Source organism: Stutzerimonas stutzeri, assembly GCF_013522825.1.
Taxonomy (GTDB): Bacteria; Pseudomonadota; Gammaproteobacteria; order Pseudomonadales; family Pseudomonadaceae; genus Stutzerimonas; species Stutzerimonas stutzeri_AK.
Window position 1 is genome coordinate 57,672 of record NZ_JAAMQZ010000003.1, and the last position, 55,196, is coordinate 112,867.

The 55,196-nt window shown below is 63.2% G+C and carries 55 protein-coding genes, 1 tRNA gene and 1 other RNA gene (2 of these 57 cut by a window edge); 30 read left to right on the top strand and 27 right to left on the bottom strand.

Features of this window, described 5'->3' with window-relative positions:
* From G7020_RS03135 to G7020_RS03155, 5 genes are all read left to right on the top strand, one after another.
* Nucleotides 1-517, top strand: the 3' end of a protein-coding gene (locus tag G7020_RS03135; protein WP_181082485.1) for an OprD family porin. It extends 740 nt beyond the left edge of the window; 517 of the gene's 1,257 nt are visible here — the last part of the coding sequence; the start codon falls outside the window, past its left edge; it ends in the stop codon at nucleotides 515-517.
* A gap of 34 nt (nucleotides 518-551) precedes the next feature.
* On the top strand, nucleotides 552-1,532 hold the full coding sequence (locus G7020_RS03140) for a Bug family tripartite tricarboxylate transporter substrate binding protein (protein ID WP_181082486.1): 981 nt from the start codon (nucleotides 552-554) through the stop codon (nucleotides 1,530-1,532).
* A gap of 89 nt (nucleotides 1,533-1,621) precedes the next feature.
* Nucleotides 1,622-2,077: a tripartite tricarboxylate transporter TctB family protein gene (locus G7020_RS03145; RefSeq protein WP_181082487.1), complete on the top strand. Its 456-nt coding sequence runs from the start codon at nucleotides 1,622-1,624 to the stop codon at nucleotides 2,075-2,077.
* A gap of 4 nt (nucleotides 2,078-2,081) precedes the next feature.
* Nucleotides 2,082-3,596: a tripartite tricarboxylate transporter permease gene (locus G7020_RS03150; protein WP_181082488.1), complete on the top strand. Its 1,515-nt coding sequence runs from the start codon at nucleotides 2,082-2,084 to the stop codon at nucleotides 3,594-3,596.
* Between the two features lie 144 nt (nucleotides 3,597-3,740).
* Entirely contained in the window at nucleotides 3,741-4,760 is a 1,020-nt protein-coding gene (locus G7020_RS03155; protein ID WP_181082597.1) for an AbrB family transcriptional regulator, read from the top strand.
* Between the two features lie 56 nt (nucleotides 4,761-4,816).
* Here the strand turns inward: G7020_RS03155 and G7020_RS03160 are convergent, their stop codons facing one another.
* The 4 genes from G7020_RS03160 to G7020_RS03175 all read right to left on the bottom strand — a co-directional run bounded on the left by G7020_RS03160 (nucleotide 4,817) and on the right by G7020_RS03175 (nucleotide 7,329).
* Nucleotides 4,817-6,046 (bottom strand): nucleoside recognition domain-containing protein, encoded by a 1,230-nt coding sequence (locus G7020_RS03160; RefSeq protein WP_181082489.1) that lies wholly within the window; start codon nucleotides 6,044-6,046, stop codon nucleotides 4,817-4,819.
* A gap of 178 nt (nucleotides 6,047-6,224) precedes the next feature.
* The gene (locus G7020_RS03165) at nucleotides 6,225-6,395 is read right to left on the bottom strand and encodes a DUF1328 domain-containing protein (RefSeq protein ID WP_003282841.1); all 171 of its coding nucleotides are present in this window, start codon (nucleotides 6,393-6,395) and stop codon (nucleotides 6,225-6,227) included.
* A gap of 72 nt (nucleotides 6,396-6,467) precedes the next feature.
* Complete coding sequence (locus tag G7020_RS03170; protein WP_181082490.1) at nucleotides 6,468-6,704, bottom strand: hypothetical protein; 237 nt, start codon at nucleotides 6,702-6,704, stop codon at nucleotides 6,468-6,470.
* A gap of 196 nt (nucleotides 6,705-6,900) precedes the next feature.
* Entirely contained in the window at nucleotides 6,901-7,329 is a 429-nt protein-coding gene (locus tag G7020_RS03175) for a ferritin-like domain-containing protein (RefSeq protein WP_181082491.1), read from the bottom strand.
* Nucleotides 7,330-7,608: 279 nt separating this feature from the next.
* Here G7020_RS03175 and algB point away from each other — a divergent pair, with 279 nt between their 5' ends.
* Both algB and G7020_RS03185 read left to right on the top strand, forming a co-directional pair.
* The gene (algB, locus tag G7020_RS03180) at nucleotides 7,609-8,955 is read left to right on the top strand and encodes a sigma-54-dependent response regulator transcription factor AlgB (protein ID WP_181082492.1); all 1,347 of its coding nucleotides are present in this window, start codon (nucleotides 7,609-7,611) and stop codon (nucleotides 8,953-8,955) included.
* Nucleotides 8,952-10,739 (top strand): KinB sensor domain-containing domain, encoded by a 1,788-nt coding sequence (locus G7020_RS03185; protein ID WP_181082493.1) that lies wholly within the window; start codon nucleotides 8,952-8,954, stop codon nucleotides 10,737-10,739. Before algB ends, G7020_RS03185 begins: the two co-directional genes overlap by 4 nt.
* Before the next feature lie 292 nt (nucleotides 10,740-11,031).
* On the opposite strand, the gene G7020_RS03190 is transcribed toward G7020_RS03185, so the two are convergent.
* From G7020_RS03190 to G7020_RS03210, 5 genes are all read right to left on the bottom strand, one after another.
* Nucleotides 11,032-11,808, bottom strand: a complete 777-nt coding sequence (locus G7020_RS03190; RefSeq protein WP_181082494.1) for a peptidoglycan recognition protein family protein — start codon at nucleotides 11,806-11,808, stop codon at nucleotides 11,032-11,034.
* Nucleotides 11,809-11,813: 5 nt separating this feature from the next.
* Nucleotides 11,814-13,685: a GGDEF domain-containing protein gene (locus tag G7020_RS03195; protein WP_181082495.1), complete on the bottom strand. Its 1,872-nt coding sequence runs from the start codon at nucleotides 13,683-13,685 to the stop codon at nucleotides 11,814-11,816.
* Nucleotides 13,682-14,551 carry an endonuclease/exonuclease/phosphatase family protein gene (locus G7020_RS03200; protein WP_181082496.1) on the bottom strand — a complete coding sequence of 290 codons (870 nt, stop codon included), beginning with the start codon at nucleotides 14,549-14,551 and terminating at the stop codon, nucleotides 13,682-13,684. The genes G7020_RS03195 and G7020_RS03200 overlap by 4 nt, the downstream gene beginning before the upstream one ends.
* A 6-nt stretch (nucleotides 14,552-14,557) precedes the next feature.
* Complete coding sequence (locus tag G7020_RS03205; protein WP_181082497.1) at nucleotides 14,558-15,187, bottom strand: thiol:disulfide interchange protein DsbA/DsbL; 630 nt, start codon at nucleotides 15,185-15,187, stop codon at nucleotides 14,558-14,560.
* 186 nt (nucleotides 15,188-15,373) lie between these two features.
* Complete coding sequence (locus G7020_RS03210) at nucleotides 15,374-16,006, bottom strand: c-type cytochrome (RefSeq protein WP_181082498.1); 633 nt, start codon at nucleotides 16,004-16,006, stop codon at nucleotides 15,374-15,376.
* A gap of 301 nt (nucleotides 16,007-16,307) precedes the next feature.
* Here G7020_RS03210 and yihA point away from each other — a divergent pair, with 301 nt between their 5' ends.
* Nucleotides 16,308-16,943: a ribosome biogenesis GTP-binding protein YihA/YsxC gene (yihA, locus tag G7020_RS03215; protein ID WP_181082499.1), complete on the top strand. Its 636-nt coding sequence runs from the start codon at nucleotides 16,308-16,310 to the stop codon at nucleotides 16,941-16,943.
* Nucleotides 16,944-17,134: 191 nt separating this feature from the next.
* Here yihA and gcvP read toward each other — a convergent pair whose 3' ends face one another.
* From gcvP to G7020_RS03260, 9 genes are all read right to left on the bottom strand, one after another.
* Complete coding sequence (gene gcvP, locus G7020_RS03220; protein WP_181082500.1) at nucleotides 17,135-20,011, bottom strand: aminomethyl-transferring glycine dehydrogenase; 2,877 nt, start codon at nucleotides 20,009-20,011, stop codon at nucleotides 17,135-17,137.
* A 367-nt stretch (nucleotides 20,012-20,378) separates the two neighbouring features.
* Complete coding sequence (gcvH, locus tag G7020_RS03225; protein ID WP_181082501.1) at nucleotides 20,379-20,768, bottom strand: glycine cleavage system protein GcvH; 390 nt, start codon at nucleotides 20,766-20,768, stop codon at nucleotides 20,379-20,381.
* Nucleotides 20,769-20,834: 66 nt separating this feature from the next.
* Entirely contained in the window at nucleotides 20,835-21,917 is a 1,083-nt protein-coding gene (gene gcvT / locus G7020_RS03230) for a glycine cleavage system aminomethyltransferase GcvT (protein WP_181082502.1), read from the bottom strand.
* Between the two features lie 143 nt (nucleotides 21,918-22,060).
* Nucleotides 22,061-23,671 (bottom strand): ABC transporter permease subunit, encoded by a 1,611-nt coding sequence (locus G7020_RS03235; RefSeq protein WP_181082503.1) that lies wholly within the window; start codon nucleotides 23,669-23,671, stop codon nucleotides 22,061-22,063.
* A gap of 160 nt (nucleotides 23,672-23,831) precedes the next feature.
* Nucleotides 23,832-24,833, bottom strand: coding sequence for an extracellular solute-binding protein (locus G7020_RS03240; protein ID WP_181082504.1), 1,002 nt, complete (start codon nucleotides 24,831-24,833; stop codon nucleotides 23,832-23,834).
* Between the two features lie 109 nt (nucleotides 24,834-24,942).
* Nucleotides 24,943-26,163: a 2-octaprenyl-3-methyl-6-methoxy-1,4-benzoquinol hydroxylase gene (locus tag G7020_RS03245; RefSeq protein ID WP_181082505.1), complete on the bottom strand. Its 1,221-nt coding sequence runs from the start codon at nucleotides 26,161-26,163 to the stop codon at nucleotides 24,943-24,945.
* Nucleotides 26,164-26,230: 67 nt separating this feature from the next.
* The gene (gene ubiH, locus G7020_RS03250; protein ID WP_181082506.1) at nucleotides 26,231-27,409 is read right to left on the bottom strand and encodes a 2-octaprenyl-6-methoxyphenyl hydroxylase; all 1,179 of its coding nucleotides are present in this window, start codon (nucleotides 27,407-27,409) and stop codon (nucleotides 26,231-26,233) included.
* Nucleotides 27,410-27,412: 3 nt separating this feature from the next.
* The gene (gene pepP / locus G7020_RS03255; RefSeq protein ID WP_181082507.1) at nucleotides 27,413-28,744 is read right to left on the bottom strand and encodes a Xaa-Pro aminopeptidase; all 1,332 of its coding nucleotides are present in this window, start codon (nucleotides 28,742-28,744) and stop codon (nucleotides 27,413-27,415) included.
* A 16-nt stretch (nucleotides 28,745-28,760) separates the two neighbouring features.
* The gene (locus G7020_RS03260) at nucleotides 28,761-29,315 is read right to left on the bottom strand and encodes a YecA family protein (RefSeq protein WP_181082508.1); all 555 of its coding nucleotides are present in this window, start codon (nucleotides 29,313-29,315) and stop codon (nucleotides 28,761-28,763) included.
* A 122-nt stretch (nucleotides 29,316-29,437) separates the two neighbouring features.
* Between G7020_RS03260 and G7020_RS03265 the strand changes: the two genes are divergently transcribed.
* The 4 genes from G7020_RS03265 (at nucleotide 29,438) to G7020_RS03280 (ending at nucleotide 30,800) form a co-directional block, all read left to right on the top strand.
* Nucleotides 29,438-29,647, top strand: a complete 210-nt coding sequence (locus tag G7020_RS03265) for a TIGR02449 family protein (RefSeq protein WP_181082509.1) — start codon at nucleotides 29,438-29,440, stop codon at nucleotides 29,645-29,647.
* Nucleotides 29,644-29,955 (top strand): cell division protein ZapA, encoded by a 312-nt coding sequence (locus G7020_RS03270; RefSeq protein WP_181082510.1) that lies wholly within the window; start codon nucleotides 29,644-29,646, stop codon nucleotides 29,953-29,955. The genes G7020_RS03265 and G7020_RS03270 overlap by 4 nt, the downstream gene beginning before the upstream one ends.
* Before the next feature lie 33 nt (nucleotides 29,956-29,988).
* Nucleotides 29,989-30,167, top strand: a non-coding RNA gene (gene ssrS, locus G7020_RS03275) — 6S RNA.
* 6 nt (nucleotides 30,168-30,173) lie between these two features.
* A complete protein-coding gene (locus G7020_RS03280) occupies nucleotides 30,174-30,800 on the top strand; it encodes a 5-formyltetrahydrofolate cyclo-ligase (protein WP_181082511.1) in 627 nt (208 codons plus the stop codon).
* 28 nt (nucleotides 30,801-30,828) lie between these two features.
* Here the strand turns inward: G7020_RS03280 and G7020_RS03285 are convergent, their stop codons facing one another.
* Nucleotides 30,829-31,053, bottom strand: coding sequence for a hypothetical protein (locus tag G7020_RS03285; protein ID WP_181082602.1), 225 nt, complete (start codon nucleotides 31,051-31,053; stop codon nucleotides 30,829-30,831).
* Between the two features lie 122 nt (nucleotides 31,054-31,175).
* Here G7020_RS03285 and G7020_RS03290 point away from each other — a divergent pair, with 122 nt between their 5' ends.
* Nucleotides 31,176-31,625 carry an EVE domain-containing protein gene (locus tag G7020_RS03290; protein ID WP_181082512.1) on the top strand — a complete coding sequence of 150 codons (450 nt, stop codon included), beginning with the start codon at nucleotides 31,176-31,178 and terminating at the stop codon, nucleotides 31,623-31,625.
* Between the two features lie 15 nt (nucleotides 31,626-31,640).
* Here the strand turns inward: G7020_RS03290 and G7020_RS03295 are convergent, their stop codons facing one another.
* Nucleotides 31,641-32,078: a flagellar basal body-associated protein FliL gene (locus G7020_RS03295; RefSeq protein WP_181082513.1), complete on the bottom strand. Its 438-nt coding sequence runs from the start codon at nucleotides 32,076-32,078 to the stop codon at nucleotides 31,641-31,643.
* Between the two features lie 135 nt (nucleotides 32,079-32,213).
* On the opposite strand from G7020_RS03295, the gene G7020_RS03300 reads away from it, so the two are divergent.
* Nucleotides 32,214-33,194, top strand: coding sequence for an NADPH:quinone oxidoreductase family protein (locus G7020_RS03300; protein WP_181082514.1), 981 nt, complete (start codon nucleotides 32,214-32,216; stop codon nucleotides 33,192-33,194).
* A gap of 289 nt (nucleotides 33,195-33,483) precedes the next feature.
* Here the strand turns inward: G7020_RS03300 and secB are convergent, their stop codons facing one another.
* From secB to G7020_RS03315, 3 genes are all read right to left on the bottom strand, one after another.
* Nucleotides 33,484-33,972: a protein-export chaperone SecB gene (gene secB / locus G7020_RS03305; RefSeq protein ID WP_181082515.1), complete on the bottom strand. Its 489-nt coding sequence runs from the start codon at nucleotides 33,970-33,972 to the stop codon at nucleotides 33,484-33,486.
* A 101-nt stretch (nucleotides 33,973-34,073) separates the two neighbouring features.
* Complete coding sequence (grxC, locus tag G7020_RS03310) at nucleotides 34,074-34,328, bottom strand: glutaredoxin 3 (protein WP_181082516.1); 255 nt, start codon at nucleotides 34,326-34,328, stop codon at nucleotides 34,074-34,076.
* Between the two features lie 2 nt (nucleotides 34,329-34,330).
* Nucleotides 34,331-34,744 (bottom strand): rhodanese-like domain-containing protein, encoded by a 414-nt coding sequence (locus tag G7020_RS03315; protein ID WP_181082517.1) that lies wholly within the window; start codon nucleotides 34,742-34,744, stop codon nucleotides 34,331-34,333.
* A 120-nt stretch (nucleotides 34,745-34,864) separates the two neighbouring features.
* On the opposite strand from G7020_RS03315, the gene gpmI reads away from it, so the two are divergent.
* From gpmI to G7020_RS03335, 4 genes are all read left to right on the top strand, one after another.
* A complete protein-coding gene (gene gpmI / locus G7020_RS03320; protein WP_181082518.1) occupies nucleotides 34,865-36,400 on the top strand; it encodes a 2,3-bisphosphoglycerate-independent phosphoglycerate mutase in 1,536 nt (511 codons plus the stop codon).
* Nucleotides 36,401-36,646: 246 nt separating this feature from the next.
* The gene (locus tag G7020_RS03325) at nucleotides 36,647-37,906 is read left to right on the top strand and encodes a murein hydrolase activator EnvC family protein (protein ID WP_181082519.1); all 1,260 of its coding nucleotides are present in this window, start codon (nucleotides 36,647-36,649) and stop codon (nucleotides 37,904-37,906) included.
* A gap of 297 nt (nucleotides 37,907-38,203) precedes the next feature.
* Nucleotides 38,204-39,541 (top strand): S41 family peptidase, encoded by a 1,338-nt coding sequence (locus G7020_RS03330; RefSeq protein WP_181082520.1) that lies wholly within the window; start codon nucleotides 38,204-38,206, stop codon nucleotides 39,539-39,541.
* A 2-nt stretch (nucleotides 39,542-39,543) separates the two neighbouring features.
* Nucleotides 39,544-40,326 (top strand): divergent polysaccharide deacetylase family protein, encoded by a 783-nt coding sequence (locus G7020_RS03335; RefSeq protein WP_181082521.1) that lies wholly within the window; start codon nucleotides 39,544-39,546, stop codon nucleotides 40,324-40,326.
* Between the two features lie 200 nt (nucleotides 40,327-40,526).
* Here G7020_RS03335 and hisF read toward each other — a convergent pair whose 3' ends face one another.
* From hisF to hisB, 4 genes are all read right to left on the bottom strand, one after another.
* Nucleotides 40,527-41,297 carry an imidazole glycerol phosphate synthase subunit HisF gene (gene hisF, locus G7020_RS03340; RefSeq protein ID WP_058073851.1) on the bottom strand — a complete coding sequence of 257 codons (771 nt, stop codon included), beginning with the start codon at nucleotides 41,295-41,297 and terminating at the stop codon, nucleotides 40,527-40,529.
* Between the two features lie 109 nt (nucleotides 41,298-41,406).
* Nucleotides 41,407-42,150 (bottom strand): 1-(5-phosphoribosyl)-5-[(5-phosphoribosylamino)methylideneamino]imidazole-4-carboxamide isomerase, encoded by a 744-nt coding sequence (gene hisA, locus G7020_RS03345; RefSeq protein ID WP_058073850.1) that lies wholly within the window; start codon nucleotides 42,148-42,150, stop codon nucleotides 41,407-41,409.
* A 124-nt stretch (nucleotides 42,151-42,274) separates the two neighbouring features.
* Complete coding sequence (gene hisH / locus G7020_RS03350) at nucleotides 42,275-42,913, bottom strand: imidazole glycerol phosphate synthase subunit HisH (protein ID WP_181082522.1); 639 nt, start codon at nucleotides 42,911-42,913, stop codon at nucleotides 42,275-42,277.
* Nucleotides 42,913-43,506 carry an imidazoleglycerol-phosphate dehydratase HisB gene (gene hisB, locus G7020_RS03355; RefSeq protein WP_181082523.1) on the bottom strand — a complete coding sequence of 198 codons (594 nt, stop codon included), beginning with the start codon at nucleotides 43,504-43,506 and terminating at the stop codon, nucleotides 42,913-42,915. Before hisB ends, hisH begins: the two co-directional genes overlap by 1 nt.
* Before the next feature lie 160 nt (nucleotides 43,507-43,666).
* Here hisB and panM point away from each other — a divergent pair, with 160 nt between their 5' ends.
* From panM to G7020_RS03415, 12 genes are all read left to right on the top strand, one after another.
* Complete coding sequence (gene panM / locus G7020_RS03360; protein WP_181082598.1) at nucleotides 43,667-44,065, top strand: aspartate 1-decarboxylase autocleavage activator PanM; 399 nt, start codon at nucleotides 43,667-43,669, stop codon at nucleotides 44,063-44,065.
* A 96-nt stretch (nucleotides 44,066-44,161) separates the two neighbouring features.
* A complete protein-coding gene (locus G7020_RS03365; RefSeq protein ID WP_181082524.1) occupies nucleotides 44,162-46,381 on the top strand; it encodes an AsmA family protein in 2,220 nt (739 codons plus the stop codon).
* On the top strand, nucleotides 46,378-47,445 hold the full coding sequence (mutY, locus tag G7020_RS03370; RefSeq protein WP_181082525.1) for an A/G-specific adenine glycosylase: 1,068 nt from the start codon (nucleotides 46,378-46,380) through the stop codon (nucleotides 47,443-47,445). Before G7020_RS03365 ends, mutY begins: the two co-directional genes overlap by 4 nt.
* Nucleotides 47,442-47,714, top strand: coding sequence for an oxidative damage protection protein (locus G7020_RS03375; RefSeq protein ID WP_181082526.1), 273 nt, complete (start codon nucleotides 47,442-47,444; stop codon nucleotides 47,712-47,714). The genes mutY and G7020_RS03375 overlap by 4 nt, the downstream gene beginning before the upstream one ends.
* A 233-nt stretch (nucleotides 47,715-47,947) precedes the next feature.
* Nucleotides 47,948-48,023, top strand: a tRNA-Phe gene (locus tag G7020_RS03380).
* Nucleotides 48,024-48,245: 222 nt separating this feature from the next.
* Nucleotides 48,246-49,043, top strand: a complete 798-nt coding sequence (locus tag G7020_RS03385; protein WP_181082527.1) for a transporter substrate-binding domain-containing protein — start codon at nucleotides 48,246-48,248, stop codon at nucleotides 49,041-49,043.
* 155 nt (nucleotides 49,044-49,198) lie between these two features.
* Complete coding sequence (locus G7020_RS03390) at nucleotides 49,199-51,253, top strand: BCCT family transporter (RefSeq protein WP_181082528.1); 2,055 nt, start codon at nucleotides 49,199-49,201, stop codon at nucleotides 51,251-51,253.
* A gap of 237 nt (nucleotides 51,254-51,490) precedes the next feature.
* A complete protein-coding gene (locus tag G7020_RS03395) occupies nucleotides 51,491-52,264 on the top strand; it encodes an ABC transporter ATP-binding protein (RefSeq protein ID WP_181082529.1) in 774 nt (257 codons plus the stop codon).
* 14 nt (nucleotides 52,265-52,278) lie between these two features.
* Nucleotides 52,279-53,034: an ABC transporter substrate-binding protein gene (locus tag G7020_RS03400; RefSeq protein WP_181082530.1), complete on the top strand. Its 756-nt coding sequence runs from the start codon at nucleotides 52,279-52,281 to the stop codon at nucleotides 53,032-53,034.
* 65 nt (nucleotides 53,035-53,099) lie between these two features.
* Nucleotides 53,100-53,795: an ABC transporter permease gene (locus tag G7020_RS03405; RefSeq protein WP_181082531.1), complete on the top strand. Its 696-nt coding sequence runs from the start codon at nucleotides 53,100-53,102 to the stop codon at nucleotides 53,793-53,795.
* The gene (locus tag G7020_RS03410; RefSeq protein WP_181082532.1) at nucleotides 53,792-54,481 is read left to right on the top strand and encodes an ABC transporter permease; all 690 of its coding nucleotides are present in this window, start codon (nucleotides 53,792-53,794) and stop codon (nucleotides 54,479-54,481) included. Before G7020_RS03405 ends, G7020_RS03410 begins: the two co-directional genes overlap by 4 nt.
* A 164-nt stretch (nucleotides 54,482-54,645) precedes the next feature.
* Nucleotides 54,646-55,196 carry the 5' portion of a D-hexose-6-phosphate mutarotase gene (locus G7020_RS03415; RefSeq protein ID WP_181082533.1) on the top strand. 343 nt of this gene lie beyond the right edge of the window, so the window shows 551 of its 894 coding nt (coding positions 1-551); its start codon is at nucleotides 54,646-54,648; its stop codon lies off the right edge, out of view.

Here is a 55,196-nt window from a genome sequence, read left to right on the forward strand (position 1 = left end):
GCCCGGTAAACTGAGCGCCGACCTGCGCGTGAGTCTGAGCAAGGACAGCGGTGCGGCCAACGCCGGCAAGATCGACAACCAGGCCTGGAACGGCATGCTCGGCTACAGCCTGAACGGCCACAAGGTCAGCCTCGCCTACCAGCAGATGCGCGGCGATACCGGCTTTGCCTATGTCGACGGCAGCGACCCCTTCCTGGTCAACTTCGTGCAGATCAACGACTTCGCCAATGCCGACGAGCGCTCCTGGCAGGCGCGCTACGACTACAACTTCGCCGCCATCGGCGTGCCCGGCCTGACCTTCCTGACCCGCTACATTTCCGGCGACCATGCCGAGATGGCCGGCAGTACCGCCAAAGGCGGCGAGTGGGAGCGCGATATCGAGTTCAAGTACGTGGTCCAGAGCGGGCCGCTGAAAGACGTCTCCATCCGTCTGCGCAACGCCATGTTCCGCTCCGATTTCGCCCGTGACGCCGATGAGAACCGCTTGATCGTCAGCTACAGCCTGCCGATCTGGTAACACACAGAACAACACTCCAATGGAGAACCGCCCGATGAAAACGCCCCTGTTCGCCACCCTGCTGGCCGCCACCTGCCTGTCCCTCGCCGGCCCCGTCGTCGCCGAGGAACCGCGCCGCCCCGAGTGCATCGCCCCGGCCGCGCCCGGTGGCGGTTTCGACTTGACCTGCAAACTGGCGCAAAGCGCGCTGGTGCAAAGCAAACTGCTGAAGGCGCCGATGCGCGTCACCTACATGCCCGGTGGCGTCGGCGCGGTGGCCTACAACGCCGTGGTCGCCCAGCGCCCATCCGAAGCCGGCACCATCACCGCCTTTTCCAGCGGCTCGCTGCTCAACCTGGCCCAGGGCAAGTTCGGGCGCTTCGACGAAAGCGCGGTGAAATGGCTCGCTGGCGTCGGCACCAGCTACGGTGCACTGGCCGTGCGCAACGACTCCCCGCTCAAGAGCCTCGACGACCTGGTCAAGGCCCTCAAGGACAATCCGGGCAAGGTGGTGATCGGCTCCGGTGGCACCGTGGGCAGCCAGGACTGGATGCAAACCGCGCTGATCGCCCGCGCTGCCGGCATCAATCCGCGTGAACTGCGTTACGTGGCGATGGAAGGTGGTGGCGAACTGGCCACGGCGCTGCTCGGTGGTCATATCCAGGTCGCCAGTACCGACATCTCCGACTCCGTACCGCACATCGAAAGCGGCGACATGCGCATCCTCGCGGTGTTCTCCGAAGAGCGCCTGCCGGGCGATGTAGTGGCCAACATCCCGACCGCCAGGGAACAAGGCTACGAGGTGATCTGGCCGGTGATCCGTGGCTTCTACGTCGGCCCGAAAGTCAGCGACGACGCCTATGCCTGGTGGAAGAGCGCCTTCGACCAGTTGCTGGCGTCCGAAGACTTCGCCAGGCTGCGTGAAGACCGCGAGCTGTATCCGTTCGCCATGACCGGCGACGAACTGGACGCCTACGTGAAGAAGCAAGTCGCCCAGTACAAGGAGCTGGCCCAGGAATTCGGCCTGATCCAGTAACGCCCGACGCCAACCGCATACCACTCTCATCATTCTCTGGGCGACGCCCAGGGAATGCTTTTGCCATGCTCAAGAACGAGGGTTTCCTCATGTCACAACGCATTTTCGGTGCGGTGCTGCTGCTGGCCTGTGCCGGGCTGGGCCTCGTCGCCTGGGGCTACCACGCACCTTTCTCCTACGAGCCGGTCGGCCCACGCGCCTACCCGCTGCTGCTGTTGATCCTCATGGGTCTGGGCGCCCTCTATCTGTTGGTCAAGCCGGCCAGCACGACTTCGCCCAGCGATGAGCCGCCACTGGATAGACATGTAATCGGCAAGGTGATCGGTTGCGTGGCGATATTCACCCTCTACGCGGCCCTGTTCGAGCCACTGGGTTTCGTGCCGGCCAGCCTGATCTTCGGCATCGCCATGGCCCGCCTGTATGAAGGCACCTGGCTCGCCAGTGTGGTTTCCGGCGTGGTGCTGGCGATTGGTCTGTACCTGCTGTTCGACAAGATCCTCGACGTGCCCCTGCCGCTCGGCATCCTTTCCGCCCTGGAGATCTGACCCGATGGATACCTTTAGCTACCTGGGCCAAGGCTTCGGCGTTGCCCTGAGCCCCTACAACCTGTTCACCGCGCTGTGCGGCACCCTGATCGGCACTATCGTCGGCCTGCTGCCGGGCCTGGGGCCGATCAACGGCGTAGCGCTGCTGATCCCGATCGCCTTCGCCCTCGGCCTGCCACCGGAAACCGCGCTGATCCTGCTCGCCGCCGTGTACCTGGGCTGCGAATACGGCGGGCGGATTTCCTCGATCCTGCTGAACATCCCCGGCGAAGCCTCGGCGGTGATGACCACCCTCGACGGCTACCCGCTGGCGCGTCAGGGCAAGGCGGGCGTGGCCCTGTCGATCTCGGCCTGGAGCTCCTTCGTCGGCGGCCTGATGGCCACCTGCGGCGTGGTGATCTTCGCCCCGCTGCTGGCGAAATGGGCGGTGGCCTTCGGCCCGGCGGAATATTTCGTGCTGATGGTGTTCGCCATCGTCTGCCTGGCGGGCATGGCCGGCAACAAACCGATGAAGACCGCGATTGCCGCCTGTATCGGCCTGTTCCTGTCCTGTGTCGGCATCGACTCCAACAGTGGCGTGTACCGTTTCACCTTCGGCAGCCTGGGCCTGGCCGATGGCATCCAGTTCGTGGTGCTGGTGCTCGGGCTGTTCTCGGTCAGCGAAATCCTCGTGCTGCTGGAGCGTACTCACCATGGCCAGAAGGCCATCGAGGCCAAGGGCCGCATGCTGTTCAACCTCAAGGAAGGCCTGTCGGTACTGGCCACCAACCTGCGCAGCGGCGCGGTCGGCTTCTTCCTGGGCATCCTGCCGGGCGCCGGTGCAACCCTGGCCAGCGCCGTGGCCTATATGAGTGAAAAGCGTCTGGCGGTGAAGGACAACACGTTCGGCAACGGCGACCTGCGCGGCCTGGCCGCTCCGGAAACCGCCAACAGCGCCTCGGCCTGCGGCTCCATGGTACCGATGCTGACCCTCGGCGTGCCTGGCTCCGGCACCACCGCGGTGATGCTCGGCGCGCTGACGCTGTACAACATCACCCCCGGCCCGCTGCTGTTCCGCGACCAGCCGGACATCGTCTGGGGTCTGATCGCCTCGCTGTTCGTCGCCAACATCATGCTGATCGTGATGAACGTGCCGATGATCAAGGTCTTCACCAAGATCCTCGCCGTGCCGTATTGGGCACTGGTGCCGGCCATCGCCATCATCACCTCGATCGGTGTCTACGCAGTGCACGCCACCGCATTCGACCTGTTTCTGATGATCGGCATCGGTATTGCCGGCTACATCCTGCGCAAGATGGACTTCCCGCTGTCGGCGATCCTGCTGGGCTTCATCCTCGGCGGGCTGATGGAGCAGAACCTGCGTCGCGCCCTGTCGATCTCCGACGGCAATCTCGGCATTCTGTTCGCCAGCCCGATCACCTGGGGCGTCTGGAGCCTGGTGGCGCTGATGATCGCCCTGCCGATATGGCGTACCTGGCGCGCCCGCCGCCAGCGGCTGGCTCAACCCATGGGCGCCTGACCCGTAGGGCGGGTTGCAATCCGCCCGCACGCCTCCTGTAGGAGAGCCATACCCGCGAACCTCGGCCATCCAGGTGCATCGCGGGCATGGCCCGCTCCTACCACCAGACAACGCCAAGGAAGCCCAGTGACCACATCCCATTCCGTGCGCCGCCTGCCAAGCTGGTGGCCGACACCGCTGATCGGCGCCGCCGGCGGCTGGCTGGCGAGCATTGCCGACTGGCCGCTGCCCTGGATGGTCGGCTCGCTGCTGGCGGTGATCGCGGTGCGCTGCAGCGGCTGGCTGGTGACCGAAGTGCCGCGCGGTCGCCAGGCCGGGCAGTGGATTGTCGCCAGCGCCATCGGCCTGCATTTCACCGGCGAGGTGATGGTCGAGGTGCTCAGCCACTTCGGCGTCATCCTCGCCGGCGCGCTGATCACCCTGCTGCTCGGCGGGATCGGCATCGTCATCCTGCTGCGCAGCGGCAGCGACCGCGCCACGGCGTTCTTCGCCAGCATGCCCGGCGGCGCCAGCGAGATGGTCAACCTGGCCAGCCGCCATGACGCCGAGCCCGCGCGGGTCGCCGCCGCGCACAGCCTGCGCCTGCTGCTGGTGGTACTGATCGTGCCGGCGCTGTTCACCTGGCGCCTGCCGCCGATGCCGCCACCGCCGACCGCGCCGGTGAGCTGGCCGTGGCTGCTCGCGCTGCTGATCGCCGGCGGCCTGCTGGCGCTGCTCTGGGAGCGCCTGCGCCAGCCCAATCCGTGGATGCTCGGCCCGTTGACCGTCTGCGCGGTGGGCAGCGTCGCCTTCGACCTGCACCTGGGCCTGCCTGGCTGGGCCGGCGCGCTCGGCCAGTGGCTGATCGGCTGTTCGCTGGCCTGCCATTTCGACCGGGCGTTCTTTCGCAGCGCCCCGGCGTTCCTGCTGTGCATCCTGGTCGTCACCCTGCTGGCGATGCTCGCTGCCGCCGGCCTGGCCGAAGCGCTGGGCTGGCTGGCGACGCTGGATCAGACCTCGCTGACGCTGGGAATGATGCCCGGCGGCATCACCGAACTGTGCCTGACGGCCGAGGCGCTGCAGCTGTCGGTGGCGCTGGTCACCGCGCTGCAGGTGCTGAGGCTGTTCCTGGTGATGTTCCTTGCCGAGCCGCTGTTCCGGCTCTGGCAGCGGGTCGCGCCTTGAGTCGTTGCGAGCCGGGGCCTTAACCGTCTTGGGTTAACGACAAGCCAACCAACGCATCAGCCGAAAAACCAGTAGCAAACCAGTATCGCCGCCATCACCCCGGCGAAATCAGCCAGCAACGCACAACCCACCGCATGCCGGGCGCGCTGGATGCCAACGGCGCCAAAATACACGGCCAGTACATAGAAGGTGGTTTCGGTACTGCCTTGCACGGTCGCCGCAACCAGTGCCGGGAAGCTGTCGACGCCATGGTTCTGCATGGTTTCGATCAGCATCGCCCGCGCCGCGCTGCCGGAGAATGGCTTGACCAGCGCGGTGGGCAGGGCATCGACGAAGCGGGTATCCCTGCCCAGCGCCTCGACCAGCCAGCGGATGCCGTCGAGGCCGAACTCCAGCGCCCCCGAGGCGCGCAAGGCGCCGACCGCCACCAGCATGGCGACCAGATAGGGCAGCAGGCTCTTGGCCACATCGAAGCCTTCCTGGGCGCCCTCGACGAAGCTTTCGTACACCGGCACCTTGCGTAGCGCGCCGACCACCAGAAAGGTGATGATCAGGCCGAACAGGGTCAGGTTGCCAAGCAGTGACGACAGCTGCGCCAGTGCCACCGACGACAGGCTGGCCAGCAGCGCCATGAAGGCACCGAGCAACAGCGCGCCGGGAATCAGGTAGGCCAGTACCACCGGATCCCACAATCGCAGGCGCTGCATCAGCGCCACCGACAGCAAGCCGGCCAGAGTCGAGGCGCTGGTGGCGAGCAGGATCGGCAGGAACACCAGGGTCGGGTCTTCGGCGCCCTGCTGCACGCGGTACATGAAGATCGACACCGGCAGCAGCGTCAGCGACGAAGCATTGAGTACCAGAAACAGGATCTGCGCATTGCTCGCCGTGGTACTCGACGGATTGAGTTCCTGCAGGGAGCGCATGGCCTTGAGGCCGATGGGCGTGGCGGCGTTGTCCAGCCCCAGGCCGTTGGCGGCAAAGTTGAGGGTGATCAACCCCAGCGCCGGATGGCCGCGCGGCACCTCGGGCATCAGCCGGGCGAACAGTGGGCCCAGGGCGCGACCCAACAATTCGACCAGCCCGGCCTTCTCGGCTATGCGCAGAAAGCCCAGCCACAGGGTCAGGGTGCCGAACAGCAGGATCATCACTTCCACGGCCAGCCGGGCCATGGCGAACAGGCTTTCCACCAGCGCGGCGAATACCGCCGGATCGCCACCCACCAGCCAGCGCACCAGCGCCGCCACCAGGGCGATCAGAAAGAAGCCTAGCCAGAGGCCATTGAGCATATGGTTTTCCCCGCAGATGATTGCGCGCGATGATAACGGCGCGCAAAGGCGACGGCCATGCGCACGGCTGCTGGCAATTCATGAGGGAATGTAAGAAGGGATGAGCCAACAGGTTCTGGAAAACGGCCTGCCGGGTTGTTACAGGTATTGCAGCCGCCCTTGCGGGCGGCTTGTTGCATCAGACACGCGGCCCACGACCTCGACCGAAGATCAGCGATGCTACGAACAGCACCAGAAAAACCACGAACAGAATCTTGGCGATACCTGTCGCAGTACCTGCGATACCACCGAACCCGAGTACGGCAGCAATGATGGCGATGATCAGGAATGTAATGGCCCAACTCAGCATGGTGTGACTCCTCTTCGGTTCAGAAACAACTTCAGCGGGATCGCCAACTGACGACCAGACTGGCTCTACTACTCAGAAAACCCAGCGCTGCTCCGACCGCAGCGGCATGGTCTCGACCCTGCTCGCTGCCTGTCCGGTTTGCACGATCCCTATTGGTTGAGCGTCGTACATGCGGATTCGTTCCACCGATTCATGAGGTGTCTGGCTGAGCGGTTGTGACATCGGCTGTTCAGCACCAATGAGCAGCGTAACCACCGCAGCGGTGAGAAAACCTTTACTAACCAGTGAGAAACGCGCTTGACGATTCATCCTCAACTCCCTCCAGGCATACGTACAAACTGTCTGTGTTCAGTGGTTCTATTGCAGCCGTCATGCCAGCTCAATTAACTTAATTTTCTTTTATTTATCAACTAGTTATGCAAAACAAAAACGAGACCTCCAACTTAAATTGCACGATAGGACAATCGCTCTCGTGCGCTTTGCATGACCGCTGAAGACCGTCCATTCACGAACCCTGATTGAGCCGGTGCATACGCTCGTGGCAGGCCCGGATTTTCGGTAGTTCAATGGCCAACAGCGCCCGCACATCCGGCTCGGCGGTTTTCAGCGCATCCTCGAAGGCGGCGAGAATGCGCTCCTCGGTCTGGTCGAGCTGATCCACATAGACCGCATCGGCATGCCCGAGACGCGCCTTGGTGTCGGCGTACATTTCGCGCAGTTTTCCAGCCAAGGTGCCGCCCTGCGCCGGCTGCTGCTGATGCGCCGCAACCTTTACCGACAGCGCCTGGATGATATGCGTCTTGGCCTGGGCCATATCTCGAAAAAGATGCTGCAGTTCGACGTCCTTCACCTCCTCCATCGCATGCTGGTAGAAGTGCTGGCCGTCGCGCGTGATCTCGATGAGTTCATTGAGTTGCGTCATGTTCTGGTCCATGGATCCTCCGAATACGAGTGCAAACGCATCGCTGCAGGAGCCGCAAGCTGCATGCCAGCTGAGGAAGAAAAACTTTGCCAGGAAAATCAGAGACTTGGCTTGCCGTTTCGCTTGAAAATGGATTGCATGGTGCGGGAAAGACCCATTTACACCGTGCAACTTGCAAGGGTTTTCGTAGACTAACGCAGGCGCCGCAACATACGCGGCGCAACCAACTGCACCCGACCACTTCCACCCGATTAGCCAGGCAGCGACTTTTACTGCCTGTCTGGAGCATTCATGGATCAAACGACCGATACCGGTGGCCGCATTCTTCTGGTCGATGACGAGGCCGCAATCCTGCGCACCTTCCGCTATTGTCTGGAGGATCGCGGCTATACGGTGGTTACGGCAGCCAGCGCTGCGCAAGCCGAAGCCGTCCTGCAGCGCCAGGTATTCGATCTGTGCTTTCTGGATCTGCGCCTGGGCGAAGATAATGGTCTCGATGTGCTGCAGCAGATGCGCATTCTCGCGCCCTGGATGCGCGTGGTGATCGTCACCGCTCACTCGGCGGTGGATACGGCGGTGGACGCCATGCAGGCGGGCGCGGCGGACTATCTGGTCAAACCCTGCAGCCCCGAGCAGCTGCGTCTTTCCGCCGCCAAGCAGCTCGAGGTGCGGCAGATGGCAGCGCGCCTGGAGGCGCTGGAAGGCGAGATGCGCAAGCGCAACGATGCGCTGGGTTCGCACAGTCCAGCCATGATGGGCGTGCTGGAGACCGCCCGACAGGTGGCCGACACCGATGCCAACATCCTCATCCTCGGCGAGTCAGGCACCGGCAAGGGCGAGGTGGCACGGGCGATCCACACCTGGAGCCGGCGCTCGAAGAAGGCCTTCATCACCATCAACTGCCCCTCGCTTTCCGCCGAACTGATGGAAAGCGAACTCTTCGGGCACAACCGCGGCGCCTTTACCGGCGCCACCGAAAGCACCCTGGGGCGAGTCAACCAGGCCGATGGCGGCACATTGTTCCTCGACGAGATCGGCGATTTTCCCTTGGCATTGCAGCCTAAACTGCTCAGGTTCATCCAGGACAAGGAGTATGAACGGGTCGGCGACCCGGTCACGCGCCGGGCCGATGTGCGCATTCTTGCCGCCACCAACCTGAACCTCGAAGAAATGGTTCGCGAAGGACGTTTCCGTGAAGACCTGCTCTATCGCCTCAACGTCATCACCCTGAACCTGCCACCCATGCGCGAGCGCCCCGAAGACGTGCTGGCGCTGGCCGAGCGTTTCCTGGCCTTCTTCGTCAAGAACTATGGGCGACCGGCGCGGGGCTTCAGCGACACCGCCATAGCCGCGTTGAAAACCTATCGCTGGCCCGGCAACGTGCGTGAGCTGCGCAACGTGGTCGAGCGCGCCAGCATCATCTGTCCGCAGGAAATGATCGAGGTCAGTCACCTGGGCCTGGCGGAGCAGGCCGTCGGCAGCGCGCCGCGCATCGGTGAGCCACTGAGCCTCGAAGCGCTGGAAAGGGCGCACATTGCCGGGGTGCTGAGCAGCAGCGACACCCTCGATCAGGCCGCCCGGACACTCGGGATAGACGCCTCCACGCTGTACCGCAAGCGCAAGCAATACGGCCTATGAAACTTCAGATGAAGCTGAGAACCCGGCTGTTTCTGGGTTTCTCGGCACTGATGACCGTTGCGCTGCTGGGGCTGGTGCTGGCACTGGTCAGCGTGGTGCAGATGGCGCAGAGCCAGGAAAAGCTGATTCGCGACAACTTCAGCGTCATCGAAGTCAACCAGCAGCTGCGCCAGGCGCTCGGCAACCACCTGCTCATCCTGGTGCGCGAACAGTACGACAGCGAAGCGCTCGACGAATCCAGCCAGACCTTCCGGAATGCACTGGCCAAGGGACTGGCCGAAGCGTCGCAGGAAAGCGACTATCAGAGCTACCAGGCCATCGGCGACGCCTACGCCAGCTTCCTCAACGAACTGCAGTCCGCCTCCACCACGAAGCTGACGCTGCTCGAAGACAATACTCTGAGCCAGTCCTTCAATCAGGTGCGCGAACTGATGGTCGCCATGCAGCAGAATGCCTACGACCAGATTCGCGATACCGAAATGCGCAGCCGCGAGCGATCGCAGCTGCTGGCCGGGCTGCTGGGTCTGACCGGCGTGGCGGTGCTGCTGATCGGCTTCGTCACGGCGCACGGCTTCGCACGCCGCCTCGGCGACCCCATCGAGCAGTTGTCGCGAGTCGCCGACCAGATCGGTCGTGGCGACTTCAATATCAGCCTGCCCGCCACCCCCATCGCCGAACTGTCCACTCTGATCCGGCGCTTCGGCCTGATGTCGCAGGCCCTGCATCAGTTCAAGCAGACCAATGTGGAAGCTCTGATCAATGGCCAGCAGCGCCTGCAGGCCCTGCTCGACAGCATCGATGACGGCCTGTTGATCGTCGATCGCCAAGGTCGGCTGGAACATGCCAACCCGGTCGCGCAACGACAGCTGGCGTGGGAGGACGAGCATATCGGCTCGACCCTCGGCCAAGCCCTTGGCTATCCCGAACTGGACGTGGCGGCACAGCAGGTTCTGGCTGACAGGCCGCTGTCCGACCCGCCGCAGGATCTGGTCATCGAGGCCGATGGCGAACGTCGACTGCTGGCCTGGCGCATAAGCCCGGTGAATCATCACAATGGCCGGATCAGTGGAGCCGTGATGGTGCTGCATGACGTCACCGACCAGCGCACCTTCGAGCGTGTGCGCAACGAGTTCGTGCTGCGCGCCTCGCACGAGCTGCGCACGCCAGTGACCGGCATGCAGATGGCCTTCAGCCTGCTGCGCGAACGCACGCAGCATCCGCCGAACAGCCGCGAGGCCGAGCTGTTCGAGACCGTGCATGAAGAAATGCAGCGCCTTGTCACCCTGATCAACGATCTGCTGAACTTCTCGCGCTATCAGAGCGGCCAGCAGAAACTCGACCCCATCCCCTGCGATGCCGGACGGCTGCTCAGCGAGGCCCGGCAACGCTTCCTCGCCACGGCTGCGCCGAACGCCATAGAGATCATCCTGGAACTGCAGTCGCCGCTGCCCACACTGCTGCTCGACCGCCAGCAGATGGAACGGGTATTCGACAACCTGCTCAGCAATGCACTGCGCCACACCCCGGACGGTGGCGAGATACGCCTGCTGGCCCGACACCACGGCGAACGGGTGATCCTGAGTGTCGAGGACAATGGCGAGGGCATTCCCTACAGCCAGCAGGCGCGAATCTTCGAACCCTTCGTGCAGATCGGTCGCCGCCGGGGCGGTGCCGGTCTGGGCCTCGCCCTGTGCAAGGAAATCGTCCAGTTGCACGGTGGCCGTATCGGCGTGCACTCGCGGATCGGCCACGGGACCATTTTCTATATGGCGCTGCCGGTTTAGAGACTGTCGTTGCAGAGCCGTGGTGAGACACCACCGTGGGAGGGGCCTTGGCCGCGAATATTCGGCGCGCAAAAGCTTCGCGGGCATGGCCTGCTACGGTGGGTTGCCCTTCGTGGGAACGGGCCATACCCGTGATGTGATTCCGCATCGAAGCGTGCGCCTTTGTTCGCGGGCATGGCCCGCTCCTACATAAACCTGGATTACGCCTTCGGCTAATCCAGGCTATGACCGATTTTGCCGCGCCAGCGCGGAGCCAGCAGCAAAAGCCCGCGAACTCATTGGGCATGGCGAATCAGGGCTCTGCGCTCAGCGCCGCCAGGATTGCTGCAGTTTCGGCGTCAGGTTCGCCATCGAAACGTGTCGGGCGGTATTTCATCTGGAACGCCGCGATGACGTTGTGCGTCTCCGGGTCCAGATGGCCATGCCCCGGCACTTGGTAACCCTGCGCCGCGAGCTGCGCCTGGAACCAGGCTATATCAGGCAATTGCAGCGCATACAGGCTGCGCTGTCGGGCCACCACGGCGGCATCCGGCCAGGGCACCAGCCCGGCATCGGCCAGGCGCTTCCAAGGAAACAGCGGACCGGGATCGACCTTGCGCTGTGGTGCGATATCGCTGTGACCGACTATCGCGCCTGGCTTGAGCCCGTGACGCTGCATGATGTCCCTGAGCAACAGGATCAGGGCATCGATCTGCGCATCGGAATAGGGATACCAGAGCCGCCCCTGCTCACCTTCGATATAGCCCCGGTTGACCAGTTCGATGCCGATGGAGCTGGAGTTGAGCCAGGTCCGCCCTTGCCATTGGCTGTCGCCGGCATGCCAGGCGCGGCGGTTCTCGTCCACCAGCCGGTAGATGGTCGCGGGCGACTCACCGATCAGATAGTGGCTGCTGACGCCATCACCCTTGAGGATATCCAGCGAGCGTGCCAGGTCGCTTGAGGTGTAATGCACCACGATGAACTGCACGCGGCTGTCATGTCCCACTGAGACATGACGCGTGTCGATGCGCGGGCCGCTGGCGCACCCCGCCAGCAGGATGGACAACGTGACGGCTAGCAGTAGTTTCATCGGCATCAGGCCATTTCGATTCGGTTGCGCCCGGCATCCTTGGCCCGGTAGAGCGCACGGTCGGCACGCTCGAACACCTGCTCCGCGCGCTCCGGTCCGACAAAGGCGGCAAGCCCACCCGAAAGGGTGACTTCGATGCGCTCACCCTTGAAGTGAAACGGGCAGTTCTGAATGCCTTCACGCAGGCTTTCGATCAGTTGCTGCCCGGCATCGAGCGGTGTCTCGGGAAGCAGCAGGGCAAATTCCTCACCGCCGAAACGGGCGATGAAATCAGTCTTGCGCAAGCGTTTGCGCAGCTCGTTGGCGATGATCTTCAGGACCCGATCGCCGGCCAGATGGCCGAAGCTGTCATTGATGCGCTTGAAGTGGTCGACGTCCAGCACGGCCAGCAGCAGTTGACCGCCGTAGCGTTGCTGGCGCGCAACCTCCATTTCCAGGCGTTCGTCCCAGGCCGCCCGATTGGGCAGCTCGGTAAGCGGATCGCGCAGCGCCTTCTTGCGCTGCTCGGCCAGATGCTGACGCATGCCGGTGGCGGCCTGTTCAAGGCTCGCGACTCGCTCGATCAGCGTACTCAGGCGCTCGCCCACCTGTTTTTCATGTTCGCTGCGCTGACGCTCATAGATATCGACGGTTTCCAGCAGGCCATCCAGTCTCGCCTGTACGGCCTGCTTGAGGCTGGACAGGTCACTGGCTTCGAGCATACTGCTCTGCAGCCCGCCAACCTGCTGGCGCAACTCTTCATCCAGTGCCTGTGCGGTTTCCCTGCTGCGCGCATGCCCGTCATGCGTCGCGCCGAGGCTTTCCTGCATGCTGGCCAGACGCTCGTTGAGCAGTTGCAGATAGCTTTCGAACTCTCGCTGGCCCTGATTGGCCACGGCGATCATCAGTTGCGCCAGATCGTCCAGCACCGGGACCAGTTCGTACCAGTTCAGACCTCGCTGAATCCGCTCACGCAGCGCCTGCACCTGGGCCTGCTGCGGCTCGCATTGCTGCATATCGTCGAGCAGACCGAACAGCATCGACTCCACGCGCTCGGCAATGGCGCTGTAAGCCTGCTCCGGCGTTGCAGGCAGCACATAACCCAGCGTCTCGCCGGCACTGGCGAGCAGGGCCGACGTCTGGCTTTCTTCTTCCAACAGTGCAGGCGGCTCGTCGGGATCGGCTACGGCCTGCAAGCCAAGGGACTCGTCATGATCGGGCAGCGTCGGCAAGGGTGCAGGAGCGACCGGCGCCGTCTGGCGTGAGGCACGCACGGCGGTGGCGGCCGCTGTTTCCGGCTCAATCTGCGAGTCGGCGGCCAAGGGCTCTGGCGCAACGGCTGCGCCAGTCACCTCCACAGCAGTGGCTGCATCGGCTTCGCGCTGACCGAACAGCCTGCCGAACAGGCCCACGGGACGCGGGACGCCCGCCATCTGCACGGTCAGCGCCCGATCCTGCAGCTCGCCCAACTCCCCCAGCAGCACGGGCAGCTCGCGCGACTGCGCCGCACGTGTCCGTACTTTTCGCGCATAGGCCTTCAAGGGCTTGCGCACTTCGCTGGGCAACGGCAGCGCCAGCAGCTGCGCAGTCAGACGCTGAAAGCCCTGAGCCAGACGCTCGATACGCTCCTGCTTGTTACGTTCGGTAGCCAGCACGGCACGTTCGAGACGCGGCACCAGCGCCGCCAGGCCATGATCCAGATCATCGTCGCGCAGCACTTCGCGCAAGTCGCGCATGCACTTTTCGACCACAGGATCGGCCCCCTCAACAGCAAGGCTGCTGCGCACCAGGCTGCGCCGCAACAGATCGAGACGGATATTCCAGCGGGCTTCGAGCTGCTCCTGCTGCTCCAGCGAAGCCAGGTATTTTTCCTTCCAGCGAGAAGCTTCTTCGTTCATTTCACCCTATCCTTGGGAATGGGAAACGCATCGCCATGCAGGGAGTCGGGCAGGCGAATTTCCACCGCTACCGGCAGATGATCGGATGTCGCCTGCGCCAGCACATCGACACGTTCGAGGGTCAGGCTGGGGCTCAGCAGGATATGATCCAGGCAGCGCTGCGGGCGCCAGCTAGGGAAGGTCGCCTCGATCTGCGGTGCCTGCAGACCGAGGTCGCGCAGTGGTGAATTCTCCAGCAGATCGCTGGCATGGGTATTCATGTCGCCCATCAGCACCTGATGGCGGTAACCGCCGATCAGCTCGCGGATATAGGCCAGCTGCCGGGTTCGGGTCCCACCGCCCAGCGCCAGATGCATGACCACCACCACCAGGGCATCCTCGCCCTCACCGAACTTGAGCAGAATCGCGCCACGCCCGGACGGCCCCGGCAGTGGATGATCTTCAAGCCCTTGCGGCTCCAGGCGACTGAGCACGCCATTGCTGTGCTGGGCGAAGCGGCCAAGGTTGCGATTGAGTTGCTGATACCAGTAGGGAAAGGCGCCGAGCTGGGCCAGGTGTTCGACCTGATTGATATAGCCTGAACGCAGGCTGCCGCCATCCGCCTCCTGCAGGGCCACCAGATCGTAGTTGCCCAGCAGATCACCGATACGCTGCAGATTGCCGGCGCGCCCCGCATGAGGCAACAGGTGCTGCCAGCTGCGGGTCAGGTAGTGATGGTAACGCTCGGTACTGATCCCCACCTGGATGTTGAAACTGAGCAGACGCAGCCGGCCATCGCAGGGCAGCCCGCTGGCATCCAGGCATTGGGAATTGACTCGCGTCTGGCCGGGACCGGCCAGACGCGGTGAACTCCAGCGACGCAACATCCTGCGCTACCGGGCTGCGCGTTCTTTTTCGATCAGGAAATCGGCAACGTCGAGCGTACGCTGCGGACCACCGGCCGAACCGAGGTCAAAGCGGTACTTGCCATTGACCACCAGCACCGGCACGCCTGTTATCTGATAGGCCATGCCGAGTTTCTTGGCCTGCTCTGCGCGGCCTTTCACACCGAAGGAATTGAAAGCCTTGAGGAAGGCATCGCGGTCAACGCCCTTGTCAGCAAGCAGATCCGCCATTTTTTCCGGTGTATCGAGCTTGTTGCCTTCATTGTGGTAAGCGCTGAACACGGCATCATGCACACTCTGCTCGACATTCATCGACTCAAGAGCCAGAAACAGCTGGCCATGCAGGTTCCAGATGCCGCCGAACATGGCGGGAACCCGCTTGAAATCCACATCCTCGGGCAACTGCTCGACCCAGGGATTGATGACCGGCTCGAACTGGTAGCAATGCGGGCAGCCGTACCAGAACAGCTCCACCACTTCGATCTTGCCGGGCTCGGCCACCGGTACCGGCGCTGTCAGCTCGACATATTCCTTGCCTGCACGAAACGTTTCGGCATGGGCAGACAGGCCGAACAGACTGGCGGCGGCGATGATGGCGCTGAGCATGAATGTGCGCATGGTGACTCCTTGGCTATGAACGACTGAGCGATAGCACGACAGGCTGCCTCAAAGAAGCCCTGCGAGCCAGCGCCTTGTAGCGTCTTTTCAATCTCTTGACGCTCATTGTAGACACCGCCAATGTGAAAAAGGGCGTTCGGCCAAAGCCTGAACGCCCTTCTTTCACCGACAGGAACGCAAGCGCTGTCAGTGCAGACCCTGGATGTAGCTGGACAGGGCTTCGATATCCTTGTTGCTAAGCTTGGCGGCAATGGCGCGCATGATCATGGTATCGCCATCATTGGTGCGATTGCCTTCGCGGAAATCCACCAGTTGCTTGGCAGTATAGGCAGCATGCTGGCCACCCAGATGCGGGAAGGCCGCCAGCTCGTTACCCGCGCCGTTGGGTGCATGGCAACCGGTGCAGGCCGGCATGCCCAGATCAAGTTTGCCACCACGGAAGAGCTGTTCACCCAGTTCGACCAGCGCCGGATCGGCCATGCCGACTGTGCCTTTCTGGCTGGCGAAGTAGGCGGCGATATCTTCAAGGTCCTGATCGCTGTAAGGGTCAAGCATGGCGGTCATTTCCAGAACCTTGCGACCAACACCCTCAGGGGCGCCGGGTGTACTGCCGGCCTTGATATCCTTCAGCTGCTTGAGCAGATAGACCTCGCCCTGACCGGCGAGTTTTGGGAAGTTCGGTGCCGGGCTATTGCCATCGGCCCCGTGGCAAGCGCCGCACACGGCAACTTTGCTCTGACCGGCTTCTGCGTCGCCAGCCGCATGGGCCATACCGGTGATGCCAAGGGTCAACAGCAGACTCACGAGTACTTTGTTCATCAGCTCATCCAACTACGGCTAAGGGTTTAAAGGGAAACTTGTCGGCCACCGGCAGCACGGGCTGCGGCACGCTCGTTATGCTTGCTGGCGCCATCACCCGAAATCGCAACCTGCCGTCCGCTCCTGCAGAAGCGGAAAACCGGAATCAGGGTGTTCATTTCAGAGCAAAGCGCGCACAAAATCTGCGGCATTATATACTGGCAACCGTGAAACGGAAATGAACCATTGCCCCATCGAGGTCCGTGTGACGTTTCGTCGCTCTGACAAGATGCTGCAGCCCAGCTGCCCCACCGGAACCATCATGCTCCCGAAAAACCCGATTCTCGGCCTCTGCCAGCAAGCCACATTCATGACCAGCGCCGCCAAGGTCGATCAGTGCCCGGCTGACGAGGGACTGGAAGTCGCCTTTGCCGGTCGCTCCAATGCGGGCAAGTCCAGCGCGCTGAACACCCTGACCCATGCCAGCCTGGCGCGCACCTCGAAAACGCCTGGTCGCACCCAGCTGTTGAACTTCTTCCGCCTGGATGACGAGCGCCGCCTGGTCGATCTGCCCGGCTATGGCTATGCAAAGGTGCCGATTCCGCTCAAGCAGCACTGGCAGCGCCACCTCGAAGCCTACCTCAGCAGCCGCGAAAGCCTGGCCGGGGTATTCCTGATGATGGACATCCGCCACCCGCTGACCGAGTTCGACCGAATGATGCTCGACTGGTCCGGCGCCAGCGAAATGCCGCTGCATATCCTGCTGACCAAGTCCGACAAGCTGGCCTTCGGTGCGGCGAAAAGCGCTCTGCTGGCGATCCAGCGCGACATTCACAGGGAATGGGGCAACGGCGTCAGCGTACAGCTGTTCTCCGCACCCAAGCGCCAAGGCGTCGAGGAAGCGCAACTCAAGCTTGCCGAGCTGCTGGGGATGTTCGACGAAGAGCCTGAAGCCTGATGCGTTAACGCGCCACCGGCGACAGCCCCGTCGGATTTCACCTGCGTATCGTCGGATTACGCCTTCGGCTAATTCGACCTACGAAGGCATAGCTTGCGCTGCTGTAGGTCGGGTCACGCTTCACCGACCCGACGTGCGCGGCCACGGTGGCTGTAACACCCGACGCTACGCTCCCTGGGGCATCAAGTGCTTCAATCCCGATAATCCTCGACCGGCGCGCAGGCGCAGAACAGGTTGCGATCGCCGAACACGTTGTCGACCCGGTTCACCGCCGGCCAGTACTTATGTGCCAGCGCGTGGGCGCTCGGGGTGACGGCTTCGGCGATGCTGTAGGGCCGCTCCCAGGCGTCGATCACGTCGGCCAGGGTGTGCGGCGCACTCACCAGCGGATTGTTGTCCGCCGGCCAGTCGCCCTTCTCAACGCGGGCGATCTCGGCGCGGATGCTCAGCATCGCTTCGACGAAGCGATCCAGCTCGGCCTTCGATTCGCTCTCGGTGGGTTCGACCATCAGCGTGCCCGGCACCGGGAAGGACATGGTCGGCGCATGGAAGCCATAATCCATCAGGCGCTTGGCGACGTCTTCCTCGCTGATGCCGGTCTGCGCCTTGAGCGGACGCAGGTCGATGATGCACTCGTGCGCCACGCGCCCGTTGCGCCCGCTGTAGAGCACCGGGTAAGCCTCGCCAAGACGCATGGCCAGGTAGTTGGCGCTGAGGATCGCCACTTCCGTGGCTTCGCGCAGCTGCGGGCCCATCATGGCAATGTACATCCAGCTGATCGGCAGGATGCTGGCGCTGCCCCAGGGCGCGGCGCTGATCGCGCTATTGCGCGCATCAGGTCCCTGCAGCTCCACCACCGGATGATTGGCGACGAAGGGCGCCAGATGCGCCTTGACGCCAATCGGCCCCATGCCCGGGCCACCGCCGCCATGGGGAATGCAGAAGGTCTTGTGCAGGTTCATGTGCGAGACGTCGGCGCCGATGTCCGCTGGCCGCGCCAGGCCGACCTGGGCGTTGAGGTTGGCGCCATCCATGTAGACCTGCCCGCCCCGGGCGTGGATCGCCGCGCAGATCTCGCGAACGTTTTCCTCGTACACGCCGTGGGTCGAGGGATAGGTGATCATCAGGCAGGCGAGCCTGCCGCCGGCTTCGGCGGCCTTGCGTTCCAGATCCTGCAGATCGACGTTGCCCCCCCGGTCGCAATCGACGATGACCACCTGCATGCCGACCATCTGCGCCGTGGCCGGGTTAGTGCCATGGGCTGACGAGGGAATCAGGCAGATATCGCGCTGACCTTCGCCACGGCTCTCGTGATATTTGCGGATGGCGACCAGGCCGGCGTATTCACCCTGTGCGCCCGAGTTGGGCTGCATCGAAATCGAATCGAAGCCGGTGATCGCACAGAGCCAGGTTTCCAGCTCGTCGATCATCAGCCGGTAACCCTGGGCCTGCTCGCGCGGAGCGAAGGGGTGCAGGTTGGCGAATTCCGGCCAGGTGATGGGGATCATCTCGCTGGTAGCGTTGAGCTTCATGGTGCAGGAGCCGAGCGGAATCATCGCCTGATTCAGCGCCAGGTCCTTGTTTTCCAGCTGCTTGAGGTAGCGCAGCATCTCGGTTTCGCTGTGGTGCGTGTTGAACACCGGATGGGTCAGGTACGCACTGCTGCGCCGCAATCCGGGCGGGATGCCACTGGCGATTTCGCCGGCATCCAGCGCAGCGATCTCCAACCCGTGATCAGCGCCGAGGAAGATCGCCAGCAGTTGCTCGACGGTCGTCTCGCTGCAGGTTTCGTCGAGGCTGACGCCAAGCCTGCCGCGCCCAAGGATGCGCAGGTTGATCCGCGCTGCCGCCGCGCTTTCGATGATGGCCGTCTGTGCACCGCCCACTTCCAGGGTCAGGGTGTCGAAGAAGTGCCGGTTGAGGCGGACCATGCCCTTGCGCTCCAGCCCGGCAGCGAGCAGCGCCGTCAGCCGGTGCACGCGCTGGGCGATGCGTCTGAGCCCTTCGGGGCCGTGGTAGACCGCGTAGCTGCTGGCGATATTGGCCAGCAGCACCTGCGCCGTACAGATATTGGAGTTGGCCTTCTCGCGGCGGATATGCTGCTCGCGGGTCTGCAGCGCCATGCGCAACGCGGTGTTGCCACGGGCATCACGGGAGACGCCGATAAGCCGGCCCGGCATGGCGCGTTTGAATTCGTCACGGGTGGCGAAATAGGCCGCATGCGGGCCGCCATAACCCATGGGCACGCCGAAGCGCTGGGTCGAGCCGAGCACCACGTCGGCACCCAGCTCACCGGGCGGCGTCAGCAACAGCAGGCTGAGCGGGTCGGCAGCCACGCAGGCCAGCGCCTGCCCGGCATGCAACTGCTCGATGACGGGTCGCAGATCACGAATCTCGCCATGGCTATCGGGATATTGCAGCAGCGCACCGAACAGCGCCTGCCCCTCGATGGCCTCAATGGCGCCAACCACCAGTTCGAAACCGAAGCCCTCGGCGCGGGTCCGCATCACCGAGAGCGTCTGCGGATGGCAGTTCTCATCGACGAAGAAACGATTGCTGGCGCTCTTCGACACCCTTCGGGCCAGCGCCATGGCTTCGGCGGCTGCCGTGGCCTCGTCCAGCAGCGAGGCGTTGGCCAGATCGAGGCCGGTCAGGTCCATGGTCAGTTGCTGGAAATTCAGCAGCGCTTCGAGGCGGCCTTGGGAAATCTCCGGCTGATAGGGCGTGTAAGCGGTATACCAGCCGGGGTTTTCCAGCAGGTTACGCACGATCACCGGCGGGGTGATGGTGCCGTGGTAACCCATGCCGATCAGGCTGGTCCACAGCTGGTTGCGTTCGGCATGACCGCGCAGGCGCGCCAGGGCATCCTGCTCATCCAGCGCCGCCGGCAATGCCAACTCGCCCCGCAGGCGGATCGCCGGAGGCACGGTTTCATCGATCAGTTGCTCGCGACTGCCCAGCCCGAGCGCCTCCAGCATGGCCTCCTGCTCGGGCGCGTCAGGGCCGATATGACGGCGCAGAAAGGCATCGGGTTGCTGAAGCTGGGAAAGAGATGGCATGAACGGCATGGGTAGCTACTCTCGAAAAAGAAGACTATGTTCCAATTACGTATTGGCGGAGCAAACCTGCATTTGTGGGAGCGCTTTTTTGGAACCAGAGCACTCCGCGAATTTCTCGGCTGAAGCCGCTCCCACAAACAGTCCCCCACCCTTCCAGCTGTAGCCCGTAGCCTGGATTAGCCGAAGGCGTAATCCGACGCCCCGAAGGCCTAATCCGATAATCCCTGTCTGCCCCTCGGCATTTAACGCCTCTGGACGCTCGCCTGTCGGGTCGATAAAGCGTTACCCGACCTACCAGGCATGCTCCAGCAACACGTAACGGGGACACAACCAAAAAAGAAAAGCCCCGACAGAGCGGGGCTTGGCGATTGAGCGATCAGGCGTCGGCGTCGCAGGAGGCCTTGTAGGCATCTGCCGTGAGCAGCGCCTCCAGCTCTGCCGGAGCATCCGGCTGCAGACGGAAGAACCAGCTGCCGTAGGGTTCGTTGTTGACCTGCTCGGGCGCGTCGGCGAGCAGTTCGTTGACGGCGATGACGACACCGGAGATCGGCGCATAGATGTCCGATGCCGCCTTGACCGACTCCACCACGCCGGCCTGCTGGCCTGCCTTCAGTTGCTGGCCGACTTCCGGCAGCTCGACATAGACCACGTCTCCCAGCGCCTGCTGGGCATGATCGGAAATGCCCACACTGACACTGCCATCGGCCTCCTGACGGGCCCATTCATGGCTGGCGGCGTAACGCAGATCGCTGGGTAGGTCGCTCATTCATCTGTCCTCATGGCTGTCGGTGCGGGTCGCGCACGGCTGTGGCGCGAAGCGGTCGGGTCGAATTTATACCAGTACCCTGCCGTTGCGCACGAAGGTCGGCTGCACAACGCGCACGGGATACCATTTGTTGCGAATCTCCACTTCGGCACGCTCGGCGGTATTGGCGGGCACGCGAGCCAGGGCGATGGATTTGCCCAGCGTGGGCGAAAAGCTGCCACTGGTGATTTCACCTTCGCCGATGCCGTTGACCCGCACCACCTGATGTGCCCGGAGCACACCGCGCTCTTCGAGCACCAGGCCGACCAGACGCGGCTGCTCGTTGTGCTCGCGCTGCGCCTGCAGGGCCGCGCGGCCAATGAAGTCGCGTTCCGCCGGTTCCCAGGCGATGGACCAACCCATGTTCGCAGCCAGCGGCGAGACGTCTTCATTCATGTCCTGACCGTAGAGATTCAGCCCGGCCTCCAGGCGCAGGGTGTCACGGGCTCCGAGGCCGATGGGCGCGATACCGGCCCCGACCAGCTCGCTGAAGAAGTCCGGCGCCTCCTCGGCCGGCAGGATGATTTCCAGGCCATCCTCGCCGGTATAACCGGTACGTCCGATAAACCAGTCGCCCGCCGTCAGGCCGTAGAAGGGTTTGAGTTCCTGAATCAGGGTGGTGCGGCTCTGGGCGACGATGTCCATCATCCGCGCGCGCGCCTGCGGCCCCTGGATGGCAAGCATCGCCAGGTCGGCGCGCTCGTGCAGCGTGACCTCGAAATCCTCGGCATGGGACTGCAGCCAGACCATATCCTTGTCGCGCGTACCGGCATTGAGCACCAGGCGGTAGCCCTGCTCGGTCAGGTAGACGATCAGGTCGTCGATCACCCCGCCGGCCTTGTTGAGCATCGCGCTGTAGAGCGCCTTGCCGACTTCTCTCAGGCGCGCCACGTCGTTGGCCAGCAGGCGCTGCAGATAGCCCTTGGCCTGAGCACCGGCGACATCGACGATGGTCATGTGGGAAACATCGAATACGCCGCAATCACGGCGGACCTGGTGGTGCTCTTCTACCTGCGAGCCGTAATGCAGCGGCATGTCCCAGCCGCCGAAATCCACCATTTTCGCGCCGAGCGCCAGATGCTGATCATAAAGGGGAGTGCGCTGACCCATGGGTTTCTCCTTCCGGGCAGGTCGCCGAAGCGGCAGAGGTAAAGCCTATATAAAGCCGCCCCGCCAAAGACATGCGACTTTTGAATGGCGCGCATTGTAGCCCCAAGGTTGTGACAGGTCACGGCACATGCGACAGCCGTCTTTCACCCTTTGGCCGAACGCCGGATCAGCAGGATCACCGGCAACAGCCCCACCAGCACAAGCGTCAGCGCCGGCAGTGCGGCACGCGCCCACTCGCCCTCGCTGGTCATCTCGAAGATGCGCACCGCCAGGGTGTCCCAACCGAAGGGCCGCATCAACAGCGTGGCCGGCATTTCCTTGAGCACGTCGACGAATACCAGCAGCGCGGCGCTCAGGGTGCCGGGCAGCAGCAGCGGCAGGTAGACCCGGAAGAACAGTGCCGGACCGCCCACGCCGAGGCTGCGCGAGGCCTGCGGCAGCGATGGGCGGATACGCGCCAGGGCATTTTCCAGCGGGCCGAACGCCACGGCCATGAAACGAATCAGATAGGCCAGCAGCAAGGCGCCGAGGCTGCCGAGCAGGATGGGCTTGCCAGCGCCACCGAGCCAGGCGGAAAGCGGAATGACCAGCTCGCGGTCGAGGTAGCTGAAGGCAAGCATGATCGACACCGCCAGTACCGAACCCGGCAGCGCATAGCCGAGATTCGCCAGCCCGACGGCCGCCCTGATCGAGCGAACCGGCGCCTGCCGCCGGGCGAAGGCCAGCAGCAAGGCCACCGCGACGGTGATCAGCGCCGCAAGCCCGCCCAGATAAAGCGTATGCAGGATCAGCCCGGCGTAGCGCTCATCGAGATCGAAGCGCCCGCGTTGCCAGAACCAGGCCAGCAACTGCAGCATCGGGATGACGAAGGCGCAGAGAAACACCAGCCCGCACCAGCCACTGGCCGCAAGCGCCTTGAAGCCGCGCAGATGATAAAGCGCGGTCGAACGCGCCCGGTCATTGGCCGGCCTGGCCACGCCACGGGCACGACGCTCGCCGTAGAGCACCAGCATCACCGCCAGCAGCAGCAGGCTGGCCAGTTGCGTGGCGCTGGTGAGACTGAAAAAGCCGTACCAGGTCTTGTAGATGGCGGTGGTGAAAGTATCGAAATTGAACACTGAAACCGCACCGAAATCGGCCAGGGTTTCCATCAGCGCCAGCGCCAGTCCGGCGCCAATCGCAGGTCGCGCCATGGGCAGCGCCACGCTCCAGAAGGCCTTCCAGGGCGACTGCCCGAGCACCCGCGCAGCTTCCATCAGCCCCCTGCCTTGAGCGATGAACGCCGAACGCGCCAACAGGTAGACATAGGGATAGAACACCAGCACCAGGACGATGATCACCCCGCCGGTGGAGCGCACCCTGGGGAAGCGCACCCCACTGCCGAACCACTCGCGCGCCAGGGTCTGCACCGGTCCGGCGAAGTCCAGCAGGCCGATGAAAACGAATGCCAGCACGTAGGCGGGAATCGCGAAGGGCAGCATCAGCGCCCAGTCCAGCCAGCGTCGACCGGGGAATTCGCAGAGCGCCGTCAACCAGGCGAGGCTGACGCCCAGCGCTACCACACCGATCCCCACACCCAGCAGCAGCGTCAGGGTATTGCCCAGCAGGCGCGGAATCTGGGTTTCCCAGAGGTGCGACCATATCTCGCCATCGATGTCGCCCCAGCTGATCAACAGGACGCTCAACGGCAGCAATACCAGCGCAGCCACTGTAAATGTGAGGGGATACCAGCGGCGCTCGACGGGGTGGGACACGCAAGCCTCGGAAGCAGAAATGAAAACGCCCCCGGCCAGGCGGGGGCGTCGAGTATAACCGCAGCCGCAGGCAGCTGTAGGTCGGGTTAGCCGAAGGCGTAACCCGACAACAAGCCTGAAGTCCGCGCATCGGGTCGGTGGAGCGTGACCCGGTCTACCTTTACCGCCAGCCCGCCCGATCCATCAGTCTGATGGCTTCCGCCTGGCGCTTGCCGGCGACTTCGACCGGGATGGTATCGGCCTTGAACTCGCCCCACGAGGCCACTTCCGAAGACGGCTTCACATCCGGATTAGCTGGAAACTCCATGTTTGCATCGGCAAAGATGCTCTGCGCCTCGGGCGTAGTCATCCACTCGACCAGCTTGCGCGCGGCGTCGGGGTTCGGCGCATGCTGGGTCAGGCCGATGCCGGACAGGTTGACGTGAACGCCACGGTCATCCTGGTTGGGCCAGAACAGCTTGGCTTTCAGGTCCGGCTTCTGCTTGTGCAGACGCCCGAAGTAGTAGGTGTTGATGATACCGACATCGCACTGACCGGCATCGACGGCCTGGATCAGGGCGGTGTCGTCGGCGAAGACGTCAGTGGCCAGGTTGCCTACCCAACTCTTGATGATTTCCTCGGTCTTCTGCGCACCATGGGTTTCGATCATGGTGGCGGTCAGCGACTGGTTGTAGACCTTCTTGCTGGTACGCAGGCACAGACGGCCATCCCAGCGCTCGTCCGCCAGTGCTTCATAAGTGCTCAACTCACCTTCTTCGACGCGCTCGGGGGAGTAGACGATGGTCCGCGCACGCAGCGACAGGCCGGTCCAGGCATCGGTGGAAGAACGATACTGCGCGGGAATGTTGTCTTTTACCTGCTGGGAATTCATCGGTTGGAGAATACCCATCTGCTCGGCCTGCCAGAGGTTGCCGCCATCGACGGTCAACAGCAGGTCGGCCGGGGTGTTGGCGCCTTCGGCCTTGATGCGTGCCATCAGCGGCGCTTCCTTGTCGGTGATGAACTTCACCTTCACGCCGGTTTTTTCGGTATAGGCATCGAATACGGGCTTGATCAACTCATCGATGCGTGAGGAGTAAACCACCACCTCATCGGCAGCCTGTACGGCGCCGGACAGCGCGGTGAGCGCCAGAGCGGCGAGTAAGCCTTTGCTTGCCTGCATGGATCAGCCTCCGTTGACTCGATAAAAGAGGCCAAATAGTAGTGAATGTCATTTAGTTTCTCAACACGGAAATTTGCGTCAAATCAAGTCAACGCAAAGTTTCATCCACCTACGGCCTTGCCAGATCAGGCAGATCACCGCTCAGCCCCAGCGCCTGGCGCACGAACAAGGCTTTCGCCTCCGGCAGCGCCTCGATGCCTTTCAGCCCGGCGTTGCGCAGCCAGCGCAGCGGCAGGTTATCGGCCTGGAACAGCCGCTCGAAGCTTTCCATCGCGGCCATCATCGCCAGGTTGTGCGGCATTCGCCGACGCTCGAAACGCGCCAGCACGCGCGGATCGCCGGGCTGCATGCCGCGCCTGAGCGCCGCGAGCAGCACCTCGGCCAGCACCGCCGCATCCAGCAAACCGAGGTTGACGCCCTGTCCGGCCAGCGGGTGGATGGTGTGGGCGGCATCGCCGATCAGCGCCAGGCCGGGCTGCACATAACGCTTGGCATGACGCTGGCGCAGCGGGATGCACAGGCGCGGATCGACTTCCAGCACCTCGCCCAGGCGATGCTCGAAGGCACGCCCGAGGGCCTGACGGAAGCATTCGTCGTCCAGCGCCATCAGCCGCCGCGCCTCGCTCTCGGTGGCCGACCAGACGATGGAGCACCAGTGTTCGTCGCCTTCACGCTGCAAGGGCAGGAACGCCAGCGGACCATCATCGGTGAAGCGCTGCCAGGCCGTGCGCTGGTGCGGTTCGGCGCAGCGCACACTGGTGACGATGGCATGGTGCAGGTAGTCCCATTCCCGCGTCTCGCAGCCGGCCAGACGCCGTACCGCGGAATTGGCGCCATCGGCGGCGACCAGCAGACCGGCGTTCAGTTGCTGGCCGTCGTCCAGGGTCAGGTGCCAGCCGGCTTCATCCTGACGCAGCCGTTCGAGGCGCGCCCCGGCGATCAGCTCTACCGAGCCACGCGTCTTGAGCGCCTCCAGCAGCGCATCCTGCACCACGCGGTTCTCGACGATATGGCCGAGCACCTCGGCATGTACCGAGGCAGCGGAAAAATGGATCTGTCCGGTGCCGGAGCCATCCCACACGCGCATGTCACCGTAGGGGCTGGCGCGGCGCTGGACGATGCCCGGCCAGGCGCCAAGGCGTTCGAGAATCCGCTGGCTCGCCGCCGACAGCGCACTGACGCGCGGCTCGAACGGATCGGACGCGGCGAAGGCCTGCGGCTCAAGCGGTCCGGCATCGATCAGCCGGATATTCAGCCCGCAATCCTGCAGCGCCAGTGCCAGCGTGCTGCCGACCATCCCGGCGCCCACGATGATGAGGTCCGCTTGCATCAATTCTCTCCTGCGCATGTACAACGGTCTGCGGCTTGTATGAGGTCTTGCACTCTGGACAGCGCATTCAGCTTTCGCGCACACCCAACCCCATGGCCTGGCGCGCGAACCAGCCCTTGGCCGGTGGCAGCAGGTCCAGCGCGAGCAGGCCGAGATTGCGCCCCGCCGCGATCAGGGAGCCGGAGTCGCCGAACAGGCGCGTCAGCCGATCGGAAAAGCCCACGGTCAGATGCTGGTCCAGGCGCTGGCGGCGCTGGTAGTCCCGCAATACGGCCAGATCGCCCGGCGCAGCACGGCTGTTCAGCAGGGTCGCGGCCAGCACCTCGGCGTCACGCAGCGACAGATTGTAGCCCTGCCCGGCAATGGGGTGCAGGCTGTGTGCGGCATTGCCCAGCACCACCAGACCGGAACGCACCTGTTCCGTCGCCTCGACCAGCGACAGCGGATACAGGTGTCGCGCACCGACCTGCTGGAAGCCACCCAGGCGATAGCCGAAGGCTTGTTGCAACTCGTCGAGGAACTGCGCTTCGTTCAGCGCCACCAGCCGTGCCGCATCCGCTTCCGAGCGGCTCCAGACCAGCGCACAGCGGTTGTCGCGCACCGGCAGCAGGGCCATCGGGCCGTCATCGGTGAAGCGTTCGAAGGCCTGCCCGCCGTGGGGCTTGCCCGGTGTCACGTTGGCAATCAGCGCGGTCTGCCCGTAGGGTGTGCGCCTGACCTCGATGCCGAGCTGCTCGCGCAGCGCGGAGCGACCACCATCGGCCAGCACCGCCAGCGCGCAATCGAGCTGCCGGCCATCGGTCAGGGTCAGCTGCCAGCCATCAGACGTGGGCTGCATGCGCTCGACCTCGGCGGGGCAATGGCGCCGCACCACCTCATCATCCAGCGCCTGCCACAGGCAATGACCGATCCAGGCGTTCTCCACCACATAGCCCAGCGCCGGCACCTGTTCGCTCTGCGCATCGAGCCGGGTGGCGCCGGCGCGGCCACGGTCGGAAACCTGGATATGGGTAATCGGCTCGGCGCACTCGGCAATCCGCTCCCAGACGCCCAACCGCTGGTAGATCAGCCGCGTGCCGTAGGACAGCGCCGTGGAGCGCGCATCGTAGCTGGGCTGGTATTCGCTGCCCGGTTCGAAGGGCTCGATCAGCAGAATCGTCCAGCCGCGCTGCTTCGCGCCCTGCTGCAAAGCCAGCGCGAGGCTGGCGCCAACCAGCCCGCCGCCGATGATCGCCAGTACGCTCATGGTTCAGGCGACCTCGTGCGCAGCGGCCATCAACGCCTCGATCTCGGCGACGCTTTTCGGCACGCCGCCGGTGAGAATCTCGCAGCCGGCCTTCGTCACCACCACGTCATCCTCGATACGCACGCCGATACCGCGCCATTTCTTCGTCACCAGCAGGTTGTCCGCCGCGATATAGATACCCGGCTCGACGGTCATCGCCATCCCCGGTTCGAGCACGCGCCACTCGCCGCCGACCTTGTAATCGCCGACGTCGTGCACGTCCAGGCCCAGCCAGTGGCCGGCGCGGTGCATGTAGAAGGGCTTGTAGGCTTCGCTGGCGATCAGCTCGTCGACGTTGCCCTGCAGCAGACCCAGCTCCACCAGCCCGGTAGTGATGACCCGCACCGTGGCCTCGTGGGCTTCGTTCCAGTGTTTGCCGGGGGCGATATGGTTGAAGGCTTCCTCGTTGGCCGCCAGCACCAGCTCGTAGATGGCCTTCTGCTCGGGCGAGAATCTGCCGCTGACCGGGAAGGTGCGGGTGATGTCGCTGGCATAGCAGTCGATCTCGCAGCCGGCGTCGATCAGTACCAGATCACCGTCCCTGAGCGGCGCGTCGTTCTCGCGGTAGTGCAGGATGCAGGCGTTGCGGCCCGCCGCGACGATGGAGCCGTAGGCCGGCATCTTCGCCCCGCCCTTGCGGAATTCGTAGTCCAGTTCGGCTTCCAGATGATACTCGTACAGTCCGGCGCGGCTGGCCTGCATGGCACGGATGTGCGCGCGCGCGGAAATCTCCGCCGCATGCCTCATCACCTTCACCTCGCTGGCCGACTTGTACAGGCGCAGGTCATGCAGCAGGTGGTCGAGAGCGACGAATTCGTTAGGCGGCTGCGCGCCCTGGCGCGCCTTGGCGCGGATGCTCTTGATCCACTCCATCAGGCGGTGGTCGAAGGCCTCATTGGTGCCGATGGCGTAGTAGACGCGCGAACGCCCCTCGATCAGGCCGGGAAGGATGTCGTCGATATCGTTGATGGGAAAGGCATCGTCCGCACCGAATTCATCGATGGCGCCGTCCTGCCCGGCACGCAGCCCGTCCCACAATTCACGCTCGGGGTCGCGCTCGCGGCAGAACAGCACGTATTCGCCGTGCTCGCGCCCCGGTATCAGCGCGATCACCGCCTCCGGCTCGGGAAAACCGGAGAGATACTGGAAATCGCTGTCCTGGCGGTAGATGTGCTCGACGTCGCGATTGCGGATATACATCGGCGCCGCCGGCAGGATGGCGATGCTGTTGGGTTCCATCTGCGCCATCAGCGTTTTGCGACGGCGGGCATATTCCGATTTCGGGATGCGAGTCATGGGTGAAAGGAATTCCTCAATGCAGGGAGGGCTTGGCTGTCGGCGCCAGCGGCTTGGCGCATTCGGTGAACAGCAGCAGCGGCGCGACACGCAGATACTCCATCACCTCCATGTAATCGCTTTCGCCATCCTCGGATTCTTCCAGCGCGCCCTGCACCTGGGCGATGGCCACCATGTCCTGCAGCACTTCCATGGCTTCGCCGCTCAGCGCGCGATCACCGGCGATCAGCCCGAAACCTGCAAGAAAGCTCTGGCACCATTGTCCCAGCGCCAGCGCACGCTCGGCCAGCGGAGCTTCGTCGGACGGCAACAGCAGCACGATGGCGATATCGTCACCAGCCAGTTCCCCCTTGACCATTTCCTGCAGGCCGATCAGGGCCTGACGCACCGACTCTTCGGGCTCGCCACCCAGCAGTTCGCCGGCATCGAGCAGCCAGGGTTCGATGTCGAAGCCGGCGCCGGCACAACTGCGACCCAGCAACAGGCCATGCAGCTCTGCAGGAGTAACGGTCAGCGGGGTGTCGGCCAGCAATGTGGCGAAGGCAGCATACGGTGAATTCTGAATGGGCATTGGCAGCTAGGCGCACGAGGGCGCTATGTCTAGAATGAAGGCCTCGTATCCTAGCACCGGCGAACGAGCCAAGACCATCGAAGCGAGACCTGCCGGTACTCGCCTCAATCATCGGGAATTCCATGGTAGACGCCGACCTGCAATTGCTGAGCGCCCGGCTGGAGCAACTGATTCAGCGCATCGAGCAGTTGAAAGTACAGAATCGCCTGCTGCTGCACAGCGAACAGGCGTGGCGCGAGGAACGCGCCCAGCTGATTGAAAAGAACGAAATGGCACGCGTGAAGGTCGAATCCATGATTTCGCGCCTGAAAGCCCTGGAGCAGGACTCATGACCCAGCCGAACACCGTTACCGTGCATATTCTGGACAAGGAATACTGCATCGCCTGTCCCACCGAGGAGCGCAGCAACCTGGAAGGTGCCGCGAGCTACCTGGACCGCAAGATGCGCGAGATTCGCAGCGGCGGAAAAGTGATAGGTGCCGACCGCATTGCGGTCATGGCAGCCCTGAACATTACCCACGAATTGCTGCACAAGCATGACCGCCTGGATGCCGAGGCCAACAGTGCGCGCGAACACGTACGCACCCTGCTCGAACGCGTCGACAGTGCGCTGACCGACCCAAACTCTTCCGGCAACTGATGAACGGTTCACGGATTGCGTTATAATCCCCGCACCTCCCTGGCATGTTCGCCAGTCGGCGATGACCCTCTCCCGATAAGCAACATCCTGGAGGCTACATGTGGTGCCGGTGTGCATGTCCGCTTGACGGAAAGCCTTAAGGTATCCTGTAGTCGCCACCTTGAACTCTCGGGTTCAAGGGCCTACGCGGGCAGCGGCATGCTGGGGAGTCTTTTTTCATGATCGCCGCCGAAGGCCTTTCGCGCCTGGCGTTGCGCCGCTTGCTACGGCATGAACGCCGCAACCTTTCACCCACCCAGCAACGCCTCGCCGCACAGCGACTCCATCGCCAGTTGGCACAACATCCCCTGTTCCGCCGCGCACGGCATATTGCCCTCTACCTGCCCAACGATGGCGAGATCGATCCGCGCCCGCTGCTGCGCGCCGCACAGAAAATGGGCAAAGCCACTTATCTGCCGGTCCTCAACGCCTGGCCGCGAACCCGTATGGTGTTCCAGCGCATCCTGCCGGGCGAACGCCTGAAACCCAACCGCTTCGGCATCGCCGAACCGATATTCTGCCAGGCGCGCCAACAACCGGTCTGGACGCTGGACCTGCTACTGATGCCACTGGTGGGGTTCGATGAACACGGCGGTCGCCTGGGCATGGGTGGCGGCTTCTATGATCGCAGCCTGGCGTATCGCTCAAGGCGCAAAAAAAGTCACAAACCGACGCTTTTGGGGCTTGCCCATGAATGCCAGAAAGTTGATCGCCTGCCGCTGGCAAGCTGGGATGTTGATTTGCAGGCGGCGGTAACAGACAGAAGCTGGTACGTGAAACGGGACAGAACGTCCGAAGGAATGTAGCGAGCCGCATCCGTGCGGCGCAGCCGATTCAGCGCTGGAGTTGCTGCGAATGACTGATAGGGATCATTGGTGCCGAGGCTTCAGAGCGCTCCCACAACCCCTGGGTATAGCCCGTGGTGACTACACCCAAACCGAAAACCAGTACCAGGATCCAAAGAATATCCGGCTTGCGTTTCATAATGATGTTCGCCTCCCCCTGCCAGGCGAATAGTCCCTGCCAAGCCATATCATTTTTAGTTTTCAGGCTCGACAACACCCACCTCAAGCGCGGCATTCTCCGCTATGCCTCCATGCAGTGCAAACACGCATCGGGACCGATTGTCGGGGAATGTGCGTTCGAGAACCCTTTCAAGCGAACCACAGCGAGCAAATAGCATGCCCTACTGGCTGATGAAGTCCGAACCCGATGAATTCTCCATTCGCAATCTCGAACAACTCGGCCACGCACGCTGGGATGGCGTGCGCAATTATCAGGCCCGCAACTTTCTGCGCGCAATGGCTCAGGGCGACCGTTTTTTCTTTTATCACTCCAGCTGCGCAACGCCCGGCATTGCCGGAATCGGCAGCATCCTCCGGACGGCCTATCCGGACCCCACCGCTCTCGATCCCGAGAGCCCTTATTTCGACGCCAAAGCCAGCGAGACGAAAAATCCCTGGTGCGCGGTGGAGGTCGGTTTCGTCGAGGTTTTCCAGTCGGTCATGAGACTATCCCGACTCAAGGCCGAACCGGCGCTTGCGCAGATGCCCCTGGTGCAAAAAGGCAGCCGGCTTTCAGTGATGCCTGTCAGCGAGACGGAGTGGCAGGCCATTCTGGCCATGCGCTGAGCGGCGAACGGCTCTCTACTGGATGATCAGGTTGTTGAACAAGAGATCATCCACCAGAGGGCTGCCCTCTTCCTGGGCAAGTACCGCCTGCACCTGCTGCAGGGCTTCCTTGCGCAGGATTTCCTTGGCCTCGACGCTCCCCAGGCTGGCATCGGTCTGCTGCGAAAACAGCATCACCAGTTGATTGCGAATCAGCGGTTCATGGTGCTTGACCCTGGCCTCGGCCTCGCTGGAGCCAATACGCAGGGCAACGTCCGCCTTGTAATACTTCAATTTCCCATCCGCACCGTAGTTGCCAACCAGCGCGGGCACCAGGGTGTAGTAGATGGTTTTTGTCGCTGCCGTATCGGCTGCGGATTTTTCGGCCAGGGCCGGCGTCGCCAGGCCAAGCGCCAGACAGAAAGCAAGGATGCGCGTCACGGGAACACTCCAGGGGAGAACGACCGCCAGCATAACCAGTGCCAGGCGCGGACCCAAGCCCGGCCTTATGTATTGCCATCATGACGGACCATGCTCATTGCGCCCGCAAGGCAGCCTTCTAGACTGAACGAGCCCAAACGTTCTCGAAACCATGAAAAAGGAAGCCCGATGAAAGCCGTTCTGTGCAAAGCCTTCGGCCCGACCGAAAACCTCGTTATCGAAGATGTCGACAGCCCCTCAATCAGGAAAGGCGAGGTACTGCTCGACGTGCATGCAGCCGGGGTCAACTTTCCGGACACCCTGATCATCGAGGGCAAATACCAGTTCAAGCCTGCCTTTCCCTTTTCACCGGGTGGCGAAGCGACGGGCGTGGTGGCCGCAGTGGGTGAAAGCGTCACCCATCTGAAGGCCGGCGACCGGGTGATGGCGCTGACCGGCTGGGGCGGCTTCGCCGAGCAGGTCGCAGTGTCTGGCCAGAACGTGCTGCCGATTCCCGCTGAAATGGATTTCACCACCGCAGCGGCCTTCGGCATGACCTATGGCACCTCGATGCATGCGCTCAAGCAGCGCGCCAACCTGCAGCCCGGCGAAACCCTGCTGGTGCTCGGAGCCTCCGGGGGCGTCGGCCTGGCGGCGGTGGAGATCGGCAAAGCCATGGGGGCTCGCGTGATTGCGGCAGCCTCGACCACCGAGAAGCTGGAAGTCGCCAGAAACGCCGGCGCCGACGAACTCATCAATTACAGCGAAACGAATCTGAAGGAGCAGTTGAAGGCGCTCACCAACGGGCAGGGCGTGGATGTGATCTACGACCCTGTCGGCGGCACGCTGTTCGTGGAAGCCTTTCGCAGCATCGCCTGGAACGGTCGCATGCTGGTGGTGGGATTCGCCGCCGGCGGCGAGATTCCGGCGCTGCCGGCCAACCTGCCCCTGCTCAAGGGCGCCTCGCTGATCGGCGTATTCTGGGGCGCTTTCGCCCAGCGCCAGCCGCATGACAATGCCGCCAACTTCAGGCAATTGTTTGCCTGGTACGCCGAAGGCAGACTCAAGCCGCTGGTCTCGCAGACATTTCCACTGGAACAGGCTGGCAAGGCGATCGCCACGCTCGGCCAACGCAAGGCGGTGGGCAAGCTGGTGGTGCAGGTAAGGTAGGTTGGATTAGCCGAAGGCGTAATCCGACGGACAAGGCATCGGCCTCTAGCGCGCCTGGCAGCCCGCTCGTCGGGTCGGTGAAGCGTGACCCGACCTACAGCCAGCGTAGGGTAGATATCGCTTTTAACATCCACCATGACTCCGCTCGCCGGGTCGCTGAAGCGCGACCTGACCTACAGCCAACCGTAGGTCGGATTAGCCGAAGGCGTAATCCGACGAACAAGGCGCCGGCCTTTACCGCGCCTGACAGCCCGCTCGCCGGGTCGGTGAAGCGTGACTCGATCTACGATCAGTGCGCGGTAGCCTCGCCAGCCTGCTGGATACGCTCCATCTCCTGAGCGTAGAGCGCATCGAAGTTCACCGGCGCCAGCATCAGGGCCGGGAAGGAGCCACGGGTGACCAGGTTGTCCAGCGCTTCGCGGGCGTAGGGGAAGAGGATGTTCGGGCAGAAGGCACCCAGCGTGTGGCTCATGGCCTGGGGCTCCAGGCCCTTGATCAGGAAAATTCCGGCCTGCTGCACTTCGGCGATAAAGGCGACTTCTTCGCCGGTCTTCACCGTGACCGAGAGGGTCAGCACCACTTCATGGAAATCGCCTTCCAGCGTCTTCTGGCGGGTGTTCAGATCCAGCGCAACGCTGGGATTCCATTCCTGACGGAAGATCTCGGGGCTTTTCGGCGCCTCGAAGGAAAGGTCGCGGACATAGATGCGCTGCAGGGAAAACTGTGCGCCCTGCTCTTCCTGAGCGGCGGCTGCGCCGTTGTTTGCTTGTTCAGTCATGTGAAAGCCTTCTCGCTGTGCATGTTGTATTGGATTCCCTGCCCGGACCTGGCATCCGGGCACCCTGTCAGGTCGTTGAAAAAACCACCTGTTGCGGCAAATCAGCCCTGAAGCATCGCATCCAGACGCCCTGCACGCTCCAGCGCGTGCAGTTCATCACAGCCACCGACGTGCCGGCCTCCGATCCATATCTGCGGTACCGAAGTGCGCCCGGCCTTGCTGGCCATTTCGGCACGCAAGGCCGGCTTGCCGTCCACTGGAATTTCATTGAAGGCAACGCCCTTGCGCTGCAGCAGGCTCTTGGCCCGCACACAAAACGGACACCAGGCGGTGGTATAGATGACGACTTCAGGCATGTTTATTTGACCACTGGCAGATTGTCGCCGCGCCAGCTGGACATCCCCCCAGACAGCTTGACGGCAGTGAAGCCCGCCTTCTTCAGCTCGCGACAGGCCGTTCCGGCGTGCTGGCCCATGGCATCGACGACGATGATCGTCCTGGCCTTGTGCTTTTCCAGCTCGCTCAGTCGGCTGACCAGTTTTTCGTGGGGAATGTTCAATGCATCGACGATATGACCCGCATCGAACTCCTTCTTGGCACGCACGTCCAACACCACGCCTTCGTCACGGTTGACCAGCCCCGTCAGCTCCCGGCTGCCCAGGCTCTTGCCACCCTTCTGCGCTTCGGTGATGGCGAGCAGAACGAGCAATGCCAGGAAGATGCTGACAAGTACATAGTTGTTAGAGACGAATTCAATCAGGTTAGCGACCATCTACAAGGTTCCCGGAGGGTAAAATCCCGGCAGTATACACAGCCCCCTTTGCCGGCTGAACCCTGCCAATCGTGTAGAATCGCTGCCCTTATTCGCGCCCTCGTACAAGGAGCCAGATAAATGCCCGCCGCGCCCAAACCCCTGGTACTGATCATCCTCGATGGCTTCGGACACAGCGACAGCCCCGAATACAACGCCATCCATGCGGCCAGCACTCCGGTTTATGACCGTTTGCGCGCTACCCAGCCGCACGGGCTGATCTCCGGCAGTGGCATGGATGTCGGCCTGCCGGACGGCCAGATGGGCAACTCGGAAGTCGGTCACATGAACCTTGGTGCGGGCCGCGTGGTGTACCAGGACTTCACACGCGTGACCAAGTCCATCCGCGACGGTGATTTCTTCGCCAATCCAGCCATCTGCACCGCCGTGGACAAGGCCGTCTCCAGCGGCAAGGCCGTACACATCCTCGGCCTGCTATCGGATGGCGGCGTACACAGCCATCAGGACCATCTGGCGGCCATGGCCGAACTGGCGGTCAAGCGCGGCGCCGAAAAGATCTACCTGCACGCCTTCCTCGATGGCCGCGACACACCGCCCAAGAGCGCGCAAAGCTCCATCGAACTGCTGCAGGCCACCTTCACCCGCCTGGGCAAGGGCCGCATCGCCAGCCTGATCGGACGCTACTACGCCATGGACCGCGACAATCGCTGGGACCGCGTGCAGCAGGCTTATGAGTTGATTGTCGAGAGCAAGGCCGAGTACCAGTCCGACTACGCGGTGGACGGCCTGATCGCCGCCTACGAACGCGGCGAAAGCGATGAATTCGTCAAGGCCACCCGCATTGGCGAGGCGGTACACGTCGAGGACGGCGATGCCGTGGTGTTCATGAACTTCCGCGCCGACCGCGCACGCGAGCTGACCCGCGCCTTCGTCGAGCCCGGCTTCAAGGAATTCCAGCCCGCTCGCACGCCGCAACTGGCCGGCTTCGTCATGCTCACCCAGTATGCCGCGAGCATTCCCGCCCCTGCCGCCTACGCGCCCGAAGCGCTGACCAATGTCCTCGGCGAATACCTGGCCAACAATGGCAAGACCCAGCTACGCATCGCCGAGACCGAGAAGTACGCCCACGTCACCTTCTTTTTTTCCGGTGGACGCGAAGAGCCCTTCGCCGGCGAAGAACGCATCCTGATCCCTTCGCCGCAGGTCGCCACCTATGATCTGCAACCGGAGATGAGCGCACCCGAAGTCACCGACCGCATCGTCGATGCCATCGACAACCAGCGCTTCGATGTCATCATCGTCAACTATGCCAATGGCGACATGGTCGGCCACACCGGCGTATTCGAGGCGGCAGTCAAGGCGGTGGAATGCCTGGACAAATGCGTCGGTCGTATCGTCGAAGCGCTGGACAGGGTCGGTGGCGAGGCGCTGATCACCGCTGACCATGGCAATGTCGAGCAGATGGAAGACGTCATGACCGGCCAGGCACACACCGCGCACACCTGCGAGCCGGTGCCCTTTATCTATGTTGGCAAGCGCGCTTTGAAGATCCGTGAAGGCGGCGTACTCGCCGACGTAGCGCCGACCATGCTGAGCCTGCTGGGGCTGCCGGTTCCGGCGGAGATGACCGGGCGCTCGATTGTTGAACTCGGCTGACGGTTGCCAGGGGGATGCCGCTTCTGACTTCACCGCTGCAGGTCGGGTCGATGGAGCGTGACCCGACCTGCAGCCCGCACCCGGCGATCTACTTTGTAGGTCGGATTAGCCGCAGGCGTAATCCGACGATCTGAAGACGTAATCCGACAACCCGAAGCCTGTAAGGCGGGTTTCACCCGCCTTACAGCTTCCGACTCACTTTTTAGGCATACTACGGCGGTCGTCGACCGCTCGGTTACACCCGCCATGCCCCGTTTAATTCTCGCCTTCGCGTTTTTCTGCCTGCTCGGCCCGGTCGTGGCGGATGAACGCGCAGCAGCGCGCCAGCAGATAGAAGCCGCTCGCAAGGACGTCGCCGAGCTGCAGAAACTGCTCAAGCAGATCGAGCAGGAAAAGTCTGCCGTACACAAGCAGCTGCAGACCACCGAAAGCGAAATGGGCGAACTGGAAAAGCAGGTGGATTCGCTGCAGCAGGAAATCGATCGCAGCGAAGCCGAGCTGGAACGTCTCAACGAAGAAAAGACCACCCTCGAAGGCGCCCGCATCGAACAGCAGCGACTGATCGGCATCCAGGCCCGCGCGGCCTATCAGAGCGGTCGCCAGGAATACCTCAAGCTGCTGCTCAACCAGCAGAACCCGGAAAAATTCAGCCGCTCTCTGACTTATTACGACTACCTGAGCAAAGCGCGCTTCGAGCAGCTCGAACGCTTCAACGAAACCCTGCGGCAACTGGCGACCGTCGAAACCGGCATCGAGCGGCAACAGGCAACCCTGGGCAAGCAGCAGGATGGCCTGAAGCAGCGTCAGGTCCAGCTGGCCGAAGTTCGCAAACAGCGCCAGCAGACCCTGGCCAGACTGGACAAGGACCTGTCCAGCCGCGACCGCAAGCTCAAGGCGCGCCAGCAGGAACAGGCGCAGTTCGAGCGAGTACTCAAGACCATCGAGGAAACCCTGGCGCGCCAGGCCCGCGAGGCCGAGGAACAGCGCCAGCGCGCCCTGGCCCTGGCACGCGAAGAACAGGCGCGCCAGCAAGCATCCGGCAACACCGCAGCAACACCTTCAGGCCCGTTCGTCTCCAGCGCTGGCGCCAGCTTCGGCGGTCCTTTCGCCAATGCCAGGGGCAAGCTGCCCTGGCCCGTCGACGGACGCCTGGTCGCCGGCTACGGCACTCCGCGCGGCGGCGACGCTCGAACCAAATGGGACGGGGTGCTGATCGGCGCCGCCATCGGCACCCAGGTGCGCGCCGTGCACGGTGGCCGCGTGGTGTTCGCCGACTGGCTGCGCGGTGCCGGGCTGCTGGTGATTCTCGACCACGGCAACGGCTATCTGAGCCTGTACGGCCACAACCAGAGCCTGCTGCGCGATGCCGGAGAAATCGTCAAGGCCGGCGACCCCATTGCCACCGTAGGGAACAGTGGCGGGCAGGAAGCCGCTGCACTGTATTTCGCCATTCGTCAGCAGGGTCGCCCGAGCGATCCGGCGCAATGGTGTCGCGCACAAGGCTAGCAGGCCGTTGAAAAATGTAGGCGAGGCAGGCAAGACAAGGCAAAAACAGGCGAGATACGCAGCGCAGCGAAGTAACAGCCGCAGGCTGGCCCGCAGGGTAAGCGCAGCGAATCAAGCGGAGTTTAGTGCTCTAATAAGCATGACTCACTTCGTTCGCCCTTCGGGCCGCGCTGAAGCGCGTTAGCCGCAAGCGGCTTTCCGAGCCTGTTTTTAACGCAGTATTGCCAACGCAGGTAGTTTTTCAACGGCCTGCTAGCAAAGCCAGCGAATGCGCTCTCTCACAACCGGAGTTCGACAATGCTTCACCCGCGCCGTTTTGCCCGCCCTTCAATGCTGATCCTGGCCATGCTGCTGGGCATTCACGGCAGCGCCTGGGCCCAGCAGCCGCCAGCCGACATGGCGCCAGTGCCGGAGGTACGAGGCGCGTCAGCCGCCAAGGCGCCGCTGCCACTCGAAGAGCTGCGCACCTTCGCCGAGGTGCTGGACCGGATCAAGGCCGCCTATGTCGAGCCGGTGGATGACAAGACCCTGCTGGAAAATGCCATCAAGGGCATGCTGAGCAACCTGGACCCCCATTCGGCCTATCTCGAACCCGAGGCCTTCGCCGAGCTGCAGGAAAGCACCAGCGGCGAATTTGGCGGCTTGGGCATCGAAGTGGGCGTTGAAGACGGCTTTATCAAGGTAGTCTCACCCATCGATGACACCCCGGCCTCCAAGGCCGGTATCGAGGCAGGCGACCTGATCGTCAAGATCGACGGCAAGCCGACCAAGGGCATGACGATGATCGAGGCGGTGGGCATGATGCGCGGCAAGCCCGGCAGCACTATCAACCTGTCGCTGGTTCGCGAGGGCGGCAAGCCCTTCGACGTCAAACTGACCCGTGCCATCATCCGGGTCACCAGCGTCAAGAGCCAGCTGCTCGAGCCCGGCTATGGCTATCTGCGCGTCACCCAGTTCCAGATCAATACCGGAACCGAAGTGGGCAAGGCCCTGGCGCAGCTACGCAAGGAAAACGGCAAGAAACTCGACGGACTGGTACTGGATCTGCGCAACAATCCGGGCGGCGTGTTGCAGGCTGCCGTGGAAGTCTCCGATCACTTCCTCACCGACGGTCTGATCGTCTATACCAAGGGCCGCATCGCCAATTCAGAACTGCGCTTCAATGCCGACCCGGCGGACGCCAGCGAAGGTGTATCGCTGGTGGTGCTGATCAACGGCGGCAGCGCCTCGGCCTCGGAGATCGTCGCCGGCGCCCTGCAGGACCAGAAACGCGCCGTGGTGATGGGCACCGACAGCTTCGGCAAGGGCTCGGTACAGACCGTCCTGCCGCTGAACAACGACCGCGCGCTCAAACTCACCACCGCGCTCTACTACACGCCCAATGGTCGATCCATCCAGGCCCAGGGCATCGAGCCGGACATCGAAGTGACCCGCGCCAAGCTGACCCGTGAGCAGGCCTCCGACAGCCTGCGCGAAGCGGATCTGGCCGGTCACCTGGGTAACGGCAACGGCGGTTCTGATCGTCCCAGCGGCAGCAAGACAGCCGGCGATTCACCGCGCCCGCAGGACGAGGATTACCAGCTCGGCCAGGCGCTCAACCTGCTCAAGGGATTGAACCTCACCCGCGGCAAATAAGGGTGCTTCGCGCATCCTTGTGGCTGCTGGTCGGCCTGCTACCACTGCTGTGCCACGCCGCGCCGCCAATCGATGAGACACCCTCCGAGAAACCCCGGCTGGCGCTGATCATCGACGACCTGGGCCAGAACCCGGCGAGGGATGGGCGCGTGCTGGCATTGCCCGGCCCGGTCGCGCTCGCCATCCTGCCGGACAGCCGCCATGCCGCTGCGCTTTCCGAGCGCGCCCATGCCGCCGGCAAGACGGTCATGCTGCACCTGCCGATGGCGCCCGCTGGCGGCCCTTACGCCTGGCGACCGGAACTGCCCCAGAGCGAACTCCAGGCCAGGCTCGACAGCGCCCTCGCGGCAGTACCGCACGCCAGCGGGGTAAACAACCACATGGGCAGCCAGATGACCGACCAGCCGCAGCCCATGGCTATGCTGATGGCGACGTTGCAGCAGCGCCACCTGTTCTTTCTCGACAGCCGTACCAACCCACACACCGTGGCCGCCGCCACCGCCCAACGTTTCGGACTGGCGAGCCTGTCACGGGACATCTTTCTCGATGACGATCCCCGTCCGGAGGCAGTCGCCCGGCAATTCGCCACTGCAATCGGACTGGCCCGCAAACAGGGCTCGGTGGTCATCATCGGCCATCCGCATACCAGTACCCTGGAACTGCTGGAACGCGAACTGCCACGTTTGCAGGCCGCAGGCATCGAATGGGTGGACGTCGCCCAGATGATCGCCACGCGCGGCAACCGCGCCATGGTTGCTCATGGTCGTGGAGGCATCTATCGCTAGGGGAGTCTGGACAGCTACGGGGTTGTGCCAGATTCCCGTCAAGCTTTTCCTCTGGTTTCACCTCCGCTCGTCGGGTCGGTGAAGCGTGACCCGACCTACGGCTGGAAGCTGGACAGGATCGCTCCGGGACAATGCCGATCAAGCTTTTTCGTCCAGCCTTCCAGCTTCAAGTGCTTTTATCGGCTTCTCCGCCCTTCCCCTCAGCGCATCACGATGCCGCAGCTGGCCATGTAGGCCTTGGCTTCGGGAATGCTGTATTCGCCGAAGTGGAAGATGCTCGCCGCGAGCACCGCGTCGGCCTTGCCTTCGAGGATGCCGTCGGCCAGGTGTTGCAGGTTGCCGACGCCACCGGAGGCGATCACCGGGATGCACAGCGTCTCGCTGATAGCGCGGGTCACGCCCAGGTCGTAGCCGCTTTTCACGCCGTCCTGGTCCATGCTGGTCAGCAGGATCTCGCCGGCGCCGAGGTCTTCCATTTTCTTCGCCCAGGCCACCGCATCCAGCCCGGTGGGCTTGCGTCCGCCATGGGTGAAGATTTCCCAGCGCCCCGGTTCGCCCGGTGCCGAGACCTTCTTGGCATCGATGGCGACGACGATGCACTGCGAACCGAAACGCGCCGCCGCCTCGCCGACGAACTCGGGGTTGAACACCGCGGCGGTGTTGATCGAGACCTTGTCGGCACCGGCGTTGAGCAGGTTGCGGATGTCCTGCACGTTGCGCACGCCACCGCCGACGGTCAGCGGAATGAACACCTGGCTGGCCATGCGCTCGACGGTGTGCAGCGTGGTGTCGCGGTTATCGACGCTGGCGGTGATGTCGAGGAAGGTGATCTCGTCGGCGCCCTGCTCGTCGTAGCGTCGGGCGATCTCCACCGGGTCACCGGCATCGCGGATGTTCTCGAACTTGACGCCCTTGACCACGCGGCCGTTGTCCACGTCGAGGCAGGGGATGATGCGTTTTGCCAAAGCCATCTCGGAGTTTCCACCTATGCCGCTGAATACATGATCGCTGGAGGCCAGAGGCTGAAGGCTGGACGAAAAGGCAGCTCGATCATCGTTCAGCCTCCAGCCTCAAGCGCTTTTATTCATCTTTGAACTTGAGGTCGCAAAGCGCCTGCGCTTCGGCCACGTCCAGCGTGCCTTCGTAGATCGCACGGCCGGTGATGGCGCCGATGATGCCAGGGGTGTTGGTGTCGAGCAGCTTCTGGATGTCGCCGATGTTGTGGATGCCACCGGAGGCGATCACCGGAATGCGGCTGGCGTTGGCCAGGGCCACGGTGGCTTCGACGTTGCAGCCCTGCATCATGCCGTCCTTGGCGATGTCGGTGTAGACGATCGCCGAGACGCCATCGGCCTCGAAACGGCGCGCCAGATCCACGGCCTGCACACTGCTGACCTCGGCCCAGCCGTCGGTGGCGACGAAACCGTCCTTGGCATCCAGGCCGACGATGACCTTGCCCGGAAACGCGCGGCAGGCCTCGCCGACGAATTCCGGCTGCTTGACCGCCTTGGTGCCGATGATCACGTAGCTGACGCCGGCGCGCACGTAGTGCTCGATGGTTTCCAGCGAGCGAATGCCGCCGCCGATCTGGATCGGCAGATCCGGGTAGCGCCTGGCGATGGCGGTGACCACCTCGCCATTGACCGGCTGGCCCTCGAAGGCGCCGTTCAGATCGACCAGGTGCAGGCGGCGGCAGCCGGCCTCGACCCACTTGGCGGCCATGGCCACCGGGTCATCGGAAAACACCGTGGCGTCGTCCATCAGGCCCTGACGCAGACGCACGCAGGCGCCGTCCTTGAGATCGATCGCGGGAATAATCAGCATTAGGGATTTCCTCAGAAAATTCGACTTGGCAGCATTCGCTGAAGGCTAAAGGCTGGAAGCTGGACGGAAAGCGGCACGTATTTCGTCCAGCCTCCAGCGTCCAGCCTTGCGCGCAGCGCCGCCCTCACCAACGGCCATCCCAGGCGGCGAAGTTCTGCAGCAACTGCAGGCCGTGGGTGTGGCTCTTCTCGGGGTGGAACTGCACGGCGAAACGCGAGCCATCGGCCAGCGCCGCGGCGAAATCCTTGCCGTAGTGACCGCGCCCGACCACGTGGCGCGGATTGCCGGCCTCGACGTAATAGCTGTGCACGAAGTAGAAGCGACCATTGTCCGGAATGCTGTGCCAGAGCGGATGGTCCACCGCCTGCTTGACCTGGTTCCAGCCCATGTGCGGCACCTTGAGGCGCTCGCCGTCCTCCTCCAGATCCCTGCCGAAGAAGCGCACCTGGCCGGGGAACAGGCCGATGCAATCGACCCCGTCGTTCTCCTCGCTGCGCTCGAGCAGCGCCTGCATGCCGACGCAGATGCCGAGGAAGGGGCGGTCGACGCTGACCTCGCGCACCAGCTCGTCGAAACCCAGGCGGCGGATCTCGGCCATGCAGTCGCGGATCGCGCCGACGCCGGGAAACACCACGCGGTCGGCTTCACGGATGACCTGCGCATCGCTGGTCACCAGCACCCGACCGGCGCCGACGTGCTCCAGCGCCTTGGCCACCGAGTGCAGATTACCCATGCCGTAATCGATGACGGCGACGGTCTGCATTACAGGCAGCCCTTGGTCGAAGGCATCTGCCCGGCCATGCGCTCGTCCAGCGTCAGCGCCATGCGCAGCGCGCGACCGAAGGCCTTGAACACGGTTTCGATCTGGTGATGGGTATTGGTGCCGCGCAGGTTGTCGATGTGCAGCGTTACCAGCGCGTGATTGACGAAGCCCTGGAAGAACTCCTGGAACAGGTCGACGTCGAAACCGCCAACGGTGGCGCGGGTGTAGGGCACGATCATGGTCAGGCCCGGACGACCGGAAAAGTCGATCACCACGCGCGACAGCGCTTCGTCCAGCGGCACGTAGGAATGGCCGTAGCGGGTCATGCCCTTCTTGTCGCCGATGGCCTTGGCGAAGGCCTGACCGAGGGTGATACCAACGTCCTCGACGGTGTGGTGGTCATCGATGTGCAGGTCGCCCTTGCATTCGATGTCCAGGTCGATCAGGCCATGGCGGGCGATCTGATCGAGCATGTGTTCGAGAAAAGGCACGCCTATGGCAAATCGCGCCTTGCCGGTGCCATCCAGATTGATCGAGGCCTTGACCTGGGTTTCCAGGGTGTTGCGCTCGACGAATGCCGTACGTTCGGCCATCACCTGCTCCGCTGATCGTGCAAAAAAAGATCGGCATTATAGGCCCAAATCCCGCAATGGGGCTATGTACCCTGCGCCATCGAAAGCAGCCAGCGCCGTGCGATTGAAAGCCGCCAGGGTTATGCTTGCCGCCATCTTCCAAGAACATCGCCAGGCCAGCATGCCCGTATTCGTCGAAACCATTACCGAACCCAGCCAGCAGGACCTTGTCGATCTGGCGAAGATCTTCGCCGACGCCCCCGCCTGGCTGCTGGCGCCCCACGCCGATGCCGAGGCGCTGATCCAGGCGGCGCTGGCCGATGGCAGCCTGATCGCCGGGCGCTTCAATGACCGCCTGCTCGGCGCAGCCCTGTTGCGACGCGACACACGACACTGGCGACTGTCACACCTGTGCGTGCGCAAGATCACCCGCCGCCGCGGAGTAGGCAAACGCATCATCGACGAGGCCCGGCGCCTGGCAGCCGAAGCAGGAGGGGAGCTGCATCTGGCTGCGCCACCCGAGCAGCTCGAAACCCAGGCCCTGGCGGCGCGCATGCACCTGACGCTGGTCCCGCTCTGAGGGGCTCCGAAGCCACGTCGCCACTGCCCGCGGCGCTATACTCGCCATCTTTCAAGCACGCCACTCATCAAACACGCCAAAAGCAAGGACTTGTCCATGAAAGCGATCGGCAAAATCCTGGGCCTGGTAATCCTCGGGTTGCTTCTGCTCATCGTCGCACTGGGCTTCGCCCTGACTCATCTGTTCGACCCCAACGACTACAAGGATGAGATTCGCGAGCTGGCCCGCAGCAAGGCCGGGCTCGAACTGGATATCCGTGGCGATATCGGCTGGAGCCTCTTCCCCTGGCTGGGCCTGGAGCTGCACGACACCTCCCTGGCAAGCGCCAGCATACCGCAACAGCCGCTCGCTGATCTGCGCATGCTCGGCCTTTCCGTTCGCGTGCTGCCGCTGTTCAGTCGCGAAGTACAGATGAGCGACATCACCCTCAACGGCCTCAACCTGACCCTGACGCGCGATGAAAACGGCGAGGGCAACTGGGAAGGCATTGGCCAACCAGCCCAACAGCAGGCGCAGGCTGAAACAGAACCGGCAGAGCCGGCCAGCGAAACGACCGCACAACCCAGGTCCGGCAAGACCAGCCGCCCCTTGCAACTCGATATCGACAGCCTGACCATCAAGGATGCGCGGGTCACCTATCAGGACGCCCAGAGCGGCCAGCACCTGAGCGCCGAAGGCATTGAGCTGACCACCGGCGCCATCCGCGAAGGCGAGCCTATCCCCCTCAAGCTCAACGCCTTCTTCGGCAGCAACAAGCCGGTCATGCGCGCGCGCACCGAGCTGCAGGGCAACCTGCGTTTCGACAACAAACTGCAGCGCTATCAGTTCGAAGACCTGCGCCTGACCGGTGAAGCCTCCGGTGAACCGCTGCAAGGCAAGACCCTGAGCTTCAGCGCACAGGGGCAACTGCTGGCGGATCTGGCCGCCGACGTGGCCGAGTGGAGCAGCCTCAAGTTCACGGCCAACCAGCTGCGCGGTCTTGGCGAACTCAAGGCCGGCAACCTGCAGGAGCAGCCAACCATCAACGGCACCCTGTCCATTGCCCCCTTCAACCTGCGCGAATTTCTCGACGGTCTCGGCCAAGAACTTCCGGCCATGGCCGACAACAGCAGCCTGGGCAAGGCCGAGCTGATCACCCGGCTGAACGCCACGACCAACAGCCTGAGCCTCGAAGAACTCACCCTGAAGCTGGACGACAGCACCTTTACCGGCCAGCTCGGCATCAGCGACTTCGCCAGACAGGCGCTGCGTGTCGATCTCAAGGGCGACCGCCTCGACCTCGACCGCTATCTGCCGCCGCCCGTCAAGGACGAGACAACCCAAGCACGCCAGAGCGAAGTAAAAGCCAGCGAAACAGCCGCCATCGGCAGCGGCACCACACCTCTGCCGGAAAAACCCACCCAGCAGGCCTGGAGCGAAGCCTCGGTGCTGCCCATCGCGACCCTGCGCACACTGGATACGCGAATCAGCCTCGCCATCGGCAGCCTTACCGCAATGAAGCTGCCGCTGGACAATTTCAGCCTCAAGACCCGCACCAGTGGCGGCCTGCTGACGCTGGAAAGTCTCAAAAGCGGCCTCTACAACGGGCGACTGGACGCCACAGCCAGTCTTGATGCGAGACCAGACATCCCTCTGCTGAATGCGCAGACACACATCGCTCACGTGCCGGTCGAGCGCCTGCTGCAAAGCCAGGGCGAACAGGTCGTAGTCAAGGGCCTGCTCAACCTGGACAGCAACATCCGCACCCAGGGCAACAGCCAGAAGGCCTGGATCGATGGCCTCAACGGCAAGGTCGGTTTCGTCCTCGACAACGGCATCCTCGTCGATGCCAACCTCGAACAGCAGCTGTGCCGCGCCATCGCCACGCTCAACCGCAAGCCGCTGACCAGCGAACCACGCAGCAAGGACACACCTTTCCGCGAACTCAAGGGCAACCTGACCCTGCGTAACGGCGTGGCCAGCAATCCCGACCTCAAGGCGAGCATTCCCGGCCTGACGGTGAACGGCAACGGCGACGTCGATCTGCGCGTACTGGGCATGGACTACCGCATCGGCATCCTTATCGAAGGCGACAAGGGCGCCATGCCGGACGAGGCCTGCCAGGTCAACGAACGCTACGAAGGCATCGAGTGGCCGCTGCGCTGCCGTGGCCCACTGGAACTAGGCGCCAAGGCCTGCCGCTTCGACAATGACGCCCTGGGCAAGGTCGCGGCCCGGCTGGCTGGCGAAAAGCTCAGCGAAAAGCTCGAAGAGAAGCTCGGCGACAAGGTCAGCCCGGACCTCAAGGATGCGATCAAGGGTCTGTTCAAGCGATGAGCCCGGAACAATTCGGCGCAGCGGTCCTCGCCTGGTACGACCGCCACGGACGCAAGGACCTGCCCTGGCAGCAGGGCATCACACCCTACCGCGTGTGGGTCTCGGAAATCATGCTGCAGCAGACCCAGGTCGGTACTGTGCTCGGCTATTTCGACCGCTTCATGACCGCGCTGCCCAGCGTCGAAGCACTGGCCGCTGCCGACGAAGATGAAGTGCTGCACCTGTGGACCGGGCTCGGCTACTACAGTCGCGCGCGCAACCTGCACAAGACCGCCAAACTGATCGTCGCCGAACATGGCGGCGCATTCCCGCAGGACGTGGAAAAACTCACCGAACTGCCCGGCATAGGTCGCTCCACCGCCGGCGCCATCGCCAGCCTCTCCATGGGCCTGCGCGCACCGATCCTCGATGGCAACGTCAAGCGCGTGCTGGCGCGCTACGTCGCCCAGGATGGCTATCCGGGCGAGCCGAAAGTCGCCAGGCAACTGTGGGATGTCGCCGAGCGCCTCACCCCGCAGCTGCGCGTCAATCACTACACCCAGGCGATGATGGATCTGGGCGCCACGCTCTGCACCCGCAGCAAGCCCAGCTGCCTGCTCTGCCCGTTGAAGGACGGCTGCCGCGCCCACCTGCTCGGTCGCGAAACCGACTTCCCGCTACCCAAGCCGCGCAAGACACTGCCGCGCAAGCGCACCCTGATGCCGCTGCTGGCCAACCATGAGGGCGCCATCCTGCTCTACCGTCGCCCCTCCAGCGGCCTCTGGGGCGGCCTCTGGAGCCTGCCGGAACTGGATGACCTGGCCGCCCTCGCCCCCCTCGCCGAACGCCATGCACTGACATTGCAGGAACGCCGCGAACTGCCCGGCCTGACCCACACCTTCAGCCATTTCCAGCTGGCCATCGAACCCTGGCTGGTCAGGGTAGAATCGGCCATCGGTGCCGTGGCCGAGGCCGACTGGCTCTGGTATAACCTCGCCACCCCGCCGCGACTGGGGCTTGCCGCCCCGGTGAAGACGCTGCTCAAGCGCGCCGCCGCCGAACTGAACGCAGGAGAAATCTCATGACCCGCACCGTGAACTGCCGCAAGTACAAAGAAGAACTCCCCGCCCTTGACCGCCCACCCTATCCGGGCGCGAAAGGCGAAGACATCTACAACAACGTCTCCAAGAAAGCCTGGGACGACTGGCAGAAACACCAGACCATGCTGATCAACGAACGCCGCCTGAACATGATGAACGCCGAGGACCGCAAGTTCCTGCAGGCCGAGATGGACAAGTTCTTCTCCGGCGAAGACTACGCCAAGGCTGAAGGCTACGTGCCACCCAGCGAGTGATTCTGACAAACGCCCCGACCGGGGCGTTTTTTCTGGCGAACAAAATACGCCGACAACCCCAACGCCCAAAGCCACACGCCGCCCAAACCCAGCCCGCAACCCGTAGCCTGGATTAGCCGAAGGCGTAATCCGGGTTTGCGAGGCATGTTTTCTCCTAAATGCCTGCCCCCACTAAAAATTTTCCATTCCGCGCTTGACAGTCAAAAGCCAAATCCGTCTAATAGCGCCCCGTTGCCCAGGTAGCTCAGTCGGTAGAGCAGGGGATTGAAAATCCCCGTGTCGGCGGTTCGATTCCGTCCCTGGGCACCACTCATTCTTTTCGAGTGGTGTCGAAACCACCCGAAATTCACAAGAAACCCGCCTAGTGCGGGTTTTTTGTTGCCTGCAATTCCTGCTCGCCGGAGCACTGCGGCCTTTCACCCCCGGCAAGGCAGCGTGCTCGGCTGCACAGCCAGTTCTGGACTAGGCTTGTGGCGGCTGATATGAAATAGCCAGTTGGCAGCCCTACTCCAATAACAATAAGCGTCAGCCATGGAGCGCAAAGCAGTGCGCAGATTTTTCTCGAGCTTATCGATCTGGCTGATGCTGGCCGCCGTGCCGGTGATGGCTGAGCAGTGGACATTCGTGACCGAGGACTTCCCACCCTTTACCCATCCTGCCGAAGATGTCGGCAGCCTGGAGGTCGGTGTGCTGGCGGGTGGGCCGCTGGTGGAAATCGTGCAAAGTGCCTGTGCGCGCCTCGACCGGGAATGCCCGATCATGCTGCACCCCTGGCAACGGGCGCTGCGGATGGCCGAACAGGGCGAGGCGGATGGCATTTTCACCGTGATTCGCTCCCCCGACCGCGAGCGCGCATTTCATATCAGCCGCATGCTGGTGATGTCGCGCTACAGCGTCTTCGCCCGTGACGACAGCAATTTCATTTTCTCTGACCCGGATGATCTGATGGGTCGGACGGTAGGGGTCTACGGACCGTCCGGCACATCCTGGGTGCTGTCCGAACACCTCAAGTCCATCGCCGACGTGCGCATCCACCTGACCCTGAACAACCGGCGCCTGTTGAACATGCTGCAGTCGGGGCGCTTCGGCAAGGAAGGGCTGGCAGTGGTCAATCAGGATGTGGCCTGGCATCTGATCGAGGATGAACAACTCGACGGCCTGCGCGAGGCAGGCGAGCTTGCAGTGGTTCACTACGGCATCGGCCTGTCGCGGAAGCGGATCAGCGAGGAGCAGTTCCAGGCGTTCGAACAGGCTCTGGATGCGGCCATTGCCGATGGCACCGTGCCGAGAATACTGCGCCGCTATCAGCTTGAAGCCGCTTATCCATAGGTTCGACTCGACTCTGCCGGATCAACGCTCGCCAAACTGCGCTGCCGCACTCCTGGTGAGTATTTGGCGACAAACAACCGTCTACTCTCTGAGCGGCGGCCTCACTTCATGCCTCATGACGCCGCCCCATTCACCAGCCAGAGACCAGACGCCCGATGGAATCCCAGAACAAGCTGCCCAAGGCCATCATTCTCTTTCCCGTTTTCATCCCTGCCGTAGTGGTCACGCTGCTGCTGGTGATCGGCACCATCAGCAACCCTGAACTGGCCGGCGAGCTGTTCAGCGAGACGCTGGCGTTCATCACCCGTTCGTTCGGCTGGTTCTACATGCTGGCGGTGGCCTTTTTCCTGGTCTTCATCGTCGGCATCGCGCTGACCAAGTGGGGCAACATCAAGCTCGGGCCGGACCATGCCGAGCCGCAGTACAGCTTTCCGGCCTGGTTCGCCATGCTGTTTTCCGCCGGCTACGGCATCGCGTTGCTGTTCTTCGGCGTAGCCGAGCCGGTGCTGCACTATTCGACGCCTCCGGTCGGCGCGCCGGAAACCGTGGATGCCGCCAAGCAGGCGATGCAGATCGCCTTTTTCCACTGGGGTTTCCATATCTGGGCGATCTACGGCCTGACCGGCCTGGCGCTGGCGTACTTCTCCTTCCGCCACGGCCTGCCACTGTCGATGCGCTCGGCGCTGTATCCGATCATCGGCGAGCGCATCCACGGCCCCATCGGACACGTAGTGGACGTATTCGCCATCCTCGGCACGCTGTTCGGCATCGCCACCACTCTGGGCCTGTCGGTCACCCAGATCAACGCCGGCCTGAACTACCTGTGGCCGCAGATTCCCGTCAGCACCACGGTGCAGATCATTTCCATCGTGGTGATCACCGCCCTGGCGACCTGCTCGGTGGTGGCCGGCATGGACAAGGGCATCAAGAACCTGTCGCTGCTGAACATGACGCTGGCGATCCTGCTGATGCTGTTCGTGTTCATCGTGGGGCCGACCATCTTCATTCTGGAAACCTTCCTGCAGAACACCGGCAGCTACCTGAACAACATCATCGAGCGCACCTTCAACCTGCAGGCCTACACGCGCAGCGACTGGATCGGCAACTGGACGCTGTTCATCTTCGGCTGGACCATCGCCTGGTCGCCGTTCGTGGGTCTGTTCATCGCCAAGATCAGCCGTGGCCGGACCATCCGCCAGTTCGTCTTCGGCGTGATGTTCGTGCCGACGATCTTCACCTTTCTCTGGTTCTCCATCTTCGGCGACACGGCGCTGCACCTGATCATGGTCGAGGGCTATACGGAGCTGATCGGCGAGGTGCAGAGCGACCATGCCATCGCACTGTTCAAGCTCTTCGAGCACCTGCCGCTGTCCTCCATCACCTCGTTCGTCGCAGTGGTGCTGATCGCCACCTTCTTCGTCACCTCCGCCGACTCCGGTGCGCTGGTGATCGACTCGCTGGCCGCTGGCGGCGTGGCACAGACGCCTGTCTGGCAACGGGTGTTCTGGGCGACCACGGCGGGCTTCGTCGCTATCGCCCTGTTGGTGGCCGGTGGCCTGAGTGCCTTGCAAACCATGGCGATCACCAGCGCGCTGCCGTTCGCCGTCATCATGATCATCGCGGCGCTGGGCATGTGGCGGGCACTGGTGATCGAGGGCCATCACGAAGTCAGCCTGCAGAACCACATGCACGGCAGCCGGCTGGCCAGCAATGCCGGGCCGGGCCTGTGGAAAAAGCGTCTGGCCGGACTGGTCAACTTCCCCAGCCGCGAAGAGGCGGAAAACTTCATCGCCACCAGCGTCATCAAGGGCATGCGCCGAGTACAGCGCGCCTTGACCGAACAGGGCTGGCCAGCTGAAGTGCATACCGACGAGCACAACTCGCGGGTTTATCTGGAAGTCATCAAGGAAAACCAGGTCGATTTCATCTACGAGATCCGTCTGGTCGGCTATGCCATGCCCTCCTTCGTGCTCACCGAGGACCCGGACACCAACGAACAGTATTACCGCGCCGAGGTCTTCCTGCGCCGTGGCGGTCAATCCTATGACGTCTACGGTTATGACCAGCAGGACATCATCAGTGACATTCTCGACCAGTTCGAGAAGTACCTGAACTTCCTGCATATCTCGCCCGGCAGCCTGCCGTGGAAGATGGAGGAGCACGATGAGATGCTCAACAACGAACCGGAAGTACCGAAGCCCGAAACCTGATACGGCCAAACCCTGCAAATTCATCTATATAGATAGGAGACGATCCGCCGCACCGCTGTCCGAGCCCTCGATCACGCAGTGACCAACCGGTCACGCTCATGACGGGGGCGTCGTGCTTGGCGCATGCCGCCGCCCATGCTAGGTTTGCGCCCCGCCAGGAAGGCGAGCAGTCAGCCGGAGCGCAATCAATACAGAATCAGGCCCGGCAAAGCGCAGGGTCTGAGAAGAGGAAGTTCAATGGCCGAGGCCATACCTGCACTGGAAATCCGCAACCTGCACAAGCGCTACGGCGAGCTGGAGGTTCTCAAGGGTATTTCGCTGACGGCGCGCGACGGTGACGTCATCTCCATTCTCGGCTCGTCCGGTTCGGGAAAGTCCACCTTCCTGCGCTGCATCAACCTGCTGGAAAACCCTCACGAGGGCGAGATCCTGGTCGCCGGCGAGCAACTCAGGCTCAAGCGCGCCAAAGACGGCGATCTGGTCGCGGCGGACGCAAAGCAGATCAACCGGATGCGCAGCAAACTCGGTTTCGTGTTCCAGAATTTCAACCTCTGGCCGCATATGAGCGTGCTCGACAACATCATCGAGGCGCCGCGCCGGGTACTCGGCCAGAGCAAGGCCGAGGCGACGGAAGTCGCCGAAGCGCTGCTGGCCAAGGTCGGCATCGCCGACAAGCGCCACGTCTATCCCAACCAGCTTTCCGGCGGCCAGCAACAGCGTGCGGCCATCGCCCGCACCCTGGCGATGCAGCCGAAGGTGATCCTGTTCGACGAGCCCACCTCGGCGCTGGACCCGGAAATGGTACAGGAAGTGCTTGCAGTGATTCGCTCGCTCGCCGAAGAGGGGCGCACCATGCTGCTGGTCACCCATGAGATGAATTTCGCCAAGCAGGTCTCCAGCGAAGTGGTTTTCCTCCACCAGGGTCTGGTCGAGGAGCAAGGAACGCCCGAGCAGGTATTTGACAACCCGCAATCGGCGCGCTGTAAACAGTTCATGTCCAGCCATCGTTAATGGAGCAACACCGCATGAAAAGCTATAAGAAGATACTGCTGACCGCCGCTGCATCCCTGATCATCGGCACCCAGGCATTCGCTGCGGAAAAACTGCGCATCGGCACCGAAGGCGCCTACCCGCCCTTCAACCTGATCGACGCCAGCGGCCAGGTCGTCGGCTTCGACCTGGATATCTCCCACGCCCTCTGCGCCAAGATGGAAGTGGAATGCGAAGTGGTGACCTCCGACTGGGACGGCATCATTCCGGCCCTGAACGCGCGCAAGTTCGACTTCCTCGCGGCCTCCATGTCGATCACCGAAGAGCGCAAGAACGCCGTCGATTTCACCGACCATTACTACACCAACAAACTGCAGTTCGTAGCGCCCAAGTCGGTGGACTTCAAGGCCGACAAGGGCTACCTCAAGGGCAAGGTGATCGGTGCCCAGCGCGCGACCATCGCCGGCACCTGGCTGGAAGACAACATGGATGGCGTGGTCGAGATCAACCTCTACGACACCCAGGAAAACGCCTATCTGGACCTGGCCACCGGTCGCGTCGATGGCATCCTCGCCGACACCTTCGTGCAGTGGGAATGGCTCAAGAGCGACGCCGGCAAGGACTTCGAGTTCAAGGGCGAGCCGGTATTCGACGATGACAAGATCGCCATCGCCGTGCGCAAGGGTAACGACCAACTGCGCGAGCGTCTGAACAAGGCACTGGCCGAAATCATCGCTGACGGCACCTACAAGCAGATCAACGACAAGTATTTCCCGTTCAGCATCTACTGATCCAACCGAACCGAAGCCCGGTCGCCACCTTTTCTGGCGGACCGGGCTTCGGTGTTTGAGCTTCTATGATTCCCGACCTTCACGGATTCGGTCCGGCGCTGCTCGCCGGCACCTGGATGACCATTCAACTGGCCCTGGCGTCGCTGGCACTGGGGCTGGTGCTCGGCCTGCTCGGCGCACTGGCCAAGACCTCACCTTACGTAGCCGTGCGCTGGATCGGCGGCACCTACTCGACCATCGTGCGCGGCGTCCCGGAGCTGATCTGGGTGCTGCTGATCTACTTCGGCACCATCAACCTGGTGCGCTGGATCGGCACTCTGGTGGGCATCGACGATCTCGCCCTGAGTCCCTTCGCCGCCGGCACCATCGCCCTGGGCCTGTGCTTCGGCGCCTATGCCACGGAAGTCTTCCGCGGCGCGCTGCTGGCGATCCCCAAGGGCCATCGCGAAGCCGGGCTGGCGCTGGGCCTGGGCAAGCCGCGAATCTTCCTGCGCCTGATCCTGCCGCAGATGTGGCGCCTGGCCCTGCCGGGGCTGGGCAACCTGTTCATGATCCTGATGAAGGACACCGCACTGGTCTCGGTGATCGGCCTGGAAGAAATCATGCGCCGCTCGCAGATCGCCGTAACCGCCAGCAAGGAGCCCTTCACCTTCTTCCTGGTCGCCGCCTTCATCTACCTCGGGCTGACGGTGATCGCCATGATCGCCATGCACTTCCTTGAAAAACGCGCTGGCCGCGGCTTCAGCAGGAGCGCCGCATGACCTGGGAAATCTTCATCAAGTGGCTGCCGAGCTTCCTCGACGGCGCCTGGCTGACGCTGCAACTGGTCGGTGTTTCGGTCATCGCCGGGCTGATCCTCGCCCTGCCGCTGGGCATTGCCCGCTCCTCGCGCCATCTCCCGGTGCGCGCACTGCCCTACGCCTATATCTTCTTCTTCCGTGGTACGCCGCTGCTGGTACAGCTGTTCCTGGTCTACTACGGACTGGCGCAGTTCGATGTGGTACGCCAGAGCGCGCTCTGGCCCTACCTGCGCGATCCCTACTGGTGCGCCATCATCACCATGACCATGCACACCGCCGCCTATATCGCCGAGATCATTCGTGGCGCGATCCAGAACGTGCCCGCCGGTGAAGTGGAAGCGGCCCGTGCGCTGGGCATGTCGCGCAGCCAGACGCTGTGGCACATCATCCTGCCACGCGCCACGCGCATCGGCCTGCCGGCCTACAGCAACGAAGTGATCCTGATGCTCAAGGCCAGCGCCCTGGCCAGCACCATCACCCTGCTGGAGCTGACCGGCATGGCGCGCAAGATCGCCGCGCGCACCTACCTGCATGAGGAAATGTTCCTCACCGCCGGCCTGATCTATCTGGTCATCGCCTTCGTCCTGATGCAGGGCTTCAAGCTGCTGGAGCGCTGGCTGCGGGTGGATGCCTGCCAGGGGCGCTAAGCCGCACGACCTGTAGGATGGATCACGCTTCACCGGGTGGCGCCCCACCGGGGCGTCCCATCGAACGGAGCCACGGTGGATGTAAAAAGCGACATCCACCCTACGATGAAATGCCGCCCTGCGACTGTTGTCAGAGACACATCGGAGCCAACACGAGATCACCCATGTCCGTTGATATCCAACGCATCCAGATGGACCAACTCGCCTGCTGGCGCATTCGCCGTGGCGACGACGAGCTGCTGGTCGCCGAACAGGGCGCACAGGTGCTCAGCTACCGCCAGGGCGATACGCCGCTCATCTGGCTCAGCGAGCAGGCGGCCTTCCAGCAAGGCCAGTCGGTACGCGGCGGCGTGCCAGTGTGCTGGCCCTGGTTCGGTGATCTGAAACGCAATCCCGAAGACGTGCAGGCGGCGTACCGGGGCGAGACCGAAGCACCCTTCCACGGCCTGGTACGGAGCCTGGACTGGCAATTGGAGCAGCAACGCTGCGAGGGCGACACCGGCATATTGGAATTCAGCTGTCCGCAGGCACTGGGTGCGCTGCCGGGCTGGCCACATCGGGTGGAACTGAAACTTCAGATTCGCCTGGACGAGCGCCTGCACATCAGCCTGACCAGCCGCAACCTAGACGATCAGCCCGTGGCCATCAGCCAGGCGCTGCACAGCTATTTCGCCATCGGCGATATCCATCAGGTATCGGTGCTAGGCCTGGATGG

Excerpts from the sequence above, each read along its gene's own strand:
- gcvH (WP_181082501.1), bottom strand. The coding sequence starts at position 20,768 with ATGAGCGACCTACCCAGCGATCTGCGTTACGCCGCCAGCCATGAATGG.
- G7020_RS03170 (WP_181082490.1), bottom strand. The coding sequence starts at position 6,704 with ATGAATCGTCAAGCGCGTTTCTCACTGGTTAGTAAAGGTTTTCTCACC.
- G7020_RS03390 (WP_181082528.1), top strand. The coding sequence starts at position 49,199 with ATGGAATCCCAGAACAAGCTGCCCAAGGCCATCATTCTCTTTCCCGTT.
- G7020_RS03330 (WP_181082520.1), top strand. The coding sequence starts at position 38,204 with ATGCTTCACCCGCGCCGTTTTGCCCGCCCTTCAATGCTGATCCTGGCC.
- G7020_RS03325 (WP_181082519.1), top strand. The coding sequence starts at position 36,647 with ATGCCCCGTTTAATTCTCGCCTTCGCGTTTTTCTGCCTGCTCGGCCCG.
- G7020_RS03245 (WP_181082505.1), bottom strand. The coding sequence starts at position 26,163 with ATGCAAGCGGACCTCATCATCGTGGGCGCCGGGATGGTCGGCAGCACG.
- G7020_RS03175 (WP_181082491.1), bottom strand. The coding sequence starts at position 7,329 with ATGGACCAGAACATGACGCAACTCAATGAACTCATCGAGATCACGCGC.
- G7020_RS03300 (WP_181082514.1), top strand. The coding sequence starts at position 32,214 with ATGAAAGCCGTTCTGTGCAAAGCCTTCGGCCCGACCGAAAACCTCGTT.
- secB (WP_181082515.1), bottom strand. The coding sequence starts at position 33,972 with ATGACTGAACAAGCAAACAACGGCGCAGCCGCCGCTCAGGAAGAGCAG.
- grxC (WP_181082516.1), bottom strand. The coding sequence starts at position 34,328 with ATGCCTGAAGTCGTCATCTATACCACCGCCTGGTGTCCGTTTTGTGTG.
- gcvP (WP_181082500.1), bottom strand. The coding sequence starts at position 20,011 with ATGCCGTTCATGCCATCTCTTTCCCAGCTTCAGCAACCCGATGCCTTT.
- pepP (WP_181082507.1), bottom strand. The coding sequence starts at position 28,744 with ATGACTCGCATCCCGAAATCGGAATATGCCCGCCGTCGCAAAACGCTG.
- yihA (WP_181082499.1), top strand. The coding sequence starts at position 16,308 with ATGCTCCCGAAAAACCCGATTCTCGGCCTCTGCCAGCAAGCCACATTC.
- G7020_RS03365 (WP_181082524.1), top strand. The coding sequence starts at position 44,162 with ATGAAAGCGATCGGCAAAATCCTGGGCCTGGTAATCCTCGGGTTGCTT.
- G7020_RS03195 (WP_181082495.1), bottom strand. The coding sequence starts at position 13,685 with ATGAACGAAGAAGCTTCTCGCTGGAAGGAAAAATACCTGGCTTCGCTG.
- algB (WP_181082492.1), top strand. The coding sequence starts at position 7,609 with ATGGATCAAACGACCGATACCGGTGGCCGCATTCTTCTGGTCGATGAC.
- panM (WP_181082598.1), top strand. The coding sequence starts at position 43,667 with ATGCCCGTATTCGTCGAAACCATTACCGAACCCAGCCAGCAGGACCTT.
- G7020_RS03280 (WP_181082511.1), top strand. The coding sequence starts at position 30,174 with ATGATCGCCGCCGAAGGCCTTTCGCGCCTGGCGTTGCGCCGCTTGCTA.
- G7020_RS03375 (WP_181082526.1), top strand. The coding sequence starts at position 47,442 with ATGACCCGCACCGTGAACTGCCGCAAGTACAAAGAAGAACTCCCCGCC.
- G7020_RS03295 (WP_181082513.1), bottom strand. The coding sequence starts at position 32,078 with ATGCTGGCGGTCGTTCTCCCCTGGAGTGTTCCCGTGACGCGCATCCTT.
- ubiH (WP_181082506.1), bottom strand. The coding sequence starts at position 27,409 with ATGAGCGTACTGGCGATCATCGGCGGCGGGCTGGTTGGCGCCAGCCTC.
- hisH (WP_181082522.1), bottom strand. The coding sequence starts at position 42,913 with ATGCAGACCGTCGCCGTCATCGATTACGGCATGGGTAATCTGCACTCG.
- hisF (WP_058073851.1), bottom strand. The coding sequence starts at position 41,297 with ATGGCTTTGGCAAAACGCATCATCCCCTGCCTCGACGTGGACAACGGC.
- gcvT (WP_181082502.1), bottom strand. The coding sequence starts at position 21,917 with ATGGGTCAGCGCACTCCCCTTTATGATCAGCATCTGGCGCTCGGCGCG.
- hisA (WP_058073850.1), bottom strand. The coding sequence starts at position 42,150 with ATGCTGATTATTCCCGCGATCGATCTCAAGGACGGCGCCTGCGTGCGT.
- G7020_RS03145 (WP_181082487.1), top strand. The coding sequence starts at position 1,622 with ATGTCACAACGCATTTTCGGTGCGGTGCTGCTGCTGGCCTGTGCCGGG.
- G7020_RS03185 (WP_181082493.1), top strand. The coding sequence starts at position 8,952 with ATGAAACTTCAGATGAAGCTGAGAACCCGGCTGTTTCTGGGTTTCTCG.
- G7020_RS03205 (WP_181082497.1), bottom strand. The coding sequence starts at position 15,187 with ATGCGCACATTCATGCTCAGCGCCATCATCGCCGCCGCCAGTCTGTTC.
- G7020_RS03315 (WP_181082517.1), bottom strand. The coding sequence starts at position 34,744 with ATGGTCGCTAACCTGATTGAATTCGTCTCTAACAACTATGTACTTGTC.
- G7020_RS03400 (WP_181082530.1), top strand. The coding sequence starts at position 52,279 with ATGAAAAGCTATAAGAAGATACTGCTGACCGCCGCTGCATCCCTGATC.
- G7020_RS03265 (WP_181082509.1), top strand. The coding sequence starts at position 29,438 with ATGGTAGACGCCGACCTGCAATTGCTGAGCGCCCGGCTGGAGCAACTG.
- G7020_RS03200 (WP_181082496.1), bottom strand. The coding sequence starts at position 14,551 with ATGTTGCGTCGCTGGAGTTCACCGCGTCTGGCCGGTCCCGGCCAGACG.
- G7020_RS03140 (WP_181082486.1), top strand. The coding sequence starts at position 552 with ATGAAAACGCCCCTGTTCGCCACCCTGCTGGCCGCCACCTGCCTGTCC.
- G7020_RS03410 (WP_181082532.1), top strand. The coding sequence starts at position 53,792 with ATGACCTGGGAAATCTTCATCAAGTGGCTGCCGAGCTTCCTCGACGGC.
- G7020_RS03240 (WP_181082504.1), bottom strand. The coding sequence starts at position 24,833 with ATGCAGGCAAGCAAAGGCTTACTCGCCGCTCTGGCGCTCACCGCGCTG.
- G7020_RS03405 (WP_181082531.1), top strand. The coding sequence starts at position 53,100 with ATGATTCCCGACCTTCACGGATTCGGTCCGGCGCTGCTCGCCGGCACC.
- gpmI (WP_181082518.1), top strand. The coding sequence starts at position 34,865 with ATGCCCGCCGCGCCCAAACCCCTGGTACTGATCATCCTCGATGGCTTC.
- G7020_RS03165 (WP_003282841.1), bottom strand. The coding sequence starts at position 6,395 with ATGCTGAGTTGGGCCATTACATTCCTGATCATCGCCATCATTGCTGCC.
- G7020_RS03150 (WP_181082488.1), top strand. The coding sequence starts at position 2,082 with ATGGATACCTTTAGCTACCTGGGCCAAGGCTTCGGCGTTGCCCTGAGC.
- G7020_RS03270 (WP_181082510.1), top strand. The coding sequence starts at position 29,644 with ATGACCCAGCCGAACACCGTTACCGTGCATATTCTGGACAAGGAATAC.
- G7020_RS03190 (WP_181082494.1), bottom strand. The coding sequence starts at position 11,808 with ATGAAACTACTGCTAGCCGTCACGTTGTCCATCCTGCTGGCGGGGTGC.
- G7020_RS03385 (WP_181082527.1), top strand. The coding sequence starts at position 48,246 with ATGGAGCGCAAAGCAGTGCGCAGATTTTTCTCGAGCTTATCGATCTGG.
- G7020_RS03260 (WP_181082508.1), bottom strand. The coding sequence starts at position 29,315 with ATGCCCATTCAGAATTCACCGTATGCTGCCTTCGCCACATTGCTGGCC.
- mutY (WP_181082525.1), top strand. The coding sequence starts at position 46,378 with ATGAGCCCGGAACAATTCGGCGCAGCGGTCCTCGCCTGGTACGACCGC.
- G7020_RS03290 (WP_181082512.1), top strand. The coding sequence starts at position 31,176 with ATGCCCTACTGGCTGATGAAGTCCGAACCCGATGAATTCTCCATTCGC.
- G7020_RS03210 (WP_181082498.1), bottom strand. The coding sequence starts at position 16,006 with ATGAACAAAGTACTCGTGAGTCTGCTGTTGACCCTTGGCATCACCGGT.
- G7020_RS03395 (WP_181082529.1), top strand. The coding sequence starts at position 51,491 with ATGGCCGAGGCCATACCTGCACTGGAAATCCGCAACCTGCACAAGCGC.
- G7020_RS03160 (WP_181082489.1), bottom strand. The coding sequence starts at position 6,046 with ATGCTCAATGGCCTCTGGCTAGGCTTCTTTCTGATCGCCCTGGTGGCG.
- hisB (WP_181082523.1), bottom strand. The coding sequence starts at position 43,506 with ATGGCCGAACGTACGGCATTCGTCGAGCGCAACACCCTGGAAACCCAG.